Source organism: Dyella sp. AtDHG13 (assembly GCF_003201105.1).
Classification (GTDB): Bacteria; Pseudomonadota; Gammaproteobacteria; order Xanthomonadales; family Rhodanobacteraceae; genus Dyella; species Dyella jiangningensis_B.
The window spans coordinates 1-56424 of record NZ_QICJ01000009.1 but is presented as its reverse complement, the minus strand read 5'-3'; the positions used below and the strand labels follow the sequence as shown (position 1 = coordinate 56424).

The 56424-nt window shown below is 66.0% G+C and carries 50 protein-coding genes, 1 tRNA gene and 1 riboswitch (1 of these 52 only partly in view); of the genes, 28 read left to right on the top strand and 23 right to left on the bottom strand.

The features are described from left to right. Positions 1 to 714, top strand: partial view of a cupin domain-containing protein gene (locus BDW41_RS15300; RefSeq protein WP_074549818.1) — the 3' portion only. It extends 204 nt beyond the left edge of the window; only the last 714 of its 918 coding nucleotides appear in the window; its start codon lies beyond the left edge, outside the window; it ends in the stop codon at positions 712 to 714. 135 nt (positions 715 to 849) lie between these two features. Here the strand turns inward: BDW41_RS15300 and BDW41_RS15295 are convergent, their stop codons facing one another. Continuing rightward, positions 850 to 1302: a hypothetical protein gene (locus tag BDW41_RS15295; protein WP_074549816.1), complete on the bottom strand. Its 453-nt coding sequence runs from the start codon at positions 1300 to 1302 to the stop codon at positions 850 to 852. 392 nt (positions 1303 to 1694) lie between these two features. Between BDW41_RS15295 and msrA the strand changes: the two genes are divergently transcribed. Then, the gene (gene msrA, locus BDW41_RS15290) at positions 1695 to 2213 is read left to right on the top strand and encodes a peptide-methionine (S)-S-oxide reductase MsrA (protein ID WP_074549814.1); all 519 of its coding nucleotides are present in this window, start codon (positions 1695 to 1697) and stop codon (positions 2211 to 2213) included. Positions 2214 to 2242: 29 nt separating this feature from the next. Here the strand turns inward: msrA and BDW41_RS15285 are convergent, their stop codons facing one another. The 3 genes from BDW41_RS15285 to BDW41_RS15275 all read right to left on the bottom strand — a co-directional run bounded on the left by BDW41_RS15285 (position 2243) and on the right by BDW41_RS15275 (position 5873). After that, a complete protein-coding gene (locus BDW41_RS15285) occupies positions 2243 to 2731 on the bottom strand; it encodes a hypothetical protein (protein WP_074549812.1) in 489 nt (162 codons plus the stop codon). Positions 2732 to 2900: 169 nt separating this feature from the next. Continuing rightward, positions 2901 to 3785 carry a GAF domain-containing protein gene (locus BDW41_RS15280; RefSeq protein WP_074549810.1) on the bottom strand — a complete coding sequence of 295 codons (885 nt, stop codon included), beginning with the start codon at positions 3783 to 3785 and terminating at the stop codon, positions 2901 to 2903. A gap of 132 nt (positions 3786 to 3917) precedes the next feature. Next, positions 3918 to 5873, bottom strand: a complete 1956-nt coding sequence (locus BDW41_RS15275) for a M61 family metallopeptidase (RefSeq protein WP_074549809.1) — start codon at positions 5871 to 5873, stop codon at positions 3918 to 3920. Between the two features lie 226 nt (positions 5874 to 6099). Between BDW41_RS15275 and BDW41_RS15270 the strand changes: the two genes are divergently transcribed. The 9 genes from BDW41_RS15270 to BDW41_RS15230 all read left to right on the top strand — a co-directional run bounded on the left by BDW41_RS15270 (position 6100) and on the right by BDW41_RS15230 (position 19213). Next, positions 6100 to 7089 carry a VOC family protein gene (locus BDW41_RS15270; protein ID WP_074549807.1) on the top strand — a complete coding sequence of 330 codons (990 nt, stop codon included), beginning with the start codon at positions 6100 to 6102 and terminating at the stop codon, positions 7087 to 7089. A 373-nt stretch (positions 7090 to 7462) separates the two neighbouring features. Beyond that, positions 7463 to 8284, top strand: a complete 822-nt coding sequence (locus BDW41_RS15265; RefSeq protein ID WP_074549805.1) for a helix-turn-helix domain-containing protein — start codon at positions 7463 to 7465, stop codon at positions 8282 to 8284. Between the two features lie 243 nt (positions 8285 to 8527). Then, positions 8528 to 9217: a DUF3348 domain-containing protein gene (locus BDW41_RS15260; RefSeq protein WP_074549802.1), complete on the top strand. Its 690-nt coding sequence runs from the start codon at positions 8528 to 8530 to the stop codon at positions 9215 to 9217. Then, positions 9201 to 11447, top strand: coding sequence for a DUF802 domain-containing protein (locus tag BDW41_RS15255; protein ID WP_074549800.1), 2247 nt, complete (start codon positions 9201 to 9203; stop codon positions 11445 to 11447). The genes BDW41_RS15260 and BDW41_RS15255 overlap by 17 nt, the downstream gene beginning before the upstream one ends. Then, the gene (locus tag BDW41_RS15250; protein ID WP_074549798.1) at positions 11444 to 12091 is read left to right on the top strand and encodes an OmpA family protein; all 648 of its coding nucleotides are present in this window, start codon (positions 11444 to 11446) and stop codon (positions 12089 to 12091) included. Before BDW41_RS15255 ends, BDW41_RS15250 begins: the two co-directional genes overlap by 4 nt. Next, the gene (locus BDW41_RS15245) at positions 12084 to 12719 is read left to right on the top strand and encodes a DUF2894 domain-containing protein (RefSeq protein ID WP_074549796.1); all 636 of its coding nucleotides are present in this window, start codon (positions 12084 to 12086) and stop codon (positions 12717 to 12719) included. Before BDW41_RS15250 ends, BDW41_RS15245 begins: the two co-directional genes overlap by 8 nt. Positions 12720 to 12900: 181 nt before the next feature. Next, entirely contained in the window at positions 12901 to 14046 is a 1146-nt protein-coding gene (locus BDW41_RS15240; protein WP_074549794.1) for a hypothetical protein, read from the top strand. A 438-nt stretch (positions 14047 to 14484) separates the two neighbouring features. Then, positions 14485 to 16737 (top strand): catalase/peroxidase HPI, encoded by a 2253-nt coding sequence (gene katG / locus BDW41_RS15235; RefSeq protein ID WP_074549792.1) that lies wholly within the window; start codon positions 14485 to 14487, stop codon positions 16735 to 16737. A gap of 322 nt (positions 16738 to 17059) precedes the next feature. After that, on the top strand, positions 17060 to 19213 hold the full coding sequence (locus BDW41_RS15230) for an EAL domain-containing protein (RefSeq protein ID WP_074550060.1): 2154 nt from the start codon (positions 17060 to 17062) through the stop codon (positions 19211 to 19213). Positions 19214 to 19221: 8 nt separating this feature from the next. Here BDW41_RS15230 and BDW41_RS15225 read toward each other — a convergent pair whose 3' ends face one another. Next, complete coding sequence (locus BDW41_RS15225) at positions 19222 to 20592, bottom strand: phenylacetate--CoA ligase family protein (protein WP_074549790.1); 1371 nt, start codon at positions 20590 to 20592, stop codon at positions 19222 to 19224. A gap of 509 nt (positions 20593 to 21101) precedes the next feature. Here BDW41_RS15225 and BDW41_RS15220 point away from each other — a divergent pair. Further along, entirely contained in the window at positions 21102 to 21338 is a 237-nt protein-coding gene (locus BDW41_RS15220; protein WP_233496892.1) for a GDCCVxC domain-containing (seleno)protein, read from the top strand. Positions 21339 to 21533: 195 nt separating this feature from the next. Here the strand turns inward: BDW41_RS15220 and BDW41_RS15215 are convergent, their stop codons facing one another. The 8 genes from BDW41_RS15215 to BDW41_RS15180 are packed head-to-tail and all read right to left on the bottom strand — an operon-like array spanning position 21534 to position 30040. Then, positions 21534 to 22310: a DUF1080 domain-containing protein gene (locus tag BDW41_RS15215; protein WP_074549788.1), complete on the bottom strand. Its 777-nt coding sequence runs from the start codon at positions 22308 to 22310 to the stop codon at positions 21534 to 21536. Positions 22311 to 22329: 19 nt separating this feature from the next. Continuing rightward, complete coding sequence (locus BDW41_RS15210) at positions 22330 to 23238, bottom strand: TIM barrel protein (RefSeq protein ID WP_074549786.1); 909 nt, start codon at positions 23236 to 23238, stop codon at positions 22330 to 22332. Between the two features lie 41 nt (positions 23239 to 23279). Next, positions 23280 to 24335, bottom strand: a complete 1056-nt coding sequence (locus tag BDW41_RS15205) for a sugar phosphate isomerase/epimerase (RefSeq protein WP_074549784.1) — start codon at positions 24333 to 24335, stop codon at positions 23280 to 23282. A 34-nt stretch (positions 24336 to 24369) separates the two neighbouring features. Further along, positions 24370 to 24960 carry a gluconate 2-dehydrogenase subunit 3 family protein gene (locus tag BDW41_RS15200; protein WP_074549782.1) on the bottom strand — a complete coding sequence of 197 codons (591 nt, stop codon included), beginning with the start codon at positions 24958 to 24960 and terminating at the stop codon, positions 24370 to 24372. A gap of 9 nt (positions 24961 to 24969) precedes the next feature. After that, positions 24970 to 26661, bottom strand: a complete 1692-nt coding sequence (locus BDW41_RS15195) for a GMC family oxidoreductase (protein ID WP_074549780.1) — start codon at positions 26659 to 26661, stop codon at positions 24970 to 24972. 46 nt (positions 26662 to 26707) lie between these two features. Further along, positions 26708 to 27583 carry a sugar phosphate isomerase/epimerase gene (locus BDW41_RS15190; protein ID WP_074549778.1) on the bottom strand — a complete coding sequence of 292 codons (876 nt, stop codon included), beginning with the start codon at positions 27581 to 27583 and terminating at the stop codon, positions 26708 to 26710. Positions 27584 to 27629: 46 nt separating this feature from the next. Beyond that, positions 27630 to 28847, bottom strand: a complete 1218-nt coding sequence (locus BDW41_RS15185; RefSeq protein WP_074549776.1) for an MFS transporter — start codon at positions 28845 to 28847, stop codon at positions 27630 to 27632. After that, the gene (locus BDW41_RS15180) at positions 28844 to 30040 is read right to left on the bottom strand and encodes a Gfo/Idh/MocA family oxidoreductase (protein WP_074549774.1); all 1197 of its coding nucleotides are present in this window, start codon (positions 30038 to 30040) and stop codon (positions 28844 to 28846) included. The genes BDW41_RS15185 and BDW41_RS15180 overlap by 4 nt, the downstream gene beginning before the upstream one ends. A 360-nt stretch (positions 30041 to 30400) precedes the next feature. Here BDW41_RS15180 and BDW41_RS15175 point away from each other — a divergent pair, with 360 nt between their 5' ends. The 5 genes from BDW41_RS15175 to fdhE all read left to right on the top strand — a co-directional run bounded on the left by BDW41_RS15175 (position 30401) and on the right by fdhE (position 37319). Continuing rightward, the gene (locus tag BDW41_RS15175; RefSeq protein WP_233496891.1) at positions 30401 to 31477 is read left to right on the top strand and encodes a LacI family DNA-binding transcriptional regulator; all 1077 of its coding nucleotides are present in this window, start codon (positions 30401 to 30403) and stop codon (positions 31475 to 31477) included. A 239-nt stretch (positions 31478 to 31716) separates the two neighbouring features. Beyond that, on the top strand, positions 31717 to 34794 hold the full coding sequence (gene fdnG, locus BDW41_RS15170; RefSeq protein ID WP_083337697.1) for a formate dehydrogenase-N subunit alpha: 3078 nt from the start codon (positions 31717 to 31719) through the stop codon (positions 34792 to 34794). A gap of 10 nt (positions 34795 to 34804) precedes the next feature. Then, positions 34805 to 35716: a formate dehydrogenase subunit beta gene (gene fdxH, locus BDW41_RS15165; protein WP_074549772.1), complete on the top strand. Its 912-nt coding sequence runs from the start codon at positions 34805 to 34807 to the stop codon at positions 35714 to 35716. Continuing rightward, positions 35713 to 36372, top strand: coding sequence for a formate dehydrogenase subunit gamma (locus tag BDW41_RS15160; RefSeq protein WP_074549770.1), 660 nt, complete (start codon positions 35713 to 35715; stop codon positions 36370 to 36372). The genes fdxH and BDW41_RS15160 overlap by 4 nt, the downstream gene beginning before the upstream one ends. Further along, positions 36369 to 37319 carry a formate dehydrogenase accessory protein FdhE gene (gene fdhE, locus BDW41_RS15155; RefSeq protein ID WP_074549767.1) on the top strand — a complete coding sequence of 317 codons (951 nt, stop codon included), beginning with the start codon at positions 36369 to 36371 and terminating at the stop codon, positions 37317 to 37319. The genes BDW41_RS15160 and fdhE overlap by 4 nt, the downstream gene beginning before the upstream one ends. A gap of 98 nt (positions 37320 to 37417) precedes the next feature. Here fdhE and BDW41_RS15150 read toward each other — a convergent pair whose 3' ends face one another. Then, positions 37418 to 38473 carry a permease gene (locus tag BDW41_RS15150; RefSeq protein ID WP_074549765.1) on the bottom strand — a complete coding sequence of 352 codons (1056 nt, stop codon included), beginning with the start codon at positions 38471 to 38473 and terminating at the stop codon, positions 37418 to 37420. 225 nt (positions 38474 to 38698) lie between these two features. Between BDW41_RS15150 and selA the strand changes: the two genes are divergently transcribed. The 3 genes from selA to BDW41_RS15135 all read left to right on the top strand — a co-directional run bounded on the left by selA (position 38699) and on the right by BDW41_RS15135 (position 42136). Then, positions 38699 to 40096 carry an L-seryl-tRNA(Sec) selenium transferase gene (gene selA, locus BDW41_RS15145; RefSeq protein WP_074549763.1) on the top strand — a complete coding sequence of 466 codons (1398 nt, stop codon included), beginning with the start codon at positions 38699 to 38701 and terminating at the stop codon, positions 40094 to 40096. Then, positions 40093 to 42087: a selenocysteine-specific translation elongation factor gene (selB, locus tag BDW41_RS15140; RefSeq protein ID WP_074549761.1), complete on the top strand. Its 1995-nt coding sequence runs from the start codon at positions 40093 to 40095 to the stop codon at positions 42085 to 42087. The genes selA and selB overlap by 4 nt, the downstream gene beginning before the upstream one ends. After that, positions 42040 to 42136: transfer RNA gene (locus BDW41_RS15135), tRNA-Sec, on the top strand. The genes selB and BDW41_RS15135 overlap by 48 nt, the downstream gene beginning before the upstream one ends. 15 nt (positions 42137 to 42151) lie before the next feature. On the opposite strand, the gene selD is transcribed toward BDW41_RS15135, so the two are convergent. Continuing rightward, positions 42152 to 43192 (bottom strand): selenide, water dikinase SelD, encoded by a 1041-nt coding sequence (selD, locus tag BDW41_RS15130; RefSeq protein ID WP_074549759.1) that lies wholly within the window; start codon positions 43190 to 43192, stop codon positions 42152 to 42154. 359 nt (positions 43193 to 43551) lie between these two features. Between selD and BDW41_RS15125 the strand changes: the two genes are divergently transcribed. From BDW41_RS15125 to BDW41_RS15115, 3 genes are all read left to right on the top strand, one after another. Beyond that, complete coding sequence (locus BDW41_RS15125) at positions 43552 to 43932, top strand: VOC family protein (protein WP_074549757.1); 381 nt, start codon at positions 43552 to 43554, stop codon at positions 43930 to 43932. 81 nt (positions 43933 to 44013) lie between these two features. Then, entirely contained in the window at positions 44014 to 44361 is a 348-nt protein-coding gene (locus BDW41_RS15120; protein ID WP_074549755.1) for an FxLYD domain-containing protein, read from the top strand. Between the two features lie 29 nt (positions 44362 to 44390). After that, positions 44391 to 45155, top strand: coding sequence for an HAD-IA family hydrolase (locus tag BDW41_RS15115; RefSeq protein ID WP_199535352.1), 765 nt, complete (start codon positions 44391 to 44393; stop codon positions 45153 to 45155). On the opposite strand, the gene BDW41_RS15110 is transcribed toward BDW41_RS15115, so the two are convergent. The 5 genes from BDW41_RS15110 to motA all read right to left on the bottom strand — a co-directional run bounded on the left by BDW41_RS15110 (position 45137) and on the right by motA (position 48462). Further along, positions 45137 to 45418, bottom strand: a complete 282-nt coding sequence (locus BDW41_RS15110; protein WP_074549751.1) for a hypothetical protein — start codon at positions 45416 to 45418, stop codon at positions 45137 to 45139. The genes BDW41_RS15115 and BDW41_RS15110 overlap by 19 nt on opposite strands. Positions 45419 to 45462: 44 nt before the next feature. Next, entirely contained in the window at positions 45463 to 45966 is a 504-nt protein-coding gene (locus tag BDW41_RS15105; RefSeq protein WP_074549748.1) for a hypothetical protein, read from the bottom strand. Positions 45967 to 46129: 163 nt separating this feature from the next. Continuing rightward, positions 46130 to 46477 (bottom strand): gamma-glutamylcyclotransferase family protein, encoded by a 348-nt coding sequence (locus BDW41_RS15100; protein ID WP_074550054.1) that lies wholly within the window; start codon positions 46475 to 46477, stop codon positions 46130 to 46132. A gap of 93 nt (positions 46478 to 46570) precedes the next feature. Next, positions 46571 to 47596, bottom strand: a complete 1026-nt coding sequence (gene motB, locus BDW41_RS15095) for a flagellar motor protein MotB (RefSeq protein ID WP_074549746.1) — start codon at positions 47594 to 47596, stop codon at positions 46571 to 46573. Beyond that, positions 47593 to 48462 (bottom strand): flagellar motor stator protein MotA, encoded by an 870-nt coding sequence (motA, locus tag BDW41_RS15090; protein WP_074549744.1) that lies wholly within the window; start codon positions 48460 to 48462, stop codon positions 47593 to 47595. Before motA ends, motB begins: the two co-directional genes overlap by 4 nt. 479 nt (positions 48463 to 48941) lie before the next feature. Here motA and BDW41_RS23745 point away from each other — a divergent pair, with 479 nt between their 5' ends. Together BDW41_RS23745 and BDW41_RS15080 are read left to right on the top strand one after the other, a co-directional pair. Further along, positions 48942 to 49193: a DUF4279 domain-containing protein gene (locus BDW41_RS23745; RefSeq protein ID WP_233496888.1), complete on the top strand. Its 252-nt coding sequence runs from the start codon at positions 48942 to 48944 to the stop codon at positions 49191 to 49193. Between the two features lie 280 nt (positions 49194 to 49473). Continuing rightward, positions 49474 to 51054 carry a Gfo/Idh/MocA family oxidoreductase gene (locus BDW41_RS15080; protein WP_199535351.1) on the top strand — a complete coding sequence of 527 codons (1581 nt, stop codon included), beginning with the start codon at positions 49474 to 49476 and terminating at the stop codon, positions 51052 to 51054. A 21-nt stretch (positions 51055 to 51075) separates the two neighbouring features. Here the strand turns inward: BDW41_RS15080 and BDW41_RS15075 are convergent, their stop codons facing one another. Further along, positions 51076 to 51957 carry a hypothetical protein gene (locus BDW41_RS15075; protein WP_074549741.1) on the bottom strand — a complete coding sequence of 294 codons (882 nt, stop codon included), beginning with the start codon at positions 51955 to 51957 and terminating at the stop codon, positions 51076 to 51078. Between the two features lie 14 nt (positions 51958 to 51971). After that, a riboswitch (S-adenosyl-L-homocysteine riboswitch) is annotated at positions 51972 to 52047 on the bottom strand. Positions 52048 to 52228: 181 nt separating this feature from the next. Continuing rightward, positions 52229 to 53140: a LysR family transcriptional regulator gene (locus BDW41_RS15070; protein WP_074549739.1), complete on the bottom strand. Its 912-nt coding sequence runs from the start codon at positions 53138 to 53140 to the stop codon at positions 52229 to 52231. A 117-nt stretch (positions 53141 to 53257) separates the two neighbouring features. Here BDW41_RS15070 and pcaD point away from each other — a divergent pair, with 117 nt between their 5' ends. The 3 genes from pcaD to BDW41_RS15060 all read left to right on the top strand — a co-directional run bounded on the left by pcaD (position 53258) and on the right by BDW41_RS15060 (position 55366). Further along, positions 53258 to 54106, top strand: a complete 849-nt coding sequence (pcaD, locus tag BDW41_RS15065; protein ID WP_074549737.1) for a 3-oxoadipate enol-lactonase — start codon at positions 53258 to 53260, stop codon at positions 54104 to 54106. A gap of 568 nt (positions 54107 to 54674) precedes the next feature. Next, entirely contained in the window at positions 54675 to 54989 is a 315-nt protein-coding gene (locus BDW41_RS23060) for a hypothetical protein (protein ID WP_146217364.1), read from the top strand. A 149-nt stretch (positions 54990 to 55138) separates the two neighbouring features. After that, on the top strand, positions 55139 to 55366 hold the full coding sequence (locus tag BDW41_RS15060) for a helix-turn-helix domain-containing protein (RefSeq protein ID WP_074549735.1): 228 nt from the start codon (positions 55139 to 55141) through the stop codon (positions 55364 to 55366). Between the two features lie 124 nt (positions 55367 to 55490). On the opposite strand, the gene BDW41_RS15055 is transcribed toward BDW41_RS15060, so the two are convergent. Further along, entirely contained in the window at positions 55491 to 56234 is a 744-nt protein-coding gene (locus tag BDW41_RS15055) for a 2OG-Fe dioxygenase family protein (RefSeq protein WP_074549733.1), read from the bottom strand. Positions 56235 to 56424: the final 190 nt, after the last annotated feature.

Genomic DNA, 56424 nt, shown 5'->3' with positions numbered 1-56424 from the left:
TCCAACCTCTATCCCACGTCCAAATCCGCGGTGGATTCGCTGAAGGACATCGGCAGCGCCAAGGCGTGGGTGTTGCTTCGCCATATCCAGGCCGATGCGAAGTACCGCGAGCTGGTCGACGCGGTGATCAATCCCATGAAGCCGATGATCGAGCGCAAGGATCCGGGGCTTTACTACCGGGCCGGCTGGATCTTCTCCGCCTCGCCCAACACGGCCACGCCGTTCCATATCGACCGCAGCCACGTGTTCCTGCTGCAGATACGCGGCACCAAGACTGTGTACGTATGGGATGCCGACGACAGGCAGGTCTGCAGCGACCGCGCGCGCGATTGCTTCCACTTTCGCCACGACCTGAGCCGCACCTTGTGGAACGAGGCGTTCCGCTCGCGTGCCCACGTATTCGAGCTGGGACCGGGCATGGGCGTCTATATGCCGTTGACCAGCCCGCACATGGTGGAGACGAGCAAGGAGTCGTCCACTACCATCAGCTTCACCTACAACACCGACGCCACGCGCCGCAACGCACGCGTGCACGTGATGCGCGAAATGCTCTGCAAGCTGGGCATGACGCCGCCCGACTACGGCAAGAACCACTTCTTCGACCAGGCGGCGTTCGCTGCCGCCTCGGCCATCGTGGTGTGCCGCGGGCCCGGCGGCCATCCGCCGGCCTGTCCGTCGCTGCGGCAGAAAAGCGCTTACGCGGTGGCCGATTGAAGGTCCGGTAAATCATCCATAAGGCATAGCGCCTCGTGCGCGGCGGAGGAACATGCGGCGTTATTCCTTGCTGTGTGAAAGCAGAAGCCCGGCAGGTGCCGGGCTTCCGTTTCATCCGCGTTGGCTGGCGATGCCTCAGTAGCCGCTGTCGTCATAGGGCTGCTGGTAGATCACCGTGCCGGGCTGTTGCACCACGGGCGCATCCTGATAGATCACCGTGGTCGGCTGGCGGTAGACCACCGTCGACTGCTGCGGGTAGTAGTAGGTCGGCGGGGGCGGCGGAGGCGGAGCCATGGCCTCGGAGACGAGGCCGGCGACCGCGCCCACCACGATGGCGCCGGCGATCCACTTGCCGCCGCTCCAGTGGCCATGGTCGCGATAGCCGCCATGCCAATCGCCGCGATCACCGCGCCAGCCGCCACGGTCGCCGTGCCATCCGCCACGATCCCAGCCGCCACCACGATCCCAGCCACCGTAGCGGCCGTTGTCATGCCAACCGTCATGCGCGGAGGCCACCATCGGCGCGCCAACGGACGCCGCCAGCGCCAGGCCGAGCAACATGCGTTTGCCGATCGCGAAACTGTTCATCAGATACCTCCTTGGGTTGGTGCTGATGCTCAGGTCGCGGGGCTTAATGCCTCCTGAAATTTTTTGCGATTCCACCGTAGTCGATGGCGCCGTTGCCGGCCGTTTGGCTCCAGGAAAAAATTTCGTAAGCCGGCGCTTAGTGGACGCTTAGCGAGGCTTTTTCATCTCTCTGGGCGCATCGTTGCCGCGTTTGCGCGAATGGAAAGGTGTGAACGTCAACGGGCGGCGGGAAGGCGCCATTCCTTGCGATCCCGCGGCTTGATAAGGCCGCCAGGCGACGCCACATTGAAGCGGTCAGCAGGGGCGCATAGACGCGATATCGAACCGGCACCTGCCACAACATCGCGATGCTCCCCTGCCACGCGACTCTCTCACCCACGGGAAGGACCAACATGAGCACGAAAACCGAAACGGCCATCCTGGCTGGCGGCTGCTTCTGGGGCATGCAGGACCTGCTGCGGCGTTATCCCGGCGTGTTGTCCACGCGCGTGGGCTACACGGGTGGCGACGTGCCCAACGCCACGTACCGCAACCACGGCACGCACGCGGAGGCGATCGAGATCGTGTTCGACCCCGCGGTGATCAGCTACCGGCAGATTCTGGAGTTCTTCTTCCAGATCCACGACCCGAGCACCCGCAACCGCCAGGGCAACGACATCGGCACCAGCTATCGCTCGGCGATCTTCTATCTCAACGACGAGCAGGCGCGCGTGGCCGAGGACACCATCGCCGACGTGGACGCCTCCGGCCTGTGGCCCGGCAAGGTGGTGACGGAAGTGACGCCGGCCGGCCCGTTCTGGGAGGCGGAGCCGGAGCATCAGGATTACCTGGAGCGCTATCCCAACGGCTACACCTGCCACTTCCCGCGCCCGGGCTGGAAGCTGCCCAAGCGCAGCAGCAACGCGGCGTAAGGCATCCGCGGAACCCGCACAGGGTTCCGCTACGCGGCCGCCCGCGCCCTGAGCGTTCGCACGGAACGCACCGCGATGACCACGAAGGCGATCAGCACCACGAGCTGCGTCGCGCCGAACAGCGGCTGCTTGAGGTTGGCGGGCAGCGCGGCGAGCGCCGGCAGCTTGGCGAATACCTGGGCGATCAGCACGAAGACCAGGAAGTACTCGCTGATGACCACGGCCAGCGCGAACTGCGCCGAGCCATGACCCACGCGCGCCGCCGACCGGCGCGCCAGAAAGGCCCACACCAGCACCAGCGTCGCCACGATGCCCACGCCGATGGCCGGCGTGAAGCCGTGATAGGGAAACAGGAAGCCGGTGACGCTGGTGACCAGGGCCGTGACCAGGAAAACCGTCATGGTGGTGGATTGCGCGCTGGCCTGCCGCAGGCCGCGAATGGCGCCGATGCCGGCGGCGATGGCGATGAGACTCACGAGCGTATGGACGGCGGTGAACCAGCCGAGTGCGGATGTCATGGCATGCTCCTGGCGATCATTCACGGGGAACGGACACGAACCAACGCCACCTGATGGCCAGGCGCGCCGTGCAGCAAGGGGCGGCTGCTCGCACTATGGGCGAGCGATGGGCGAGTCCTCAACACCTGTTCGGGTAGTTTTGGGAAAGGGAATGACGCGTCGCGACAGGCTAGGCCGCCGGGGCGTGCGCGGCGTCGTCCCGGTCGTCGTCGTGGGCGAAGAGCCGCTCCGCCCGGTCCAGTTCGGTGCCGATCGCGCGCGCGAACTTCTCAAGGATCTGCACCGTGGCCTGGTCGAGTTCGCGGGGCTGCGGGTCCACCGCGCAGAGCGTGCCGAAGAAACGGCCGTCCGCCATGTAGATGGGCACCGAGATGTACGCCTCGAAGCCGTACAGCGCCGGCGTCGGGTGATGGGTAAAGCGGGGATGCGTGCTCGCGTGGTTGAACACCACCGTATGCCCGTGCTTGCGTATCTCGTTGCAGATGGTGGTTTCCAGCGCCAGGTCCTCGCCCGGGCGCAGTCCGAAATCGATGGTGTCGTACACCGCGCAGGCCGTCCAGCGCGTGTCGGATACGCGCGCCACCGTGGCGAAGCGCATGCCGGTCGAGCGCGACACTTCTTCCAGAATCGAAGCCATGGCCGGCATGCGCGCCACGAGGTCGACATCACGCCTGGCGGCGGCGTTTTCCGTGGCGGCCGCGCCGGATGCCATGCCCGACGAGAGCCGCTCCATGACGCGCCTCTGCAGGCTGATGCGCGATACCCGGTGCACGAAGTTCCGCAGCTCAGTGGTGAGGCTGCGCAACTGTTGTGCCGAGCCGCCGACCACCACGCCGCGCGTGTCCAGGCGAACTTCCCTCAGCTGGTGCTGCGATCGGAACGCGTCGACTTCGGAGGCGAACGCCTCGATCCAGAAATGGTCTGGACGTCCATTCAGCAGAGCCAGCATGAGCGGTTCGGGATCGCCGCCGCCCGCGGGCGCCGGCGATGGCATGTCGAAGCCCGCGACCGAAGGCGGCCAGGCATAGCGGGTCGAGGGATCGGGCGAGGGCATGCGGGGTTTCCCGGCACAGGATGCGGGGAGTATGCGGCAAGCCGGCGGAGCCGTGGCAAGCGGCGACGGTGTCATGCGCCGTCGCGCCCGGCGGGCGACGTGCCCGCCGAGCGCGATACAGGTCGAAGCCGCTTACTTGCGCGGCGCGATGATCTCGCTGAGATAGTCCGGCGTGCCTTCCACGCGCACCAGGTGCGGATACTGCAGGCCGTCGTGGTAGTCGACCGCCACCGTGCGCACGGAACCCTGGTACTTCAGCAGCAGCTGGATCGGCGCCTTGGTGTTCTTGGCGGCGGCAATCGCGTCGGTCAGCACGTCCTTGGAATAGTCCTGGCCGTTCACCGCCACCAGCGTCGCGCCCGTGCTGACGCCGGCCTTGAACGCGGGACCGCCCCAGCGCACGTCGTTGACCTGGCCCTTGTCGTTCATGGTCAGGCCAATGGACCACGTGTAGTTGTACAGGTGGCGCGACGGCTGCGCGCGGCTGTTGTACTGCTGCTCGAATTCGCTGGCCTTGTCGGTGTAGACCAGCTTCCAGCCGGTGGCGGCCAGGCCATCGAGCAGGGGCGGGTTGAGCACGTCGACGTGGCCGTGCAGGAAGCCAGCCCAGTCGTAGGGCGCCACGCCGTTGAGCGCCGCCACCACGTCGTCGAAGGTATAGGTCTTGGTGACGTAGCTGCCGTTGTCCACGCCGAAGAAGGCGCGCGCGAAATCGTCCAGCGACTTCTTGTCGTGGGTGAGCGCGCGCAGCTTGGCATCCACTTCCAGCCACATCATCTGGCCGCCGCTGTAGTACTCCTCGCTCATCTGCCAGCTGCGGTAAGGCAGGCTGGAACGTCGGGCCGCGGTGGGGTCGTTGGTGGTGTCCTCCAGCGTGCGCCACTGGAAGCCCAGGCGGTTGCGGTCGTAGTTGGCCGCCGTCATCGCCAGCGCATCGCGGAACTGCTGCGGCGACCACATGCCCGAACGCGCGGTGAGCACGTAGCCCCAGTACTGCGTCTGCCCCTCGTAGACCCACAGCAGCGAGTCGCCCATGGGCACGTTGAAGTTGGGCGTCCACAGGTCGGCGGGACGGCGGAACTTGCCGTTCCACGAGTGGGTGTATTCGTGCGGCAGCAGGTCGCGATCGGGCGCTGCGTCATTCCACGCGGTGAAGTAATCGGCGGCCAGGCCGTTTTCGCTGGACTGGTGATGCTCGGTGCCGTTGCCGCCCAGCTGGTCCGACAGCGAGAACAGGAAGTCGTAGTGGTCGTAGTGGTGCGAGCCGAACAGCTTGGTGGCCTGCGTCACCAGGGCGCGATGCACCTTCAGTTGTTCCGGCGAGATCTCCAGGTACTTCGGCGCATCCGCGACCACGTCCAGGTACACCGGCGCATCGCCGCCCGGGTTCAGGTCCACGCGCTTGAAGTACTGGCCCGCATAGACCGGCGAATCGACCAGGTTGTTGAACGTCACCGGCTTGAAGCTGACGGTATCGCCCGACTGCGAGGCGGTTTCCAGCGCGGTACCGAGCTGCCAGCCGTGCGGCAGCGTCATGCTGGGCGCGAAGGTGATGCCGCGCGTGTAGTAGCCGGCGGGGTAGAGCGAGACCTTGCTCCACTCCATGTCCATCATGCGGTCGGTGATCTCGAAGCCTTCGTCGTCGGTGCGGCCGGAGAGGTACTGGAACTCCGCTTCGATGGACACCACGCCTTCGGGAACTTCCACGTGGAAGGCATACACGTTGTACTTGTCGCGCTTCCATGCCAGCGGCTTGCCGTTGGCGGTGAGCTTGAGGCCGGCCAGCAGGTTGATCGGGCCGGTGGGCGAGTGGTCGCCGGGAATCCACTGCGGGTAGAGCAGGGTCAGCGCACCGGACTTGACCGGCAGGGTTTCGCGCACGCGGAAGATGCCCTGCTGCGTGTCGCTGGCATCCACGTGCAGCGTGACCGTGCCGGGGTACTTGATGTCCTGCGGAGGTGGCACGTTGTCCGAATAAGCCTGCTGCGCCAGGGCGCCGCCGGCCGCGAGCGCCAGGGCGACGGCGAGGGCAAGGCGCGGCAACCCGCGACGCGGCGCAGATGTGGAAACGGCGGTGACACGGGACATGAGCGCTCCGGCGGGCAAGGGGACAGGGGCGCTACTTAACACCACCGGCGGCTCGCAAGGCTAGGGCGGGTGCGGTATCGCCCTGGACCGGACGGGTGGCCGTTGGGCTTCATGACCTCGCAGGTCATTGATCGTCCCTGGCGGCCTGCGCATTCTTGCGGCGCCCCCGGATTCCGCTGCGCTTCATCCGGGCTACATGGCTTTCCATCACCTCATGAGGATACGCATGCGTCTGCTCTCCTATGTTTCGGCATGGCTGCTGTGCCTGGGTGTTGCGCAGGCCGCGACCACGGCGCCTACGCCGCCCGCCATCACGCGGCTCGACCACATCCTGCTCTGGGGACGCGGGATCGATCAGGTCACCTCCGTCATGTCGGTCAAGCTGGGCTTCCAGGTGCGGCCGGGGCGTGATCCCGGCGGCGTGGCCAACCGCTATATCCGCTTCTCCGACAGCAGCTTTATCGAATTGCTCGGCATCACCCGGCCCGATCCCACCTTCGATCCGGGCATGAAACAGGACCAGCAGGCATTGAAGGGCGGGCCGGGTTCGCGCACCTTCGGTTTCCGCACCTCGTCGCTCGACACGCTGCATCAGGCGCTGCAGGGGCTGCACTACGCCGTTACGCCGTTCTTCTCCGGGCCGGACAGCGCGAAGCCCGGCTGGCGCCTGTTCGCGTTCGATCGCGCGCCGCTGTCGAGCAACACCTTCTTCATCGACTATGCCGCCGATTACGCGCCCGACCAGTTCGAGCCCGGCAACGCGGACGACTATCGCGTCACCCGCGAACACCCCAACGGCGCGCGCGAGCTCTCCTCGATCTGGCTGGTGTCGGGCGATGCGGAGGCCGACCGCCGCGAGTTGGAGAAGATGGGCTTCGGCCACGCCGTGCCGGTGAAGCTGCCCGCGCTGGGCGCCAAGGGTTTCTGCGTGCCGGTGGGGCCGACGGCCTTGCTGGCGCTGCAGCCCGACGGCACGGGCATCGCGCAGCAGGTGATGGCGAGCGGCGGCCCGCGCATTCTCGGCCTGAGCCTGGGCGTGGCCGATCTCGGTCGTGCCCAGCGCTGGGTGGAGCGCGGCTACGAGCGCGCGCTGACCACCTATCCGGGGCTGTCCGGCGAATCCTTCCTTGCGCCCACGCAGGACGACCTGGGCCTGTCCATCGAATTCCATGCGATCCGACAGGGCGGTTCGCCCTGTTCGAGCGCAGCGCCGTAGCCCGGGCGGCGAACCTTGACTGACGGCACGGGCGCGCCGGCGGTTTTGGGTGCATGGTGGACGGGATGCTCTGATCTATTCAACGTGGGTGTCACCGGTTCTGTGTGCCTGTCGCTGCGTGTTGCGTTGGCGAAGGCAGGCTGGTGGCCTGTCGAGACAGCGCGGCGCGCAACGGCGGGCACACAGAACCGGCCCTGCGGGTGACGTCCCCAACGCCCGCAGGCCGCGGTGCGCGACTTGCCCAGGCAACCAGCCTGGGCCGCGTCCCGCCCCACATCCTGCGAGCGTTGGGGACATCATGCCACCCGCGTTGAATAGATCAGAGCATCCCTAGGTCGCATGCCTCGTCCCCATTCCCTGCCAGCGGGTTGCCATGTCCCATCCACCGATCAGAAGACTGCTGCGCGAGTGGCGCGCGCGCTTGCGCTACAGCCAGTTCGAGCTGGCGCTGCAGGCGGATATCTCGCCGCGGCACCTCAGCTGCATCGAAACCGGCAAGGCCCAGGCCAGCCGCGGCCTGCTGGCGCGGCTGGCCGATGTGCTGGGCATGCCGCTGCGCGAACGCAATGCGCTGATGATCGCCGCCGGTTACGCGCCGCAGTATCCGGAGACGGCGCTGGATGCGCCCTCGCTGCAGATGATGCGGCGCGCGATCGATCTGATCGTCGCGCAGCAGGAGCCGTATCCCGCCTTCGTGGTGAACCGCCATTGGGACGTGCTGAAGATCAACGACGCCGCCGTGCGCATCAACCAGCTGGTGATGGGCGGCCGCCCACCGCTGCACGACAACATCCTGCGCCAGGTGTTCGATCCCAGGGACATCCGTGCGGCCATCGTGAACTGGGAAGAGGTGGCGGCGAAGTTCCTGCACCATCTGCACATGGAAATCGCCGCCTCGCCGAAGGACGAGAAGGCGCAGGCGCTGCTGGACGAGGTGCTGCGCTATCCGGACGTGCCCCACGCCTGGCGCCAGCGCGACGTCACCAGCGCGCCCTCGTCCATCCTCACCATGACCTTCCGCAGCCCGCGGGGCGAGCTGAGTTTCTTCGAGACCATCACGACCTTCGCCACGCCGCGCAACGTGACGCTGGACGAAGTGCGCATCGAATGCGCGTTTCCGGCCGACGACCACACGGCGGCGGTGTGCATGGAGCTGGCAAGGCAGGGCGTTCAAGCGCGCGCCGCCGTTTCCTGAGGCGGCGTCAGCGTGGCGCGTTCGTCCACGCGTCGCGCTGCTCCAGCAGGAAATCGCGTTGGCGTGAACAAGCCGGGGACGGACGGCGACAAGCCTGCCTTCATGTGAACCGGGCCGGGCGGTAGCGGCGATACGGGCGATTGTCAATCCCGTACCGCCCGGGTACACGCCGCCTTGGGTGGCAAGAGGGGCAGCCGCTGTCATCAACGTGTAGAATTGGCCTCTTTTCCCCAAGCCAGACGCATGGTGCAAGCCCTTCAGCGGACGGCGGTTCGTGGCCCCACGTTCATCCGTTTGCTCGCCCGCCTCACGGACGCGGACGTACCCGCCTCCAGGCAGACCCTGCCGGACCGGTTGAGCCAGTGGCTCGACTGGGCGCATGCGCTCGCCCTGTCCACGGCGCTGGATGGCCGGCCCGCCCATGACCCGGAGGGCCCGTCGTTCGGCAGCGAGGACGAGGAAGAATGCGCCCGCCTGCGCGCCTCGCTGGCCCAGGCCGTCGCCAGCGATCCCGTGCTGGCGCCGGCGACGCCCGCCGAGGACGACGCGGCCATCGAATACACCGTGTTCCGCCAGCGCTATCTCACCCTGCAACGGCGCATGCAGGCCGGCACCGGGCACCTGCGCGGCCGCCTGCGCGACATGCTGGCGCGCCAGTCGGTGGACATGGCCCGGCTGGCCGAGGTGGATGCGGTGATGGAACTGGCGCTGAGTCCCCGTGAGCAGATGCTGCTGGCGGCGGTGCCGGCGCTGCTGGGGGAGCATTTCGAGCGGCTGCGCGCCGCGTCGCCTGCCGGCTGGCTCGAAGGTTTCCGCAAGGACATGCAGAGCGTGTTGCTCGCCGAACTGGATGTTCGTTTTCAACCGGTCGAAGGCCTGCTCGCAGCCCTTCGCACCCGCCAACAGAGAAGTCACGTTGAAGAATCTGCTTAATCTCGCTGTGTTCGCGGTGGGTCTTGCCGCGGTGTGCTGGGTCGGCGTGGGCTATATCGGTTCCAACCCGCTGGGTGCGGCCGTCGCCGTGGTGATCGGCGCGTGTTACGTGGCCGGCGCGCTGGAGCTGCACCGCTATCGGCAGGCCACCGCCACGCTGGCGCAGGCGCTGTCGGATACCGCCACGGCGCCGAACGGCCTGGGCGAGTGGCTGGCCCGCCTGCATCCCAGCCTGCGCAACGCCGTGCGCCTGCGCGTGGAAGGCGAGCGCGTGGCCATGCCCGCACCGGCGATGACGCCGTACCTGGTCGGCCTGTTGGTGCTGCTGGGCATGCTGGGCACGCTGCTGGGCATGATGGCCACCTTGCGCGGCACCGGCCTGGCGCTGGAAAGCGCGAGCGACCTGCAAGCCATCCGCGGCTCGCTCGCCGCGCCGGTCAAGGGCCTGGGCTTCGCGTTCGGCACCTCCATCGCGGGCGTGGCGACGTCGGCCATGCTCGGCCTCTTGTCCGCGCTGTGCCGTCGCGAGCGCCTGCAGGCCACGCAGCGGCTGGATGCGACGATCGCCACCGGCCTGCGCGTGCACTCGCAGGCGCACCAGCGCGAGGAATCCTTCAAGCTCCTGCAGCAGCAGACGGCCTTGATGCCGGCACTGGTCGATCGCCTGCAGGCGATGATGCTGGCGCTGGAGCAACACGGCGCCCAGATGAGCGAGCGGCAGCTCGCCGGCCAGGAAGCGTTCCACGCGCGTACCGAAGCCGCGTACACGCACCTCGCGGCCTCCGTGCAGCAGTCGCTGAAGGAAAGCGTGGCCGAAAGCGCGCGCGCCGCCACCGCCATGCTGCAGCAAGGCCTGGCCGCCAACGAGCAGCAGCTGGCCAGCCACGAGGCTTTCCACGCGCGCGCCGAAGCGGCCTATACGCATCTCGCCGCATCGGTGGAGCAGTCGCTGAAGGACAGCGTGGCCGAGAGCGCGCGTGCGTCCAGCGCCACGCTGCGGCCGGTGGTCGAGGCCACCATGGCGGGGCTGGCGCGCGAAACCGCGTCGCTGCACGGCGTGGTGACGCAGGCGGTGCAGCAGCAGCTCGAAGGCCTCACCTCCGGCTTCGCCCACGCCACCACCACCGTGTCCGAGATCTGGAACCAGGCGCTGGCCGAACATCGCCAGGCCAGCGCGGCCGCCGCCGAGGATCTGCGCGGTTCGCTGACCCATTTCACCGACACCTTCGAGCAGCGCTCCGCAGCGCTGCTGGATGGCTTGGCGGGGCGCCTGGACATCACCGCGGACAGCGTGGCGAATGCGTGGAGCAATGCGCTCTCGCAGCAGGCCGCCGTCAACGACGAGCTTGCCGCGCGCAACCAGCAGGCACTGGCCGCCGCGGCAGCCACGTTCGAGACGCATGCAAGCACGTTCGCCGGCAGCGTGCGCGAATCGCACGCGGCGCTGCAGGCCACGCTCGAATCGCGTGACGAGCAGCGCCTGGCCGCGTGGAGCGAGTCCTTCGGCGCGATCACCCGCACGCTGGGCCAGCAGTGGGAACAGGTGGGCGAGCAGACCGCGCGCCGGCAGCAGGATATCTGCGACACCCTGGCCAGGACCGCCAGCGACATCACCGCGCAGGCGCAGTCGCACGCCAGCGAAACCATCGCGGAAATTTCCCGCCTGGTGCAGGCCGCCTCGGAGGCGCTCAAGGCCGCCGCCGAGGTCGTCGCCGAGCTGCGCCAGAAGCTTTCCGACAGCATGGTGCGCGATACCGCGATGCTGGAAGAACGCAGCCGCCTGCTCGCCACGCTGGAAACCCTGCTCGATGCGGTGAACCATGCTTCGACGGAGCAGCGCGAAGCGGTCGATGCGCTGGTGTCCACCTCGGCCGATCTGCTCGACCGCGTCGGCACGCGCTTCACCGATCACATCCAGGCGGAAACCGGCAAGCTCGGCGCGGTGGCCGCGCAGGTCACCGGCAGCGCGGCGGAAGTGGCCAGCCTGGGCGAGGCCTTCGGCGCGGCGGTACATCTGTACGGCCAGTCGAACGAAGCACTGATGGAACGCCTGCAGCATATCGCCGACGCGCTCGACAAGACGCTGTCGCGCAGCGACGAACAGCTCGCGTACTACGTGGCGCAGGCGAGGGAAGTGGTCGACCTGAGCATGCTGTCGCAGAAGCAGGTGATCGAAGACCTGCGCCAGATCGCGGACCAGCGCGCGTCGGCCGGGACTGAAAACGCATGAGCGACGAGATCGAGGTCGAAGGCGAATCGGGCGCACCGATCTGGGCCGCCTTTGGCGACCTGATGTCGGTGCTGCTGGGCGTCTTCGTGCTGATCCTGGTCGGCGTGATCGGCGTGCAGCTGCAGCTCTCCCATCGGCTCGACGAGGAAATGAAGCAGCACCAGGCCGAGGCACAGCGCCGCAAGACGCTGGAGCAGGCGCTGGCCGCGCCGCTGGCGGCCGGCCGCGTGACCCTGGTGGACGGGCGCATCGGCATCCGCGGCAACGTGCTGTTCGCGCTCAACTCCGATCAGTTGCAGCCGGAAGGCCGCGAACTGCTGAAGAGCCTGGCCGGCCCGCTGACGGACTACCTGACGTCGCGCGACGAGATCCTGATGGTCAGCGGCTTCACCGACGACCAGCAGGTGCGCGACGGCAACCGCCACTTTGCCGACAACTGGGAGCTGTCCGCGGAACGCGCGCTCACCGTCACCCGCACGCTGATCACCGAAGGCGTGCCCGCCTCCTCGGTGTTCGCCGCCGCGTTCGGCGAGCAGCAGCCGATCAGCGCCAACACCAGCGAGAACGGCCGCGCGAAGAATCGCCGCGTGGAAATCGCGCCCGTGCCGCGTCCTTCGAACACCGCCACGGCATCCCATGACTGAGGCGGTGTCCAGCGCGCGCGCGACGCTCGATGCCTGGCGGGAAAGCCGGGCCGATCGGCTCGATCCTGTTCGCTTCCATTTCATGGATGCGCTGGAAAAGCGCGCCGCCCAGCTCGATGGCGAAGCGCGCCGCCTGCTGGACCTGCGCCTGGATGCCTTGCTCGACGCCTATGCCGCCGACGTCAAGCGTTTCACGGCGGAGAACGACAAGGATCGTGCGGACGCCGAGACTGTGCGAGGCCCGTTTGCCGAGCTGATCGACCAACTCGCCCGCATGGCGGCATCGCGCAGCGACAAGCCGGACGCGCAGGCGGCGCAGCCCGAGATGGAACTGCTGGGCGAGTTCCGCAGGATCTGGTCCGCGGTGCGCACGGAAAGCCAGCTGCGGCAATCGATGGAAGATGCGCCGGAGAACGCCGGCCCACTCAATTCGCGCGCGCTCGTGCATCGCGCCATCGGCCTGATGCGCGAACTGTCGCCGGGTTATCTGCAGCACTTCCTGGCCTATGTCGATGACCTGTCGTGGATCGAGCAGTTGAACGGCAGCGCGCCGTTCGCCGCCAAGGACACGCCATCGGCCGCCAACCCCGGCAAGCGCACGCGAAAGCCGCGCGCGCGCCGCGAGTAGCGCGACTGTCGCCGCTTGGATTTGACTGGGCGCTCCAGGCTCGCCGGTTCGTTCCCGCTAAGGCGCACACCACTACGCTTGCGAAGGCATTCGGCCGGCTTGCTATGCTGGGCCTGCGTCATGGTGTGAGTTCCGCCTGACGCGTTGCACGGATGCGGTTCATCGCCAAGGAGTTCGCCTCGTGGTGCCACTTTCTTTCTCCGACCTGGTCGCCTTCACCCTGCTGGCCCTGTTGATCGCCGTTCCGGTGACGATCATCCTGGCCCTGCTGGGCATCAAGCGTTCCATTCGCCGCAGCCGCTTCTGGCGCTACGGTTTGCCGATCTGTGTCGCGTTCGTGCTGCTGCAGCTGATGCTGCTGTTCAATCACGGCGATATCGAGCAGGCCTACGCTGACGCGCTGAGGCAGCACTACACGCACCACCTGTCGGAGCCCAAGGTCTACGACGGCCTGCAGTTTCCCGCAGGAGCCACCGTCGTCCTGACGACCTGGGAGCCGCACACTGTGTCCACCGGCACGCTGCCGGTGGAAACCATGCTGCTGGGCCTGCCTGTACACGGCGATTTCAGCATCGACGTGGCCGGATACGACAAGCCGGTCCGTTACCTGTCCGAAGGCGTGCTGAGCAGGGTGGCGGAGATTCGCGGCGTGCCGTGCGCCGCCGGCAAGTTCAGCCACAGGGTGGACAGCTCGAAGGACTCCGTCGATTGCACGCTCGCGGCCGATCACGCCATCGGTGATCTCGTGCTGCCGGCAGGAACCAGGGCAAGCCTCGCCTTCGACGTGGATCGCCCCGGGGACGTCGAGGTGTTCGGCGATGCCCCGCGCGACTGGTCCGCGCTTGGCGTGCAGTGTGCCAAGGGCGAGTTCGACTACTACGGTGGGCCCAAATGCATCCTGGCCAGGAACCAGCTTGTCGCGGGCTATCCGCTGGCCGCCGGCCAGGAAGCGTCGATCTACCGCACGCGCCATGGCGAGCTGGCCGTCACCAAGGGCGTGCTGGCGGAGAACTTCGAGGTAGCCGGCGTACGTGTGCCGGTGGGTTCGACCATCGAGGCGACCTACAACGGCGACGGCATCGATGCGGACCGACTGCGCCACCACGACCTGGGCGAGGGCGAGTACGTGGGCTTCGAGTTGCCGAAAGGAGCGCGCATGGAGCTGGCCGGTTCCGTGCTCGAAGGCGACTTCATCAGCCTGTCGGTGCGCGCCAGCTCGATCAGCGCCCACGTCGTGGTCGATCCGGAAGGCGAGCACACGATCATCCGCGATGGCGAGTTCGACCTGGCCACGCGCCAGTGGAACTGGAAGACGTACGACGACTGAGACGCTGCGTGCGTCGCAGAAACGCGCAGCGTCGCACCACGTCGCCTTCACCGCGCTTGCCGTAGAACCTGCGGTCTGTCGAGCGCGCGTGTTCGTATCGTGAAGCCTTCGATAAGAACTCGCTGCCGGGGAAAGCGACAGGGCGAGAAAGCACGCGATGCCATAGCCGGCGCCTATCACTGGCATTGCAAGAATCGAATTCTCTTGCCCATGGCCCTTGCGTAGAGTCCCCAAGGAAGAGCTTGTCGATGCGAGGCACATGGGCCCATGCACGCCACGACACCGCCATCGAATTCGACCCACGCCTCACCGGTGCCCGCACGCGGCGCATCGCGGCAGCGGTCGCGCGCAGATCGCCCGGCGGCAACGCCGCGGCGCCAAGGAATGCCCCAACCATCGTCGTACCTGTAGTGGATCACTCTCCCAAGGAGAAAGCGCATGTCCAACGAAGCAAAGTGCCCGTTTCCCCACGCCGCCGGCAGCGGTACGACCAACCGCGACTGGTGGCCCAACCAGCTGAGGTTGGACCTGCTCGCTCAGCACTCCGACCGTACCAACCCGCTGGACCAGAACTTCGATTACGCCAAGGCGTTCAAGAGCCTCGACTACGCCGCGCTGAAGAAAGACCTCGCCGCGTTGATGACCGATTCGCAGGACTGGTGGCCCGCGGACTTCGGCCACTACGGCGGCCTGTTCATCCGCATGGCCTGGCATAGCGCCGGCACCTACCGCGTCGGCGACGGCCGCGGCGGTGGCGGCCGCGGACAGCAGCGCTTCGCGCCGCTGAACAGCTGGCCCGACAACGTGAGCCTGGACAAGGCGCGCCGCCTGCTGTGGCCGATCAAGCAGAAGTACGGCCAGAAGATTTCCTGGGCTGACCTGATGATCCTCGCCGGCAACGTCGCGCTGGAAACCATGGGCTTCAAGACCTTCGGTTTCGGCGGCGGCCGCGAAGACACCTGGGAGCCGGACCTGGACGTGTACTGGGGCAAGGAAACCACCTGGCTGGGCGGCGACATCCGCTACGGCAAGGGCACGCCCGGCCACGAGAAGGAAGGCGTGCTGGTGGCCGAGAAGGAATTGCACGGCACCGAGACCAGCCGCACCGACGGCGGGCGCAACCTGGAGAACCCGCTGGCCGCCGTGCAGATGGGCCTGATCTACGTGAACCCGGAAGGCCCGGACGGGCATCCCGATCCGCTCGCCGCGGCCAAGGACATCCGCGACACCTTCGGCCGCATGGCGATGAGCGACGAGGAAACCGTGGCGCTGATCGCCGGTGGCCACACCTTCGGCAAGACGCACGGCGCGGGCCCGGCCACGCACGTGGGGCCGGAGCCTGAAGGCGCCAACATCGAGTTCCAGGGCCTGGGCTGGAAGAGCACGTTCGGCACCGGCGTCGGCGCCGACACCATCACCAGCGGCCTGGAAGTGACCTGGACCAGCACGCCCACCAAGTGGGGCATGGGTTTCTTCCAGAACCTGTTCAACAACGAGTGGGAGCTGACCAAGAGCCCGGCCGGCGCCCACCAGTGGGTGGCCAAGGGTGGCGAGGCGACGATTCCGCACGCCTTCGACCCCTCGAAGAAACTGCGGCCGACCATGCTCACCACCGATCTCTCGCTGCGCTTCGATCCGGGCTTCGAGAAGATCTCGCGCGACTTCCTTGAGCATCCGGACAAGTTCGCCGACGCGTTTGCCCGTGCATGGTTCAAGCTGACCCATCGCGACATGGGCCCGCGCGCGCGCTATCTCGGCCCGGAAGTGCCGAAGGAAGAGCTGATCTGGCAGGACCCGATTCCGGCGGTCGATCATGCCCTGGTCGACGACAAGGACGTGGCCGCGCTCAAGCAGAAGATCCTCGCCTCGGGCCTTTCGGTGGGCCAGCTGGTGAAGACGGCCTGGGCTTCCGCATCCACTTTCCGTGGCGGTGACAAGCGTGGCGGCGCCAATGGCGCGCGCATCCGCCTTGCGCCGCAGAAGGACTGGAAGGCCAACGATCCCGAGGAACTCGCCAAAACGCTCAAGGTGCTCGAAGGCATCCAGGGCGACTTCAACGCCTCGGCGTCCGGCGGCAAGAAGATTTCGCTGGCGGATCTCATCGTGCTGGCCGGTAGCGCGGGCATCGAACAGGCGGCGAAGAATGCCGGCCACAACATCACCGTGCCGTTCTCACCGGGCCGCATGGACGCCACGCAGGAGCAGACCGACGTGGAATCCATCGGCATGCTGGAGCCGCTGGCCGATGGCTTCCGCAACTTCCTCAAGAACGATTTCAGCGTTCCGGGCGAAGTGCTGCTGGTGGACAAGGCGCAGCTGCTCACCCTCACCGCGCCCGAGATGACGGTGCTCGTCGGCGGCCTGCGCGTGCTCAATGCGAACGCCGGCAAGCAAACGCACGGCGTGCTCACCGACAAGCCGGAAACGCTGACCAACGACTTCTTCCGCAACCTGCTCGACATGGGCACGGAGTGGAAGCCCACCTCGCGCGAGACGTTCGAAGGCGTGGACCGCAAGACCGGCAAGAAGAAGTGGACGGCCACGCGCGTGGACCTGGTGTTCGGCGCGAACGCGCAGCTGCGTGCCCTGTCCGAGGTGTACGCCAGCACGGACGGGCAGGACAAGTTTGTCCGCGACTTCGTCGCCGCCTGGGTAAAGGTGATGAACCTCGACCGCTTCGACCTGGCGTGATGCATGGGCTGGCCCTGCCGTAAGCAGGGCCACGCTGCACCGACCGGCCCCGCCCCCGCCAGGGCGGGGCTTTTCTTTGCGCATTCACGGCGCCGTATTCGCCGGCCTGCGCGTTTCCGCTCAATGATCGCCGAACGCCGCCGATACGCTGTGGACGTGTCGGGAAGCGCGCCGGGTCTTGCCTTGCCCGTCGCTTCTACATGCGGCATTCACGGCACAAGGGATTAGCTTCGGCGTGGCAGCGTCCGCCGATGCAGGCGAATGCCATAGTGAAGCGGGGGGAAGAGTGCTTAAAGCGACGGTGGCGCTCGTGTTGGCGGTCATGGCGGTTGCGTTCGCGCACGCGGCGCCGGCATCGCTGCGCGTGGTCAGCGACGACAACTACCCGCCGTACCTATTCATCGGGCCGGATCATCAGCCCCGCGGCTACCTGGTGGACGAGTGGAAGCTGTGGGAGAAGAAAACCGGCGTTCACGTGGAGCTGGTGCCGACCGATTGGGCCAACGCCCAGAGCATGCTGCTGGACGGCCAGGCGGACGTCATCGAAATGCTGTTCCAGACGCCCGAAAGAGCGCCGCTCTACGATTTCTCCGCGCCCTATGCCAAGGTCTCGGTCGGCATCTATGTCGATACGACCATATCCGGCATCGACGATGTCGACGCGCTGCGCGGCTTCGAGGTGGGCGTGGAGCGCGGCGACGCCTGCGTCGAGCATCTCAAGGAGCATGGCATCTCCGCGATCAAGCTGTATCGCGGCTACAACGAAATGATCGAGGCGGTGCACAAGCGGGATGTCCGCATTTTGTGCATGGATGACTATCCCGCCAATTACTACCTGTACAAGAACGGCGCCGACACCGAGTTCAAGCGCGTCTTCGAGTTCTACTCGGGCCAGTTCCATCGCGGCGTGCGCAAGGGCGATGCCGCGACGCTGGCGCTGGTGGACAACGGCATGCGGCTCATCACCCGCGAGGAGCGCGACGAGCTGCGGCGCAAGTGGATGGGCCATCCGGTCAACTTCACGCCGTACACGCAGCTTTTCGCCTATGCGCTGGCCGTGGCAGGCGCGGCGGGCATTGCGCTCGCCATCTGGGTGTTTACCCTGCGGCGCGCGGTGGAGCGGCGCACCCGGGACCTGGGCTTTCTCGTCTATCACGATCCGCTGACGCGCCTGCCCAACCGCGCGCTGCTCATCGACCGCATCGACCAGGCGATCCGGCACAAGGAGGGCGCCCGGCTGGCGCTGTTCCTGATCGGCCTGGACCACTTCAAGCGCGTGAACGAGAGCGTCGGCCACGAGGTGGGCGACCAGTTGATCAAGGACATGGCCGAGCGTCTGCTGGGCATCGAGCAGGCGCACACGGTGGCGCGCCTGGGCGGCGACACCCTGGCGGTCGCCCTGGTGGGAACGCTGGAAACCGCGACCATCACGGCGGCCGCCGAGCGCATGCTGCGCCTGGTCGGCAAGGGCTTTGCGTGGCAGGGTAGGACCATCTTCGTCAGCGCAAGCATCGGCATCAGCACCTGGCCAGCCGACGGCGACGACGGCGCCACGCTGCTCAAGCACGCCGACGCCGCGCTGGGCCTGGCCAAGCGCGAGGGGCGTGCGCGTTTCCGCTTCTACAACACCTCGCTGACCAGCGAGGCCCAGGGCTTGCTCGACCTCGGCGAAGGCCTGCGCCGCGCGCTGCAGCGCGACCAGTTCCTGCTGCTCTACCAGCCGCAGGTGGACCTGCGCACGGGCAGGGTGGTGGGCGTCGAAGCCTTGCTGCGCTGGCGCAGCGATGCCTACGGGCTGGTTTCGCCCGACCGCTTTATCCCTTATGCCGAAGAGGCCGGCCTGATCGGTGCCATCGGCGACTGGGTATTGCAGGAGGCGTGTCATCGCGGCGCGCAGTGGGTACGGCGCGGATGGTCGGGGCTGCATATGGCGGTGAATCTTTCGCCCCGGCAGTTCGGCAGTTTCAACCTGTTCGAGCAGGTGTCCGACGCGCTGGGTTCGTCGGGCCTGCCGCCGCATCTGCTGGAACTGGAGATCACCGAGGGCAGCCTGTTGCAGCACGGGCCGGCGGTGTCGTCCGTGCTTTCCCGGTTGAGGGCACTAGGCTTGAGCTTCGCCATCGATGACTTTGGCACGGGCTATTCGTCGCTGGCGTACCTCAACCGTTTCCCGATCCAAGTGCTGAAGATCGACCGCAGCTTTCTGATCGGCCTGCCGGACGACGCCAGGGCCGTCACGCTCACCTCCACCATTATCGCCATGGCGCGCAACATGAACATGCGCGTGCTGGCCGAAGGCGTGGAAACGGAGGCGCAGTGGAATTTCCTGCGTGATGCAGGCTGCGATTGCGCGCAAGGCTGGTACATCGGTCCGCCCATGTCCGCCACGCAGTTCGAGGACTGGATTTCGCGCGGCGCGCCGTTTCCCTACAGCGATGGCCTGTATTCGCAAACCTCGGAGAACGGCATCCGTTAGTCGGCCCGTCAGTGGGCAACCGGGTCGCCGAGTTCCGAAACGGTCAGCCGTGTCTTGCCGCTGCGGGTCAGTGGAATGCTGTCCACGAAATGGCAATGCAGCGCAACGCTGTCGCCCAGCACCTTGTGGATCTCGCGCTGGATAAAGGCCAGCGAATCGTCGTCGAACGCAGGGCCGCGCACGATGGACACATCCAGGCGATCCAGTTGGCGTTGCACGACCTGGTAGCGGCTCACGCCCTTGGTTTCCTTGAACAGGAACGGAAAGAACATGCCGGGCAGCACGCGGCCATCCGGCGTGTGGATGGCGTCGAGCACGCGGCCTTCCACCTGCTTGATCAAGGGCAGCCCGCGGCCGCAGCTGCAGGCGTGGTGCGCAGGCGTGGCCAGGTCGGTGGTGGCATAGCGGATGAACGGCATGCCGTAGTTGGAAAGGTCGGTGACCACCACCTCACCGGTTTCGCCTTCCGGTGGCGCATCCGCGGTCTTGGGCAGCTCCACCACCAGATGGTCGGCGTTGACGTGCAGGCCCTCGTGCCGCTCGCATTCCGATGCCACCAGCATGAACTCGCGGCATCCGTAGGTATTGAACGCAGGGCAGCCGAATGCCTGCTCCACGATCTCGCGCTGGAACTCGTGCAGTGCCTCGCCGCAGGAAATGAACGATTCCGGCCGATGGACGCGGCGGCCGGTATCGAGCAGCCATTGCGCGAGGCGGATCAACGGTCCGGTATAGCCGAGCAGCACGCGTGGCCGGAAATCGTCGATGGCGTCGGCGTACTCGGCCATGTTCGCGTCCGTCATGTGGAAGCTGTTGATCACGCGGCGGGAGAACGCGGCGTGGTAGAGATGATCCTTCACGCGCTGCCTCCACGGCATGTTGCCCACGCCCGCACCCCACAGCAGCAGGCTGCGCGCGCCCAACGGCGCGCCCGCCCAGCCGTAGCCACGCCACATCACGGCATGGCGACGGCTGTTGCTTTCGCGCGTGTAGCCAAAGCGCATCGGCTCGCCGGTGGAGCCGCCGGTGGCCTTGTAGAGCAGTTCATCGCGCATCGACACTGCTTTCAGGTCGTCGAAATGCGCGCGGATGTCCGCCTTGGTCAGCAGCGGTAGCCGGGCGAAATCCTCCATGCTGCGGATGTCATCCGGCGTGACGCCGAGCGTGCGCCACTGCTTCTGGTAATAGGGCACTTCACGATGGCAGTGCTCCAGCAATTGTTTCAGGCGCGTCCATTGCAATTGCGCCACCTGTTCGGGCGACAGCCACTGATCCTGCTCGTAGCGATCGAGCCACGGCAAGGTGTCGCGGTGGCGCAGCTTGGATTCATACGCGGGAAACAACACGCGTCGAAAGGTCGTTTCGTACCAAAGGCTCATGGCTGCATCCCTCCCGTGATCGGGTAGCCAGTCGGCTTCTTCAGAAATACCCCTGCAAAAGCGCAAGTTTTTGAATGTGTGCTTCCTTCAACCCGTGGATTATCTCTCTGCCGGAAAGCGACGCGCTTACACGTGACTGTCCTTGGCCATCGGAAATAGGTTCTATATAGACGGGCCGATATGGACGTCCAATCGCCTTGTTTCATGCGTTATTTCGGGGTTTTTCGTGCATGGGAGCGAAGGCGGGCGAGCCATTGGCAGGCATTGCGTCAGCGCTTGCGTAACGTGTCCGGTCGTTGGAACTTGCGATATGGCGTCAGCCCAGTGAAAGCCTCATCAGCGCTGCGTCGTGGCTGCCGGATGTGCCGCCGCGCACTGGCGGTGCCACCTGCGGCACGGTTTTTCCCGCACGGACGGTGGCAGGCTGGCGTCGAATCGTGAGTGCCGCGGCCGCGGTGAAGGCGGAAGGGATTTCCGCCATCATGGCGGCCCGGTAAGGAGGCGCGTGGATGGCGACGAATATCGATGGCGGGACGCTGATGCTGGAGTCGCGTCTGGCATGCCCGCAGTGCGGTCACCTGAGCGTGGAAGTCATGCCGACGGATGCCTGCGTGTTCTTTCACGAATGCGCCGCTTGCGGCGCGCTGCTGAAGCCCAAGCCGGGCGACTGCTGCGTGTTCTGCTCGTATGGGTCGGTGCCATGTCCGCCGATGCAGCGGCAGGGGCGTTCGTGTTGCGGGGGCTGAGGACTCGGTCAAAATCTCGTATGAACGCTTATATCCCTCACCGTCATCCCCGCGAAAGCGGGGATCCAGCGACTTTACTCGCTGCGATAAGGCTTAAAGGCACTGGATCCCCGCTTTCGCGGGGATGACGGTGAGGAGGAATGTGCACTCCCGCAGGATTTAGAACCGGCTTTAAGCCGACATGCAGCCAGCCACTCAATCCAACGGCCGCACCCAGATGTTACGAAAGCTGATCGCCGCCGATGGATCGCCATGCGCCTGCAGCTTGATCGCCGCATCCGCATACGGCTTGTACTTCGGCTTGCCGATGTAGAAGGTCTCGCCGGCGAGCTGGGTGTGGTTCTGCACCAGCACGCCGTTGTGGAACAGGGTGACGTAGCCCGGTGACTTGAGCGTGCCATCCGCGGCGAACACCGGCGCGGTCCACACCACGTCGTAGGTCTGCCATTCGCCCGGCGGACGCATCGCATTCACCAGCGGCGGCGATTGCTTATAGATGCTGGCGGCCTGACCGTTGACGTAGGTCTTGTTGTTGTACGAGTCGAGGATCTGGATTTCGTAGCCTTCGTCGCCCGGCCCGGTGGAGGCGAGGAACAGGCCGCTGTTGCCGCGCGCCTGGCCTTCGCCGGTGATGTCCTTGGGCACGCGCCATTCCAGGTGCAGCTGGTAGTTCCTGAAATGCCGCTTGGTCTGGATGTTGCCGGTGGCCTTGTCCACCGTCGCCACGCCATCGTGCACCTTCCAGCGCGCTGGCGACTGGTCCTTGGAGGCTTCCCACTGGCTGAGGTCGTGGCCGTCGAACAGCACGATGGCATCCGACGGCGGCGCGCTGTCCTGCTTGCCGGGCGTCACCGTCCTGGGCACGGGCTCCCATTGCTCGGTGGCCTTGGGATCGGTGGGCTCGGCGGACTGCGCCCAGGCGGCGGAGGTGGCGAGCGCGAGCAGGATGGCGGCGTTGATTCGTTGTGTCATGGGTGTATCCGATGGATGTTCAGACCGTGCAGATCCTGGCCGCGTCCGCGAAGGAGGCGAACGGATCGGAACTCGCGGGCATGAATTCGTGTGCGACGAAGCCGGTGTAGTCGAGGTCGGCAATCGCCTTGGCGATGGCGTGGTAGTTGAGTTCCTGCGTGCCGTCGATCTCGTGGCGGCCGGGCACGCCGCCGGTGTGGAAGTGGCCGATCCAGGCGATGTTGTCGCGGATGGTGCGGATCACGTCGCCCTCCATGATCTGCATGTGATAGATGTCGTACAGCAGCTTGACGTGGGGCGAGCCGATGCCCTTCATCACCGCCACGCCAAACGCCGTGCTGTCGCCCTGGTAGCCGTGATGGTCGACTTTGCTGTTCAGCAGTTCCACGCAGAGCGTGATGCCGTTTTCCGCAGCGTAGGGCGCGATCTTCGACAGGCCCGCCACGCAGTTGTCGATGGCCTGCTGGCGGTCGATGCCGTCCTTGCGGTTGCCGAACATGGTGATCAGGTTCTTCACGCCTGCCTGCTTCGCGAGCGGGATGGTGGTTTCCAGCTCCTTCAGCAGCACGGCGTGATTGGCCGGGTCGTTGAAGCCCATCGCGATGAAGTTGTCGCGACGGCTGGGATAGCCCATCGACACCGCCAGCCCGTGATCGCTGACCACCGACCACTCATCGGTATACAGCAGATCGACGCCGCCAAAGCCGATCGCCTTGAGTCGCTTGCACAACTCGGGCAGCGGTGCCTTGGACGTCCAGCGGCTCAGCGATTGTTTGAGGCGTCCGGCGGCCGGCGCCGCTGTTGCGTTGTTGCCATTGCCTGCCGCGGCATGGGCGAAACCCAGCGGTGAGGTAGCGGCCAATGTTGCGATGGACGCGATGCGCCCCAGTGCGGCACGACGACTGAGGCCAAGGGAAGAGTCGGTCATGGCCTGGGCAACTCCGGGGCAGGCGGGCAGGGGCGCATGTGTTATTCGAGTCCCAGCAGTTGGCGGTTGAAATGGCTATCGGCCTGGGTGGCGACAAAATCGTCGAAGGCGCGCCCGGTGACCTTGATGATGTGCTCGCGGATGAATACCGCGCCTTCCTGCGCGCCCACCTGCGGATCTTTCAGCGCGCACTCCCATTCCAGCACGGCCCAGCCCGGATAGTCGTACTGCGCGAACTTGCTGAACACCGCGCCGAAGTTGATCTGCCCGTCACCCAGTGAGCGAAAGCGGCCGGGACGGTCTACCCAGCTTTGATAGCCGCCGTAGACGCCCGCGCGCCCGTTGGGGCGGAACTCCGCATCCTTCACGTGAAAGGCGCGGATGCGTTCGTGGTAGAGATCGATAAAGGCCAGATAGTCCATCTGCTGCAGGACCATGTGGCTGGGGTCGTACAGGATGTTGGCGCGCGGGTGATGGTCGACCACGTCGAGAAAGCGCTCGAAGGTGGCGCCGTCGTGCAGGTCTTCGCCAGGGTGCAGCTCGAAACAGACATCCACGCCGGCCTCGTCGAACGCATCGAGGATGGGACGCCAGCGGCGGCCAAGCTCCGCGAATGCCTCGTCGATCAGGCCCGCCGATCGCTGCGGCCACGGATAGAACAGATGCCACGCCAGCGCGCCGGAGAAGGTGGCGTGCGCGGTAAGGCCGAGGTGCCTGCTCGCCTTGGCGGCCAGTTTCAGTTGCTCCACCGCCCAGGCCTGGCGGGCCTGCACGTTGCCGCGCAGCGCCGGTGGCGCGAAGCCGTCGAACAGGCGGTCGTACGCGGGATGCGAGGCCACCAGTTGCCCTTGCAGATGGGTGGACAACTCCGTCACCGCCAGGCCGTGCTCCGCCAGCATGCCGGCGATGTCGTCGCAATAGGTCTTGCTGGCGGCCGCCTGCGCGAGATCGAACAGGCGCGTGTCGTTGGAGGGAATCTGCACGCCGACGAAGCCCAGCGAGGACGCCCAGCGGGCGATGTCGGGCAGCGTGTTGAACGGTGCTTCGTCACCCGCGTACTGAGCGAGAAAGATGCCCGGCCCCTTGAGTGTTTTCATGGCTGGTGTCCTGATCTGCGCGAGGGACCGCGTTTCAAAGCGTCAATACCGTTTCGACGGCCCATGCCTTGCCATTGCCCGCCTTCGACAGCGGGACATCGGCATGGTAACTGCCGGGCACGGCCGCGTACTGGAGCACCTCCGTGCAACCGGGTTCGGACAGGAAGAAACCCATCATGGTGAGTTTCTTGGTCATCATGACGAAGTTGGCGGCGGACACCTTGTCCGAGTCCGGCGAATCGGCCAGCGCCTCTTCATGCAGCTTGCGCACCAGCGCCTTGCGCCGCGCTTCGTCCAGCTGCAGGAAGGGCTTGCCGCCGGCCTTGTCGAACAACGCCAGCGAGGCGAGATAGCGCTGCTGCTCGTTGTTCGTATAGACGTCCTTGAACATCTGGTCGATGAAGGCGGGGACGCCGGCATCCAGCGCGCCGGGCGTCTTGCTGCGGGGCAGGATGATGTCCACCACCGCGGCGATCAGGTCGCCCTGCGGCGCGGTGAAGAAGCGCGCCGAGGAGCCCGATGCCTGCGCGGCCGCGTGCGCATCGATGGCGGCCAGCAGCGACGGTGCGGCCACCACGCCCACGGCCAGTGCGGAAACGCATTTCAACCATTCGCGACGATTCATGGTGTGTCCTCAAATGTTGCCGCGCTTGAGTTCTTCCACGGCGTGATTGGCCGCGCGTGCGGTCAGCGCCATGTAGGTGAGCGAGGGGTTCTGGCAGGCGGACGAGGCCATGCACGAACCGTCGGTGATGAACACGTTCTTGCAGGCGTGCATCTGGTTCCAGCCATTGAGCACGGAGGTTTTCGGGTCGCGCCCCATGCGCGCCGTGCCCATCTCGTGGATGGCGGAGCCGGGGTTCGCCTCGATCTGGTACGTGCGCACGTCGTGATAGCCGGCCGCCGTCATCATCTCCATCGCATCGGCGAGGATCTCCTTCATCATGAGGACCTCGTTTTCCTTGTGCTCCACGTGGAAATTGAGCACCGGCAGGCCGTACTTGTCCTTGTGGTTGCGGTCCAGCGTGACGTAGTTGTCGTGCGAGGGCAGCATCTCGCCGAAGCCCGACATGCCCAGTCGCCACGGGCCGGGTTCTTCCGCCGCCTGCTTCAGCTCATCGCCGAGCAGGGGCTGGTTCACCAGCCGCGCCCAGCTCTGGCGGCTTGCGCTGCCCTGGAAACCGAAGCCGCGCAGGTACGGGCGCTTGTCCGAGCCGATGTTGCGATAGCGCGGAATATAGAAGCCGTTGGGGCGGCGACCGGTGTAGTAGCGGTCCTCGTGGCCGTCGACGGAGGCGGTGACGCCGCTGCCGAAGGTGTGGTCCATGACGTTGTGGCCGAGTTCGCCGCTGTCGTTGCCGAAGCCGTTGGGGAAACGGCTGGAGGTGGAATTGAGCAGGATGTGCGTGGTGCCGAAGGTCGAGGCGCACAGGAAGATCACGCGCGCGAAGTAATCGGTCTGCTTGCCCGTTTCCGCATCGAGCACGCGCACGCCGGTCGCTTTGCCCTTGGCGTTGTCGTAGATCATCTCGTAGACGATGGCGTTGGGCACGATGGTCATGTTGCCGGTGCGCTCGGCCGAGGGCAGCGTCGAGGAGTTGCTGCTGAAATACCCGCCGAAGGGGCAGCCGCGCATGCACAGGTTGCGGTACTGGCAGGTGGCGCGCTGCGGGCTTTGGTCGTGCTTGAGCGGCGCGGACAGGTTGGCGGTGCGGCCGATGATCAGCTTGCGGTTGAACTTGTCGGCAAGGCGTCCGCCGAATTCCTTCTCCACGCTGTTCAGCTCCATCGGCGGCAGGAACTGCCCGTCGGGCAGCTGCGCCAGGTGTTCGATGGAGCCGCTCACGCCGATGAAGTTCTCCACGTAGTCGTACCACGGCGCCAGGTCCACATAGCGGATGGGCCAGTCCACGCCGACGCCTTCCTTGGCGTTCGCCTCCAGGTCCATCTCGCTGAGGCGATAGCTTTGGCGTCCCCACATCAGCGAGCGTCCGCCCACGTGATAGCCGCGGAACCAGTCGAAGGGCTTGGTTTCCTCGTAGGGGTTGTCGATGTCATCGACGAACCAGTGCTTGGTGGACTGCGTGATGCCGTAGAACGAGGGCCGCGTGCTCTTGGGGTGGCGCAGCACGTCTTCGCGCGTGGGTTCGTCGGCGTAGGGCAGCTCCCAGGGCGCTTTCATGGCGGTGGGGTAGTCGCCGTGCTTCACCATGCGGCCGCGATCGAGCACCAGCGTCTTCAGGCCTTTTTCGGTCAGTTCCTTGGCGGCCCAGCCGCCGCTGACGCCGGTGCCGACGACGATGGCGTCGTATGTGTTCTTTTCCATCATGATCCCTTGCAACAAGGCTATCGGTGAGTGGGGAAGGCGCGGCTCAGCGCAGCGGCCGCAGGTAGGCGTAGTCGATGCGCGCGGCTTCGAGCTGGCTCACGCGGCTGAAGGGGCCTTCCTGCTCGACGAAGCAGTGCTTGAGCCCCGCGCGATCCGCCGCCGCCATGATCGGCTTGTAGTCCACCGTGCCGCGCCCCAGTTCGGCGCCCGGATATTCGTTGGGCGCGGGCGAGGGCAGGAAATCCTTGGCGTGCATCAGCGGGATGCGGCCCGGATTGGCATTGAAATAATCGACGGGATTCTTGCCGCCGGCGTGCACCCAGCCGCAGTCGAGCTCGAACTTCACCAGTTGCGGGTCGGTTTCCTTGAGCAGCACGTCGTAGTACGTCTGGCCCTGGCCGACTTCGGTGAACTCCTTGTGGTGGTTGTGGTACGCGTACTGCAGGCCCGCCTGCTTCGCCTTTTCGCCGATCTGGTTGGCGTAGGCCGCGGTGCGCTTGGCGTCGTCGAGCGTGTAGGTGGCCTCGCCCTTGCCGCCTTTCATCTTCGCCATGATCTCCGGCAGCATGCTGCTGACGATGTACTGCGTGCCGAGCACATGCGCCGCCTCGATGCCGGGGTCGATGCCCAGGCTGTCGAAGTGCATGCTGGGGCAGGCCAGGCCCGCTTCCTTCAGCTGGTCGCGCAGCGTCTGCGCGGTGGTGGTGACGATGGCTTCGATCTCGCTGTAGCCGATCGACTTCAATGTCTTGAGCGTGCCCATCGGCTCGTCCTGATAGGCCTTGAGCACCATGTAGAGCTGGATGCCGAGCGGCTTCTGCGCCGCGGCGGCGAACAGCCTGCCGGGCGAGCCGGCGGCCAGCCACGCGGCGCCGCCGAGCAGGGCGGATCGAGCCAGGAACTGCCTGCGGGTCAACATGGATATTTCTCCCGGATGTCCAGGTGGATGTGTTGGGGACGGTGGCTTACGCCGTGGTGGCGACGGGGCTGCCGGCCTCGGCGCGGCGATCCTTGAACAGCAGTACGAACAGCACCAGCACCACGGCCGCGCATCCGCCGGCGATCAGCCAGATGGCATGCCAGTCGTGCACGACCACGCCTTGCGCGACCGTGCTCGAGTTGGCGTCCACCACCCAGCCCGACAGCCACGAGCCGACGAACATGCCCAGGCCGTAGGTGAGGAAGGTGATCAGCCCCTGCGTGGCCGCGCGCAGCGCGGGCGGGGCTTCGCGGTCGATGTAGATCTGGCCGACGACGAAGAAGAAGTCGAAGCAGATGCCGTGCAGGACGATGCCGAGCCACAGCATCCACATCAGTTGGCCGGTGCCGCCGAGCGCGAACATCGCATAGCGCACCACCCACGCCAGCATGCCCACGGCGAGCATGTACTTCACGCCCAGGCGGCGGAAGAACCACGGGATGAGCAGCATGCAGAACAGCTCCGACATCTGCCCGCCGGTCATCTTGCCGGCGGCGTTGGCGACGCCGATCTCGTTGAGGTAGAGGTTGGTGAAGGCGTAGTAGAACTGCAGCGGAATGCAGATCAGGAAGGAGGCGAGGGCGAACACCGCCATCGAGCGGTCGCGCAGCAGGTGCAGCGATTCCAGCGGAAGCGCGTGGCGCAGCTCGAAGCGTTGGTGGCGCGCCAGCGGTGGCGTGGGCGGCAGGCTGAGGCAGTACACCGCCATGACCACCGACAGCGCGGCGGCCAACAGCAGCGGCGAGGCGGTGGCCTCCACGCCCCAGGCGCCCACGGCCAGGCCAACCACGATCCAGCCCAGCGTGCCGAACACGCGGATGGCGCCGAACTCCTCGCGCGGATCGCTGATGTGCCGCATCGCCAGCGACGTGGTCAGTGCCAGCGTCGGCATGTAGCACAGGCTATAGACCAGCAGCACCGTGTAGAGCACCGGGAACAGATGCTGCTGCGCGGCGACCACCAGCAGCACCGCGCCGACAACGTGCAGCGCGGCCAGCACGCCGCGCGTATCGAACAGGCGATCGGCCAGCAGGCCGACGAACAGCGGCGAGATCATCGCGCCGATGGCGGTGGTGCCCGCCACCGCGCCGATCTCCTGGCCGCTGAAGTGCAGCGTCTTGCCCATCCACGTGCTGACGGTGACGTACCAGGCGCCCCAGATGGCGTACTCGAACAGCATCATCAAGCGAAGGCGCCACTTCATCCCCGTTTCCCCTTTTTGCGTGGTGGCTCGATGTCGTCGCCGACGTTCTGCCAGATGCCGCCCGCGGCATGGCTGCGCAGCATGGCGTCGATCACCAGGCTGTTGCGGTAGCCGTCCTCGAAGGTCGGCAGGGCGAGCGGGCGCGTTTCCGGCGTGCCGCCGCGGCGTATCCAGGCGTAGGCATCGGCGATGAGATTGCGGAAGGCGTCGGCCCAGGCTTCCGGATGTCCGGCCGGCAGGTGTGCGTAGCCGCGCGCGGAGGCATCCAGCAGGGCCGGATCGCGTTCCAGCAGCGTATTGGCTTGCGCGTGGTGCCCGATCCACAGCGTGTTGGGCTGTTCCTGCTGCCACGCCACCGAGGCGAGGCGGCCATTCACTTCCAGCCGCAGGTCGTTCTTGTGGCCGGGCAGCACCTGGCCGACGATCAGGGAACCGCGCGCGCCGTTGTCGAAACGCAGCAGCACGCTGGCCAGGTCTTCGCTGGTGATGGCGACTTCGCGCCGCGGTGCGTTCTTGCCCCGCGTGGCAAACGCCTTGGTGGATTCGGCCGGCGCGCGGCGCACGGGAACCACGGTGTGCAGGTCGGCAAGCACCGCCACGATGCGCGAGCCGGTGACGTGCTCGGCAAGGTCGCACCAGTGCGAACCGATGTCGCCCAGCGCGGAACTCGCGCCGCCCCGTTTGGGATCGAGGCGCCACGTGTAGGTGTCCTGGTCGGTGAGCCAGTCCTGCAGGTAGCGGCCGTGCACGAACACCGGCGCGCCGAGCTTGCCCTTGGCGATCATGGCTCGCGCCTGCTGCACCAGCGCATGTCCGCGATAGTTGAAGGTGACCACGTGCGCTACGCCCGCTGCGCGCGCGGCTTCCGCCAGTTCGCGGCTTTCCTGCGTGTTGCTGGCCAGCGGCTTGTCCGAGATCACGTGCTTGCCGGCGCGCAGGGCGGCCAGCGAGATGTCCCGGTGCAGATGGTTGGGCGTGGTGTTGTGCACCACTTGCACGGCAGGGTCGGCCAGCAGTTCGGCATGGCTCGCATAGGCGCGTTCCACGCCCAGCTCGCGTGCGCGCTTGCGGGCGGAGTCGAGGCTGGAGCCGGCGATGCCGACGATGTCGACATTCCCCAGGCGGCGGACCGCATCGAGGTGATGCGCGGCGATGAAGCCGGGGCCGACCAGGCCCATGCCCAGTCGCTTCATCGGGCCGTCTCCCCTGGCGCAGGCGCCTGGACGGCCGTTGCTCCCCGCTGGCTTGCCATGTCCCCTCCCGACTCGCCGTGCAATCGAAAATGTATTCGATTACATCGGCATGGTTATTGGGTTACTGCATCGAGTCCGGATTGTTTGCGACAACGCCGGATGGCTTGCTGCTATAAATTGGCCGAAATATGTAGCAGATGGATAAATGCCGGTGCAACGATTTCATGTAATCCATTACATTGCGTTGCACCAATGCGCACGGGCATGGTCGCCGGAAGGGCGGCGCTATCCGCGCGCTCGTCGGCCTCAGGCCCGGTGGTATCGTCATGAGCAATGCAGCAAAGCGGGAGGCGTGAGCCGGTGAGCGGGGATGGATCCAGACGCAAGCGGCCCGGCGGCAAGGGCAAGCCGACCACGCCCGAGGCCGCGCCCGCGCGCGGCCGCACGGTCAAGGAAATCGCCGCGGCCGCCAACGTGTCCGTGGCCACGGTGTCGCGCGCCCTGCAGCGGCCGGAGATCGTCAGCGAAACCACGCGTCAGCACATCCATGAAGTGGTAAAGCGGCTGGGCTACACGCCCAACGCGCTGGCGCGCAACCTGCGCACCGCGCGCACGCGGCTGATCGTGGCCTTGCTACCGGACATCGCCAACCCGTTCTTCTCCGAGGTGATCCGCGGCATCGAGCAGGTGGCGCACGAGAGCGGCTATTCCGTGCTGCTGGGCGAAACGCAGGGCAGCCTGGTGCGCGAGCAGGCCTATGCGGACATGGTGGCGGCGCGGCAGGCCGACGGCATCATCACCATGTCGCCGCGCGTGCCGGCCATTCCCGTGCAGGGGCGGCTGCCGGTGGTCAACGCCTGCGAGTACGTGAAGGACGCCCAGATCTCCAGCGTCTACGTGGACAACGTCACCGCGGCCGGCGTCGCCGTGGATTACCTGGTGATGCTCGGCCATCGCGACATCGCCTTCGTCGGCGGGCCGCCGACCAGCCCCATCTGCGTGGACCGCGAGCAGGGCTATCGGCTCGCCCTGCAGCGCGCGGAGCTTTCCTTCGACGCCGGCCTGAGCGTGGCGGGCGACTTTTCCATCGAGGCGGGGGAACGCGCCATCGAATTGCTGCTGGCGCAGCGGCGACGCTTCAGCGCCGTGTTCTGCGCCAATGACGAGATGGCCATCGGCGCCATGCGCGCGCTCGGCGCGCACGGCCTGCGCGTGCCGGAGGATGTCTCCGTGGTCGGCTTCGACGACATCCGTTTCGCACGCTACACCACACCCGCGCTGACCACCGTCGCCCAGCCCAAGAACGCGCTGGGCCGCGAGGCCATGGCCATGCTGATCGAGCTGTTGAACGATGCCGGCGTGCCGCCGCGCAAGCGCGTGCTGTCGGCCGACCTGGTGGTGCGCGGCTCCACGGCGCCGCCCTCGCGCGCACGCTGAAGGTCGTCCGCCGATTGTGACAACGGCGCTTCGGAAAGCCGGCGTGAACGTGGCGTCGAACCGTCCCGGACAGGTCATGGGCTTCGCAAGAACGTGGCCGTTTTGCCTCGGCGATCTGTGCTACCTTTTTGAACAGACAGCAGCGTCATACCCGCTGTCTTCACGGAGATTTATCGAGCCACGTCGTCTGCCCGATCCAGCGGGCGGAAGTTCAGCCAGATTTCCCGGGAGCGCAAGCGATGGCACTCACCCGCCGCGAGTTCATCAAGTTCACCGGCCTGGGCTTGGCAGCATCGAGCCTCGGCATGCTCGGCTTCGGGGCCGCGGGGGAGGCGCAAGCCGCCGCCGTCCGACCCTTCAAGCTCACCCACGCCACCGAAACACGCAACACCTGCACGTACTGTTCGGTGGCCTGCGGCATCCTGATCTACAGCATGGGTGACCGCGCCAAGAATGCGCTCTCCAACATCATCCATATCGAAGGCGATCCGGATCACCCGGTGAATCGCGGCACGCTGTGCCCCAAGGGCTCGGCGCTGCTCGACGTCGTGCATGCGCCCACGCGCCTGAAGGCGCCGCGCTATCGCAAGCCGGGCGGCACGGAGTTCGAGGAAGTCTCCTGGGATTTCGCGCTCGATCGCATCGCGCGCCTGATGAAGGACGACCGCGACAAGAACTTCATCGCCAAGAACGCCGCCGGCACCACGGTCAATCGCTGGACCAGCGTCGGCATGCTGGCGGCCTCGGCGTCGTCCAGTGAAACCTCCTACCTCACGTGGAAGGTGGTGCGCTCCCTCGGCATGGTGGTGTTCGACAACCAGGCGCGTGTCTGACACGGACCGACGGTGGCCAGTCTGGCCCCATCATTCGGTCGCGGTGCGATGACCAACACCTGGCAGGACATCAAGAACGCCAACGTCGTCGTCGTCATGGGTGGCAATGCCGCCGAGGCGCATCCGTGCGGCTTCAAATGGGTGATCGAGGCGAAGATCGAAAACGGCGCCAAGCTCGTCGTGGTCGATCCGCGCTTCACGCGCACGGCTTCCGTGGCCGATTACTACGCGCCCATCCGCCCGGGCACCGACATCGCCTTCCTCAACGGCGTGATCCGCTACCTGCTGGAAAAGGACGCGATCCAGCACGAATACGTGCGTGCGTACACCAACGCCGGCCTGATCGTGAAGGATGGGTTCGACTTCAAGGACGGCCTGTTCAGCGGCTACAACGAGGAAACCCACACCTACGACAAATCCAGCTGGGACTACGAGCTGGACGAGCAGGGGTATGCCAAGTCGGACGACACCTGGCAGAACCCGCGCTGCGTGATCAACCTGCTCAAGCAGCACGTGTCGCGTTATACGCCGGAGATGGTGTCGCGCATCTGCGGCACACCGCAGGACAAGTTCCTGCACGTGTGCGAGCTGTTCGCCAGCACCGCCGCGCCGGACAAGGCCATGACCAGCCTGTTCGCGCTGGGCTGGACGCAGCACTCGGTGGGCGCGCAGAACATCCGCACCATGGCGATGGTGCAGCTGCTGCTGGGCAACATCGGCGTGGCGGGCGGCGGCATGAACGCGCTGCGCGGGCACTCCAACATCCAGGGGCTCACCGACGTCGGGCTGCTTTCCAACCTCATGCCGGGCTACATGAACCTGCCCAACGACAAGGAAACCAGCCTCGACGTCTACATGAAGACCAAGCAGTACAAGCCGCTGCGTCCGGGGCAGACCAGCTACTGGCAGAACTACCGCAAGTTCTTCGTGAGTTTCCAGAAGGCGATGTACGGCGATGCCGCCAAGCAGGAAAACGACTGGGCCTACGACTGGCTGCCCAAGCTCGACATCCCGCTGTACGACATCATCAAGGCGTTCGAGATGATGAACAACGGGCAGATGACGGGCTACATCTGCCAGGGCTTCAACCCGCTGCAGGCCTTCCCTGATCGCGGCAAGATCCGGCGCGGCCTGAGCAAGCTGAAGTTCCTCGTCACGATGGATCCGCTGGACACGGAAACCTCGCGCTTCTGGCAGGACTTCGGTCCGCAGAACCCGGCGCATTCGGCGGACATCCAGACCGAAGTGTTCCAGCTGCCCACCACCTGCTTTGCGGAAGAGAACGGCTCGCTGGTCAACTCCGCGCGCTGGCTGCAGTGGCATTGGAAAGCAGCCGAAGGTCCGGGCATCGCCAAGTCCGACATCTGGATCATGAGCGGCATCTTCCATCGCCTGCGCGAGCTGTATCGCAAGGAAGGCGGCGCCTTCCCCGATCCGCTGCTCAACGTGACGTGGAAGTACACCGACCCGATCAGTCCCGATCCGGAAGAGTTGGCCAAGGAAATGAACGGCCGCGCACTGGCCGATCTGACCGATCCGGCCACCAACACGGTGACGACCAAGGCCGGCACGCTGCTGGATGGCTTTGCGCAATTGCGCGACGACGGTACCACCGCGTCCGGTTGCTGGATCTTCTCGGGCTGCTTTACCGAGAAGGGCAACCAGATGGCGCGCCGCGACGCCACCGACCCGCGCGAGCAGGGCATCGCACCCAACTGGGCGTGGGCCTGGCCGGCCAACCGGCGCATTCTCTACAACCGCGCCAGCGCAGACCCGGACGGCAAGCCGTGGAACCCGGCCAAGCCGATCATTTCCTGGAACGGCGCGCGCTGGGTGGGCATCGACGTGCCCGACTACGGTCCCACGGTGAAGCCTTCCGACGGCGTCGGCCCGTTCATCATGAACGCCGAAGGCATGGGGCGATTGTTCGCCCGCGACCAGATGGGCGACGGTCCGTTCCCCGAGCACTACGAGCCGCTGGAATCGCCGGTGGAGAACGTGCTGCATCCCAAGGTGAGCTCCAACCCCGTGGCCCGCGTGTTCGCCGACGACCGCGCGGCGTTTGGCAGTCCAAAACAGTTCCCGTACGTGGCCACCACGTATCGCCTCACCGAGCACTTCCACTACTGGACCAAGCACGCGCTGATCAACGCCATCCTGCAGCCGGAGGAGTTCATCGAGATCGGCGAGGTGCTGGCGAAGGAGAAGGGCATCGAGCAGGGCGGCTGGGTGAAGGTGTCGTCCAAGCGCGGCGAAGTGATATGCAAGGCCTATGTGACCAAGCGCATCAAGCCCATGCAGGTGGACGGCAAGCCCACCCACGTGATCGGCGTGCCCATCCACTGGGGCTTCACCGGTCAGGCCAGGAAGGGTTACGGCGCGAACACGCTGACGCCATCCGTCGGCGACGCCAACACACAGACGCCGGAGTTCAAGGCGTTCCTCGTCAACGTCGAAAAGACCAGCGCACCGGTCGCCGCCTGAGGAAGCCGCCATGTCCGACCTTCAATCGCAAGACTACGTACGCCGCTCCGCATCGACAATGACGCCGCCGCAGGCGCGCAACCACGAAGACCAGGTGGCCAAGCTCATCGACGTCACCCGCTGCATCGGCTGCAAGGCCTGCCAGTCGGCGTGCATGGAGTGGAACGACCTGCGCCAGGACATCGGCCATTTCGAAGGCTCGTACCAGAACCCGGACGACCTGAGTCCCGACGTGTGGACCCTGATGAAGTTCGCCGAGTACGAGAACGAGCAGGGCAACCTGGAATGGCTGATCCGCAAGGACGGCTGCATGCACTGCGAGGATCCGGGTTGCCTGAAGGCCTGCCCGGCGCCGGGCGCCATCGTGCAGTACGCCAACGGCATCGTCGATTTCATCAGCGACAAATGCATCGGCTGCGGCTACTGCGTGAAGGGTTGCCCGTTCGACATCCCGCGCATCAGCAAGAAGGACCACAAGTCGTACAAATGCACGCTGTGCTCCGACCGCGTGTCGGTCGGGCTGGAGCCCGCCTGCGTCAAGGCCTGCCCGACCGGCGCGATCATGTTCGGCTCCAAGACCGACATGAAGGACTGGGCGCAGGAGCGCATCGTCGACCTGAAGTCGCGCGGTTTCGAAAAGGCCGGCCTGTACGACCCGCAGGAAGTCGGCGGTACCCACGTGATGTACGTGCTGCATCACGCGGACAAGCCTTCGCTGTATTCGGGCCTGCCCGACAATCCGCGGATCAGCCCGATGGTGACGGCGTGGAAGGGCATCATCAAGCCCATCGCGCTGTTCGGCGTGGCGCTGGCGGCACTGGCCGGCTTCTTCCACTGGATCACCGAGGGTCCGAACGAGGTCACCGAGGAAGACGAGGCAGCCGGCGAGCGCGTGCTCGACGACGCGGAGAAGACGCTATGAGCAGCTCCAGGACCGTGATCATCCGTTACACCCGGGTGAACCGCATCAACCACTGGATCACCGCCATCTGCTTCGTGCTGCTGACCCTGTCGGGGCTGGCGATGTTCCATCCGCTGATGTTCTGGCTGTCGGGCCTATTCGGCGGCGGGCAGTGGATGCGCGCGGTGCACCCGTGGATCGGCTGCCTGCTGATGCTGAGCTATCTCGGCCTGATCGTGCAGTTCTGGCGGGAGAACCTCGTGCAGAAGAGCGACGTCGAGTGGATGAAATCCATCAAGGACGTCGTGGAAAACGACGAGGAACGCGTGCCGCCGGTGGGCCGCAACAACGCCGGCCAGAAGTTCGTGTTCTGGTCGATGACCTTGCTGATCCCCGTGCTGTTCTTCACCGGCCTGGTGATCTGGGAGGTGTATTTCGGCGAGGCCACCTCGATGCCGGTGCAGCGCGCGGCGGTGCTGATCCACAGCCTGGCGGCCATTGCGGCGATCATCGTGTGGGTGGTTCACGTATACGCGGCGATCTGGGTGCGCGACTCGGTGCGTGCCATGACGCAGGGCTACGTGACACCGGGCTGGGCGTGGCGGCATCACCGCGCGTGGCTGCGTGAGATAGCCGCCGGCGAGCACGGCAAGGACATCATCAGGAAGCGCCCATGAGGCAAGCCGGCACGCCGCCCGAAGGCAAATGGACCGGCCCGGCGCATGCCGGCGTCAAGGCGCCCGATCCCATCCTGCTCGCTGATCCTTCCCGCCGTTTCGCCGTCACGGCAAAACGACTGGAGCAGCTGTCCAAGGGGCATCCGCTGGAGCCGTGGCTACGTTTCATGGCCGCACTGGCGCAGGCGCAGCATGTTGTTGCCACCACGCGCGCGCCCGCCGCCGTGCTGGGCGACGACGTGGTGGCGGGGGTGGTGGAAGCGCGCCTGCCGCCGCTGGCGGCGGACGGGCATCACCGCGATGCCTCCTGGCGCGAAGGCCTGGGCCTGCTGCTCGATCACATGGACGCAAGCGAATTGCCGCCCGCCACGCAGGATGCCATGCGGCAATTGCGCGGCAGCGACACCGCCGCGCTGGAGAAGCTGGCCGACCGCTTCCTGCGTGGCGGATTGAGCGCCGAGGACACGGCCGCGGCCGTGTTCGTCGCCGCCGCGCTGCAGGTCTACTTCACCGGATCGGCGGCGCGATTGAACGTCGACCATCTGCGCCTGCTGGAAGAACGCGCGCTGTGCCCATGCTGCGGCTCGCCTTCCGTCGCCGGCGTGATCACCGCCACCGGCATCACGCCGGGCACGCGCTACCTGTACTGCTCGCTGTGCTCCACCGCGTGGAACCACGTGCGCGCGGTGTGCATCACCTGCGGCGGCACGCGCCACCTGTCCCTGCGCAGCATCGAAGGCGATACCGGCGCCGTGCAGGCGGAAACCTGCGATGACTGCCACACCTACGCCAAGCTGCTCTACCAACTGAAAGACACGCAGCTCGACCCGTATGCGGACGACCTCGCCTCGCTGGGGCTGGACATGCTGGTCGCCGAGGCGGGTTATGCGCGGCATGCGCCCAATCCGCTGCTGTTGGTGGGGGAGAGTGAGGTGGTGGAGGAATAACGGGACGTCTCGCGACACGATTGCGGGGAGCCTCAAAGACACCGTCATTCCCGCGAAAGCGGGAATGACGAGCAAGAGCACGAAATACTGAGGCGCCCTCAACGCAACCCGAGCAACACGGCAAGCCACCCACCAAGCACCCCAAACCCCACCACCGCCAACGCCAGCGCCACCAGCACCCGCCACGGAAACGAGCGCCCCAGCATCGCCAGCGACGGCAGGCTCACCGGCGGCAGGGTCAGCAGCAGTGCGGCGGCCGGGCCACCGCCCAGCCCCAACGCCAGCATCGCCTGCACGATGGGCACCTCGCCCGCGGTGGGAATCACGAACAGCGTGCCGGCCAGCGCCAGCGCCACGATCCAGAACCACTGGTCGCCGATCGCCGGGTCCACGTGCGGAAACATCCACGCGCGCACCGCGCCCAGCAACAGCACGATCACCACGTATTCGGGAATCAGCCGCAGGGCCATCCTGCCGAAGATCTGCGCCCAGCGGCGGAACACGTCAATCACGGAGCGCGGCTCTGCTTCGCTCGCCACCCATGCGTCCGTGGGCGCCAGCTCACCCGGCCCTGCCATGCGGTTGGCCATGTGGCCCAACCCGAACACCATGGGCACACCCAGCAGCACGCGCAGCGCCGTCCAGTGCCAGCCCAGCACGAAACCGGTGAACACCAGGGTGGCGGGATTCAGCACGGTATTGCCCAGCCAGAACGCCACCGCCGCGCCCGGCGAGGCGCGGTGTTCGCGCAGGCCCACCACCACCGGCGCGGCGCAGCAGGTGCACATCATGCCCGGCACGGCCAGCAGGCCGCCGGCGAGCACGCTGCCGAAGCCGCGGCGGCCCAGCACCCGCTGTACCCAGTCCGTCGGCAGCAGCGCCTGGATGCCCGAGCCCAGCAGCAGGCCCAGCACCATGGCCTGCCAGATGGCCTTGCCATACGCCAGCGCGTAACCGAGCGCGGCGTTCCACGAAGGCGCGGGCGCGCTCGCCGCGTCGCCCACCAGGATGGAATGGCCGATGGCATGCTGGCTCGCCGCGACGAACGCGCGGTGGTAGTACGGCATCCATTTCACATAGAGCAGGCCGGCGACGGCCAGCAGCACGAACACGAGCAAGCGCCAGGAGCGCGCGGTCGGCAAGGTGGCGGACATGTTTTCCCCTTGGCACAACGTTGGCGGCCCTGACAGGGCACGATGTTGCCCACCGTGTGCCGCAGGCCGGATGCGCTGCGTCGGGGCAGGTGACGGCAAAGCCGCGCAGGCATGGTGCATGCCGGCGCATTAAGCCGAAGTCATCGCCGGGCCAATCTTGACCCCCGCGCGCCCGGCAACGCAGCATAGGCCTCCCGTGTGCGGCGATGTCCCAGGACCTGCGTCATGACCGACTCCGAGGTCTCCCTCCTGCGCCAGCTTCCCGCGGTGGCCACGGTGCTGTCCACGGCCGAAGCCGCCGCGCTGCTGGAGCGCCACGGGCGGGTCGCCACCACGGACACCATCCGGCAGGTCATCGACGAAGCGCGTCAGGCCCTGCGCGACACGCCCGCCATGCCCCCGAGCGCGGATGAACTGGCGCAGCGCGCCGGTCAGCGGCTGGATGCGCCCGCCGGCGGCCTGCGTCCCTTGTTCAACCTGACCGGCGTCGTGCTGCACACCAACCTTGGCCGCGCTGTGCTAGCAGAAGCCGCGATTGCGGCGGCGACGGACGCCATGCGCCACGCCGTGGCGCTGGAGTACGACCTGGACGACGGCACGCGCGGCGAGCGCGACGACCATGTACGCGCCTTGCTGCGCGAGCTGACCGGCGCCGAAGACGCCACCGTGGTCAACAACAACGCCGCCGCCGTGTTGCTGTGCCTGAACACGTTTGCGCTGGGACGCGAGGCGGTGGTGTCGCGCGGCGAGCTGATCGAGATCGGCGGCGCCTTCCGCATGCCCGACATCATGGCGCGTGCCGGTGCGCGCATGGTCGAAGTGGGCACGACCAACCGCACGCACGCCGCCGACTATCGCCAGGCGTTCAACCCGCACACCGGCATCGTGCTCAAGGTGCACACCTCCAACTACCGCATCCAGGGCTTCACCGCCGAGGTCGGCGCGCGCGACCTCGCTGCCATCGCGGATGCCGCCGGCGTGCCGCTGTTGAACGACCTGGGCTCCGGTAGCCTGGTCGATCTCTCGCGCCACGGACTGGCGCGCGAACCTACCGTGCGCGACGCGGTGGAAGAGGGCGCGCGCCTGGTCACGTTCTCCGGCGACAAACTGCTCGGCGGCCCGCAGGCAGGTTTCATCGTGGGCGCTCGCGCGCTGATCGAGCAGGTCAACCGCAATCCGCTCAAGCGCGCACTGCGCGTGGACAAGCTGCGGCTTGCCGCCATCGAAGCGACGCTCAAGCTCTACCGCGATCCGGATCGCCTTGCGCAGCGCCTGCCCACGCTGCGTTTTCTTGCACGCGACAAGGCGGATATCGAAGCGCAGGCGCATCGCCTGCAACCCATGGTGGCTGCGCGGCTGGGCGATGCCTTCGCGGTCGAGGTGGGTGAATGCCGCAGCCAGATCGGCTCCGGTGCGCTGCCGCTGGATACGCTCGCCAGTGCCGCGCTGTTCATTCGCGCGCGCGGCAGCCAGAGCGCGCTGGAACAGCTGGCCGCCGCGCTGCGTGCGCTGCCGCGTCCCGTCATCGGACGCATCGCCGACGGCGCCCTGCAACTGGATCTGCGCTGCCTGGACGACGCCGACGAAGCGATGTTCGCCGCCACGCTCGCGCAGCTTCCATGATCGTCGGTACGGCGGGTCATATCGACCACGGCAAGACGTCGCTGGTCAAGGCACTGACCGGCGTCGATGCCGATCGCCTCAAGGAAGAAAAAGCCCGCGGCATCACCATCGACCTCGGCTTTGCCTATCTGCCGCTGGACGACGGCTCCGTGCTCGGCTTTATCGACGTGCCCGGCCATGAACGCTTCGTGCACACCATGGTGGCCGGCGCCAGCGGCATTGATCTCGCCTTGCTGGTGGTGGCCGCCGACGACGGCGTGATGCCGCAAACGCTAGAGCATCTGGCCATTCTCGATCTGCTGGGCGTGCGGCGTGGACTGATCGCGCTCACCAAGGCCGACCTGGCGACGCCCGAGCGGATCGAGCACATCACGGCGCAGATCCGCGAGGCCACCGCGGGCACCGTGCTCGACGGCGCGGACATCCTGCCGGTGTCTTCCAGCACCGACGCCGGCATCGACGCCTTGCGCGACCGGCTCGCCGCCGAGGCGCGTCAGCTGGGGGCGCGCGCCGATGATGGCCGCTTCCGCCTGGCGGTCGATCGCGTATTCACCCTGCCGGGCATCGGCGTGGTGGTGACGGGCACGGTGTTGTCCGGCAGCGTGCAGGTGAAGGATCAGGTCACGCTGAGCCCTTCGGGGCTCGCCGCGCGCGTGCGTTCCCTGCATGCGCAGAACCGCCCGGAGCAACGCGGCCGCGCGGGCGACCGCTGCGCGCTCAACCTGAGCGGCGAGGGTATCGCCAAGGACGCCATCCATCGCGGCGACATGGTGGTCGATCCGTTCCTGCATCTGCCGACGGATCGCATCGACGCGTACATGCATCTGCTGCCCACCGAGCCCAAGCCGATCGGCCAGTGGTTTCCTGCACGCATGCATCATGGTTCGGCCGAGGTCGGTGTTCGCATCGTGCTGCTGCAAGGCGCGTCGCTCGCGCCCGGGCAGGGCGCTGACGTGCAGCTGGTGCTGGATCGGCCCATCGCTGCCGCCGCGCTCGACCGCTTCGTGCTGCGCGATGTGTCCGCGCAACGCACCATCGGTGGCGGCCGGTTTCTGGATTTGCGCCCACCGTCGCGCCAGCGACGCACGGCAGGGCGAACCGCCGTGCGTGCGGCGCTCGCCATCGAGGATGCGCAGAAAGCGCTGGCCGGCCTGCTCGACGCGCCGCCATTCGCTTGGGATCTGCTCGCCTTCGCGCGCGACCGCGCCCTGTCGCAAAACACGCTCGACAACGCCGGGGCCGCGCTGGCGCCGATGGTTTTCGACACGGGCGAGCAGCGCATCGCCCTGAGCGCGGCGCAGTGGCAGGCCTTCGTCGCCAGCCTCACCGGATTCCTGGAGGCTTTTCACGCGGCGCATCCCGACCTGCAGGGTGTGAGCCGGGAAAAGCTGCGGCTGGCGTCGCAACCGCGCCTGCCGTCCGCTGCGTTTGCGCAGGCGCTGCAGCATGCGGACCTTGCAGGCCGCGTGGTTCGCGATGGCGCGTTCGTGCGCCTCGCCAGCCACGCCATGCAGTGGCCGCCCGACCGCGAGGCGCTGTGGCAGCGCATCGCGCCGCTGCTGGGCGGCGACGTCCGCTTTCGCCCGCCACGCGTGCGCGATATCGCCGGCGAGCTGGCGCGTCCGGAGCAGGAAATCCGTCAGCTGATGGCGTTTGCCGCGCGGCTGGGGCAGGTCGATGAAGTCGCGCACGATCATTTCTTCCTGCGCAACACCATGCACGAGATGGTGTTGATCGCCGCGGAAACCGCCGCGCAGGCGCCGGACGGCCGCTTCACCGCCGCGCAGTTCCGCGACCGGCTGGACAACGGCCGGAAGGTGGCGATCCAGATACTGGAATATTTCGACCGGCAGGGCGTGACGCTCAACCGCGGCACCCTGCGCAGGATCCAGCCGGGCTACCTGGACTTGTACGAGCCCGCGCCTGCGGTAACCTCCACGTATGGAAGAGCATCGTCCCCGGTGGGGCGTCCGGACTTCAAATCCGGGTGAGGCAGCCCAGACTGCCTCGGGTGGGTTCGACTCCCATTCTCTTCCGCCACTTTGAGCGGCGCGTCTACACGATATCGATGCCCGGCGCGCCCGCCACGGCGGTGCCGATGATGCGCGCACGCGCATAGCCCGCATCTTCGATCATCGCCAGCAGCGCCTGCGCACGCTCCGCCTTGCAGGCGACCAGCAGGCCGCCCGAGGTCTGCGGGTCGGTCAGCAGCGCACGCTGCCAGTCCGGCAGGCTGGCGGGCAGGGTGACGCCCTCACCGTAGCTGTTCCAGTTGCGATGGGACGCGCCCGTGATGTAGCCCGCCTGCGCCAACGCGGCCGCCTGCGTGAAGAAGGGCAGGCGCGCCTGTTCGATGCGCAACCGCACGCCGCTGGCGCGCGCCATTTCCAGCCCGTGCCCCAGGAGGCCGAAGCCGGTGACGTCGGTGATGGCGTGCACGTCTGCGTCCTTCGCCAGCGCGTGACCGACGCTGTTGAGCTGCGTGGTCGAGGCGATCATCTCCGCATAGGCATCGGGCGGCAGCGCCCGCTTCTTGAAGGCCGCCGAATAGATGCCCACGCCCAGCCCCTTGGTCAGGATGATGGCGTCGCCCACCTGCGCTCCGCCGTTGCGGCGCACGTCGGCCGGCGCGCAAAGACCGATGGCGGCGAGGCCGTAGATCGGTTCGGCCGAGTCGATGGAATGTCCGCCCGCCACGGGAATGCCCGCCTGCGCGCAGGCCGCCTCGCCGCCGGCGAGAATCGCGCGCACCGTCTCCACGTCGATCTTGCCGAGCGGCATGCCGAGTATCGCCAGCGCCATGATCGGCTTGCCGCCCATGGCATAGACATCGGACAGCGCGTTCGCTGCGGCGATGCGCCCGAAGTCGAAGGGATCGTCCACCACCGGCATGAAGAAATCGGTGGTGGCGATGACGCAGGTCCTGTCATCCACCTGCCACACCGCGGCGTCGTCGCTGGCTTCCGTGCCCACCAGCAACTGCGCGAACGGCGCGGCCGCCGGCTTGTCGGCCAGCAACTGCTGCAGCACGGAAGGTGCGAGCTTGCAGCCACAACCGCCGCCATGGGCGAGGTCGGTCAAGCGGACAGAGGTCATGCGGGATCCTCCGGAAGCGCCGATGGCGCGGTCACGTTGATCGCAGCATAGCGAAGGACGGGAAGAACTGAAGCACTTCGTGTTTCCATGGCTGTTTAGTGCCATAACACTTCACAACAGCGCTGCGTGAATCTCCCTCACCGTCATCCCCGCGCAGGCGGGGATCCAGTGCCTTTGAGGCACTTGGTTAAGAGCGAAAGACGCTGGATGACCAGCCATTCGGCTGTTGATAAAGCGCCTCCCGCCTGCGCGGGGATGACGGTGAGGTTTCCCCGCAACGCCTGGACACTGCCACCGCCACGAACAAAGGCGTACCTTCGCCCGAAGCGCGCCGCGCGCCCCTCACGAAGGAAACCACCATGCATCACTCCCGCCTCTGCGCCTTGCTCATCGACTGCAACGTGCCCGATATCGACGAAGCCGCACACTTCTGGGCGCAGGCCCTGGGGCGGCCCGTGGACAGCGAGCACCCCGGCACGCGCGGCAACTACCGCATGCTGGCCACACCGGACGGCGAGCCCATCGTCCAACTGCAGCGGGTGGAGCACGAAAGCCGCGTTCACCTGGACATAGAAGCCGACGACATCCCCGCCGAAGTCGCCCGGCTGGAAAAGCTGGGCGCGCAGGTAGTGAAACGCCTGGAGCGCTGGGTGGTGATGCAGGCGCCCTCCGGCCATCGGTTCTGCGTGGTGCGGGTGCAGCGCCCGGGGTTCCCCACGAACGCCCATCGCTGGGAGTGACGGGCGTGGCATACGGAGGGCCAGGACACGGCTAAGCTATGCAGTCCTTTTCCTACGCTCCATTTCGTCTTGAAGTACACGATGAATCTCCGTTCGACCGTGCAGGTGCTGTTGTTGGGTTTGGGTCTGGCGTGCTCCGCCGCATGGGCCGGCACGCCCGCAAAAGGCAGCGTCAGGGTGGGCTCGTACCGCGTCGAGCGCGACGTGACGCCCGGCCGCAACAAGGTGGTGGGCACGCTCACCAATGTCGGCCACAAGCCCGTGCACACGGCCAAAGTCAGCTTCCGACTGTTCGATGCCAAGGGCCGCGCCATCGGCAGCGCCACCGACCAGGTGCACGACCTCAAGCCGGGCCAGACCTGGAAGTTCCACGCGCGTGCCCGCGGCAACGTCAGCCGGGCGAGGCTGCTGCACGTCGAGGCGCGCTAAAGCCCACCATCCGCCCAGCCGTAGCCCGGATGGAGCGCAGCGGAATCCGGGAGTGCGCCACGCCCGAATTCACCGGACACGCCGACAAGAGCATCCCGGATTCCGCTGCGCTCCATCCGGGCTACGGTATGTTTCACGATGAATGTATGCAGGAAGCAGGGATGATCAGGACGATTTTCTTCGACTACGACGGCGTGCTCACCACCGACAAGAGCGGTTCGCAGACCACGTTTCGATACTTGAGCGATGTCAGTGGCATCGCGATACCCGCGCTTCAGGCCGCGTTTCACCCTCATATCGGTGCCCTGATGACGGGCAAGGCGACACATGCGGATATCTGGCCCGCCGTGTGCGCAGCCTTGGGTACGCCACTGGATATCGGCCTGCTGTTCGAAGCCTTCGAAAGCACGCCCGTCAACGCGGGCATGGTTTCACTGGCCCGTGCGTTGCGGGCTCACCACGCACTGGGAATCATCACGGACAACGCGGGCGATCGCATGCAGCATCTGCGCGCTCATCAAGGCCTGGACGCCTTGTTCGATCCCATCGTTGTCTCGGCCGATGTGGGCAGCAGCAAGCAGGGCGCCGATATTTTCCTGCATGCCATGTCGCGCGCTCACGTGTCCGCCGACGAATGCATCTTCATCGACAACAGCGAAGCCAATGTGGCAATAGCGCGTGCGCTCGGCATGCATGCCATCTTCCATGACGACGAGAAGAACGATCTCGATGCGCTGGAACACGCGCTTGCCCGGCTGGGTGCGCGTGTCGATGGTCAGCGGCTGCGGCGCTGAGTTTCCTGGAACGCGTCCAGCCAGTCGGGGCGTTCCGTTTCCTCCCCGGCGGTGTTCTCCCACAGCGGTTGCTCGGAGAGCAGCACCTCGCCATCGGCGGAAAGGAACAGGCCTTCATAGCCATAGTCGATGTACTGCACGAGATAACTGGCAGCCTGGCCTTCGTGGGTGATCGGTTCGTCCAGATACCAGATGGAGCGGCCCGCTTCGTCGCCGGCCGGGCGCTCGATGTGTATTTCGCGCTTGAGTAGAACAAAGCCCATGGTGCCTCCGCTCAGGCGGGTTGGCCGTTGGTTGACGCGAACCGTCAGCGGCTCCAGGGGTGCCCGCAGCAAGGGCAGGCCACCGCGGGTTCGTCGGTCGCGAGGTCGCCTAGCAGCACCGCCACGTGGGCGCGGCAGGCGTCGCAATGGCCGCCCGCAGGCATATAGGCGCTGAGCCGTCCACGCGTTGCGTGTGTGCGGAGCGACGCACGGGCGTGGTCGTGGCGCACGGCATCGGCATATCCATCCTCGAAGCGCTCTGCCGCAGCGCTCAGGCCGCTGAGCAGGGTGGCTGCCAATCGGCCGCCGTCGACGGGATCGGTGATCGCCCATTGGCGGCCCAGTTGCTCGGCCTCGTCCAGCCGATCGCCCTCGAACGAGAGCGCCCCGGCATCGGACGCTGGCGACAATGCCTGCGCAACACAGTCGTCGCGCAGCACCATCATGCGCGCGAGCAGATCCAGGCGGTCGATCTTGGGTGTGCGGAGTTCGGCGGCCGGCGCCACGGTGGCGCCAGGGCTCCGCTGTGTCCAGCGAGCGGCATGCATAGCTTTTCCCCTGTCATGCTCGTGATGAGCACGGACGACGCGTTCGCGCCGCCCTTGGAAAGCAGTCTAGGTAGCTCGCGTGCGGCCTGATGCCCGGATTCGGCCGGGGAATATGCAGAATCGGCAACAAGCCGCCTTCGATGCCTTACGCGAGAGTGAAGGCTCAGGCCTGCACGTATGCCCAGGCTTGGCGCCCGGAGCGCAGCCGCACGGCAACGCGCTTGTAGTCGGCCACTTCATAACCGTCCGCCGCGGCCAGTTCGTCCGGCGTGATGCGAAACACCTTGCCGGCAACTTCGTCATGCGCGTCGTCGCTTGGAACCACGATGGGGTGGAACTTCTGCCCGCTCTTGCGCAGTACGTCGGGGTCGGTGATTTCCACCAGCAGCTGGCGGTAGCCCTGCATGGCGTCGTCCTCGCCGTCGAGCAGGCGGCCGAAGGATTCCAGCTGCACACGCTCGAGCTGCAGCGTGCCGTAGGAAAAAAGCAGCACCGATGGTTCGTCAGACATGCGGATCACCCAAGGCAAGGCGCCGACCATCGGCCTGTGGCGCGTGAGTTCGCATTCTAGGTCAGCACCGCATCCATCGCCGAGGGCGTCGCTTCAAGGGGAGTTCGGGCGCGCGGCCTCGGGTGCAGGTTCCTCGGCCGGCGCGATGGCGCTCACGGCGACGGCGGCCGGCGTGGCCGCCACAATGTGCGCCACCGCGGGCAATGGCGCGGCGGCGGTGGAGTTATCCGCAGGGTCCGCTTCCTGCGTTATCGAGGCGGCTTCCGCCTGTTTGTTCATCACGATGATGCTGATGCGCCGGTTGACCGGATCGCCCGGCTTGCTGCGGTCGAACGGCACCGAAGCGGCCAGGCCCACCACGCGCGCAATCTTGTCTTCGGCCAGGCCGCCGGAAAGCAGGGCGCGGCGTGCCGCGTTGGCGCGGTCGGCCGACAGCTCCCAATTGCCGTACTGGTGATCGCTGCTGTACGGCGCGTCGTCCGTGTGGCCCGAGAGGCTGATGCGGTTGGGCACGCGATTGATGAACCCGGCCAGCTCCTGCAGGATCGCCGTGGTGTATGGCCGCAGCTGCGCGCGGCCCAGGTCGAACATGGGGCGGTTCTGCTTGTCCACGATCTGGATGCGCAGGCCTTCGGGCGTGATGTCCAGCAACAGCTGATCCTTGAACGGCGCCAGCGCCTGGCTGCTCTGGATCGCCGCCTGCAGTTGCTGCATCAACTCTTCCAGCCGCGCGCGCTCCTGCTTGCGCGCTTCCTTCTCGATGTCCTTCGGATCGACACGGGCCGCCGCGGCGCCCTTCGTGTCGCGACCCGGGCCGTGCGGCATGTCCATCGCGCCGCCCATCTTGATCATGCTGTTGCTCGCGCCGCCGGGTCCCATCGCGCCTGGCGGCGCCATGGTGGCCGTACCCGGCGACATGCTGGGGTTCTTGAAATATTCGGAGATGGCCGCGCGCTGCTGGCGCGTGCCCGCGCCGATCAGCCACATGACGAGGAAGAAAGCCATCATCGCGGTGACGAAGTCCGCATACGCCACCTTCCAGGCACCGCCGTGGTGGCCGTGCCTCCTGGGCCTGACGCGGCGAATGATGATGGGCGGAAGGTCGCCTTGCTCGCTCACGTCGCCGCCTTCGCGCGCGGCGCCTTCAGGTGTTCTTCCAGATCCTGAAAGCGCGGGCGCGAATGCGAGGCCAGCGCCTTGCGCGCGAATTCCACCGACACCTTGGGGTTGTAGCCGCGCAGGCTGGCGAGCAGGGCGATCTTCACGCACTCGAACGCCTTGCCTTCTTCCTGCACGCGATTTTCCATGGCGGCGCCCAGCGGGCCGATAAAGCCATAGCAAAGCAGGATGCCGAGAAAGGTGCCGACCAGCGCGCCGGCGATATGCATGCCGATACGCGAGGTGTCGCCGTCCAGCTGCGACATGGTCGTGACAATGCCAAGCACCGCCGCCACGATGCCGAAGCCGGGCAGGGCGTCGGCCATCTTCGTCACCGCCAGCGCCGGCGCGAGCGCCTCGTGGTGATGCGTTTCCAGTTCCACATCCAGCAACTGCTCCAGCTCGTGCGGATTCATGCTGCCGCCCACCATCAGACGCAGACAGTCCGTGGTGAACTCGATCAAGTGATGCTCGCGAAGCAGGCGTGGATACGCGGAAAACAGCGAGCTCGATTGCGGATCCTCGATGTGTTCTTCCACGCCGAGCAGGCCTTCCTTGCGGATCACGCCGAACAGGTCATAGAGCATGGAGAGCAGGTCGACGTAATCCTGCTTCTTGTACTTGGGCCCTTTCAGCAGGCCCACGGCATCGGCCAGCGCCGCCTTCACCACCTTCGGCGGATTTGCCGACAGAAACGCCCCCAGTGCGCCGCCCGCGATGATCAGCAACTCGTACGGCTGCCACAAGGCGAGAATCTGCCCGTGCGACAGCACAAAGCCGCCCAGCACGCACGCCACGACCACCGCCGCACCCACAAGAACCAACATAGCCGCTCCGGAATTCGGAGCCGACGACTCCGCGCTTCCGTTTTATCGGCGCGGGTGGGGGGAAGTTGAGAAAGCGTTTTCGGGTTTGGTGGGGGGACAGAGCGGTTGGCTGGTCCGCTGTCCTTGTTGGGTTGGCGCGGATCTTCGGTCGCTTGCGCCAGGCTGGCGGGCGCCATGTCATGATGGAGCGGGGGGGCAGCAACGCCGTCGCTCGCGCAGTTTTCAATGTGCTGCTGCGATCGGCTGAATCCGCAACCCATGGCAGACATGGCAGATGTCCAATGGGACTAGCTACTGAAGACTGGGAGAGGGTATGGGGCCATTCGGATATTCACAAGCGACTCTCCGCATCTTTGGTGACTCTCTCGTTCCCGAAGATGTCTCTCGGTTGCTCGGCTGCGAAGCAATCGCTTCTGAGCGCAAGGGCGAGCGGATCGTCGGTCAGGCCGACCGGGACGGTGCGCATCGCACGTACTGGCATGTGGCGCCTGCAAGTTCAGCGCGCCGAGCCCGAGGATTTGGCAGGGCAGATCGATGAGCTTCTTGGAGTGCTGACGGATGACATGGCTGCCTGGGCGGCTGTCAGGGAGACGTGCCGAATCAACCTATTCGTCGGGTTATTCATGAATTCCAGCAATAACGGAGTCTCCCTGTCGCCTGCCCATCTGCTCGCTTTGGGCGAAAGAGGCATTGAACTCGGCCTGGACGTTTACGATCACTCAGAAGACTAAGCGTGTAACAGGGAAGATCAGCTTCCGATTCTAGGCGGACCCATGTGCAGGGCGATTCGGTCAAGTCATTTACGGTGAAGCTACTTCCCATCTGTTGCACTCGCTGTCCTTACGGCTGCTGGCGGCTTTCCGCTGCAGATAGCGAAGACCTGCCCAATGGAGTCCTCCGCGCCAATCGATGCTCGCGACGTGCGACGCGGCCCGCCTTGATCCCCTGATCACATTGCAGCCAGAATGCTTCGCTTCGGATACCGATAGCCAGCCGAGGGTTGCAACGCCCATGATGGACGAATCGAAAGTCGCGAAAGAAACGAAGAGCCACGGCGCCGGAGAAACCTCCGCAGATGTCGGGGCGAGCGGGAAGATCTCACGCCGCGAATTCCTCGCGGGCACGGCTATCGCAGCAACCGGACTGATGATCGTGCCCCGTCACGTTCTGGGCGGGCCTGGCCATACGCCACCCAGCGATCGTTTGAACATAGCCGGCATCGGCGTGGGCGGCATGGGCATGCACAACATGCGGGCCCTGGCCGGCGAGAACATCGTCGCGTTGTGCGACGTGGATTGGGGCTATACGGACAAGTCCTTTCAGGGGATGGTCGATGGCCTCGGAAAAGCGCAGGCACGCCTGGACAAGGCCCAGACCGCGAAAGAACGGCAGAGACTGCAGGACGAGATCGAGCAGACCAAGCTGCTTTCCGGCAAGTTCAACTCCAAGCGTTATACCGACTACCGCCGGATGCTCGAACAGCAGAAGGACATCGACGCGGTAGTCATCGCAACACCGGACCACCTGCATGCAGTGATGGCCAGCGCGGCGATGAGTCATGGCAAGCACGTGTATCTGCAGAAGCCGCTCACGTGGTCCATCTACGAAGCTCGCGAGCTGTCCAGAAAGGCTAAGGACAATCCCAAGCTCGTCACGCAGATGGGCAACCAGGGGCATTCGAGCGACGATGCCCGGTTGATCAACGAGTACATCGCGGCGGGAGCGATTGGCGACGTGCGCGAGGTTCACGTCTGGACGAACCGTCCGCTCGCTTACTGGCCGCAGGGCATTCCACGTCCGCAAGCCAGGCCGCGACCGGACGACGCGAACTGGAACGAGGGTGCCGTGATGGATCGGCTCGCCAATGCCATGGTCGGCAATTATCCGAAGCCGGAAGGGCTGGCATGGGATCTCTTCCTTGGCCCCGGCCCCGTCGTCGACTACCACCCGGTGTATCACCCGTTCAACTGGCGCGGCTGGGTGGATTGGGGCGTAGGCGCCATTGGCGATATGGGCGCGCACCTGATCGATTCCCCGTTCTGGTCACTGGACCTGGGCTTCCCGACCTCCGTGGAAACCGTGTCGACGCCATTCAACGGTGCGTCGTACCCCATGGCGACCATGACGTACTACGACTTCCCCGCACGCGGCAGCAAACCACCGGTGAAGCTCACCTGGTATGACGGCGCCTTGCTGCCCCCGGGTCTGCAAGCGTTGGGGGCGGGGGAGATGAGCAAGGACGGTGGTGTCCTCTACGTTGGCGATAAGGGCAAGCTGATCCACGAAACCTACGGCAAGAACCCGCGCCTGTTGCCTCAATCCCTGCACGATTCGGTGGGCACGCCTCCCCAGGCCTTTGCGCGCATCAAGACCTCGCACGAGATGAACTGGGTCGATGCCTGCAAAGGGAAAGCGGAAGCGTCATCGCCATTCTCGTATGCCGCACGGCTGACGGAAGTGATGCTGCTGGGCATCGTATCCCTTCGCGCTGGTGGCAGGATCGAGTACGACGCGGAGAACATGCGCATCACCAATATGCCGGAGGCCAACGCGTTTCTGCGGCGCGAGTATCGCGAGGGGTGGGTTCTCTAGCAACGACAACAGCGCAGGCACTCAAGACCCTGGACGTGCCAATCGCCTTTGCAAGTTACGCGCAAAGCGCTCTGCCGCTTCCGGCGTGCTGCCGAGGTGAAGGAAGGGTTCGATCAGTTCCAGCTCCATCAACAGGAATCTTCCTTCGGACATCACGCCGTCGACGCGCGCGTAGGCCACATCGGCGTGGCCGAGTTCGGCGGTGGCTGAGAGCGCGCGTTGAGCGCTTGCGATAAGCGCGGCGTCGGGTTCGAAGCGCTCGGCGGTGCCTCCGAATTCGGACTGCACGCGGTAGTCCCCGGATGCAGGCCGCTTTATCACGGCGTGGCTGTATTCGCCGTCGAAGAACATCAGGGACAATTCGCCATCGCTGACGATTTCCCGCACGAATGGCTGAATCAAATACTCAAATTCCTTTGGCAACTGCTTTACTGCCTGGTCAAAGGTCGGATCACCGGCGATTCCGCGCGCCGTATGCCAGGCGGTGCCGCTGATCGTCGGCTTGATGACGACCTCGCGGCCTGGCGCTTCGACCAACACCTGTTGCACCTCCGTTCCCCGTGCGATGGATGTGGGAATGATGGGGACGTCCCGCGCAGCGAGTTCGGGGAGGTAGCGCTTGTTGCTGTTCCATCGCAATACCGCTTTGGGGTTGATCGTCGGAACAGGGAGCCTCTCCAGCCAATCGGCGAAGGCGGCGTAGTGCTTGAAATAGTCCCAGGTCGAGCGCATCAGCACGGCGTCGTAACGTGACCAGTCGACGCTGGGGTCGTTCCAGACGCAGGCAACGGGCTCGATGCCAAGGCGCCGCAGTGAAGCCGCCAGATGGGCGTCATCCGGATGGATATCCGGAATCATCGAGGACGTAGCGAGGGCAAGGCGGTGAGTGATCGAACCGGGCATGGCAAAACCTCCATCAATGGAGGGCGCCCTTGTCTGATAGATCGAAACCGAGCGTGGCGGATCGAGTCCATCGCAGCACCCCTCGGTTACGACTGCGCATAGCCTGCTTGCGCGATGGTTAGGCATCGATGTGACGATGCGTGCGTAGTCTCGCCAACCTGGCGGCGCCTCGTCAATGCTTCTTTTCAAGAGTGAAGCGACATTGGCCTCGATGTGATGCGAGGCAGGGCCGGCGTGTCCACATCGGCCCTGAAGTTGGCGAGATTGCCCGCTACGGCGCCGGCGACGTTCGCCATTGCGCCGCCTGTTCCTGGATGAGTTGCCATAGCTGGTTCGCCACCGGCCCGTGCGGGCGGTCATGACGGCGGGCCGCCACCAGGTCTTCCACGCTGCCCGTCAGGTACTTGCCTGTGAGCGATATCAGGCGGCCATCGCGCAGTTCCTGTTCGACCAGGAAGCGGGGCAGGTGTCCCCAGGCCATGCCGCACAGGATCACTTCCTTCTTCATGAGCTGGTCCGCGACCGTGCATTGCGGCGCGCCATCCACCACGAAGTAGTCGCGCGATTCCGAGCTTTGCGCCGTATCGCGCATGATGCATTGCGTGAGCTCGCGCAATTGCTCGCGCCGTATCGAGCGAGTGACGCGAAACGGCAGGAATCCCGGCGCCGCTACCGGGATGAACTGCACCGGGCACAGGTCCAGCCATTCGATGCGTGCATCGTGCTTGTCGACGTGGTGGAAGATCAGATCGGCTTCGTCGTTGAACAGGCGCTCCCACGGGCCCGTGACGGCTTCAAAGTGGAGATGCAGTCGCGTGCTCGGGTGCTGCGCGAAAAAGCCGCTCAGCAAGCGCAGCGTTTGCGGCACCGGACACATGTCGCCGATCACCACGCGCAGCTCGCTTTCCTTGCCCATGGCCAGTTGCGCCGTGTGGGCGTGCAGGCTTTCCAGTTCGCGCAAAAGCGCTTGCGCGCGGCGATGGAACGACTGGCCCGCGGGCGTGAGTTGCACGCGGTAGCCACCGCGCTCCAACAGCATGAAACCCAACTGCCGTTCGAGCTTGGCGACGGCGGCGAAGACGGCAGGGTGCGTGCGGTTCATGACCTGGGCTGCGGCTTGAAAGCCGCCTGCCTTGACCACGGCGTCGAAGCATTGAAGGTCGTGGAGGGTGAAAGGGCTCATGTCCAAAATACTTACGTAGTTGGTAGAAACTTTGTAATTTTTTGATGGGCGGGCGGCGCCTAGCATCTCTCCTCGAACCGGGCATCAGCCCGGCCCAAACCCAAGGAGCAGAGCGCCATGAGCGACACAAACTTCATCACCACCGGCGACGGCTGCCGCCTGGCCTATCGCCTGGACGGCGACGCCAACAAGCCCGTGCTCGTCCTGTCCAACTCCATTGGCACGACGATGCATATGTGGGATGGACAGATCGCCGCGCTGATCCCGCACTTCCGCGTGCTGCGCTACGACGGTCGCGGACACGGCAAGTCGGATGCGCCCGCAGGGGCCTATTCAATGGACCGGCTGGGCCGCGACGTCATCGAGTTGCTCGATGCGCTAGGTATTGAGCGCGCGCATTTCCTCGGCCTGTCGCTTGGCGGCTTCGTGGGCCAATGGCTCGGCATCCATGCGCCCGAGCGCGTCGACAAACTGATCCTGAGCAATACGTCTGCCCAACTGGGACCCGCCAGCGAGTTCGACGCACGCATTGCCGCCTTGCATACGTCGCCCGACATGGCCGCCGTGGCGGAGGCGTTCCTCGCCAACTGGTTTCCCGCTTCCATGCTCGAATCAAGGCAACCGGCGGTCGAGCCGTTCCGCGACATGCTGCTTTCCACCACTCCCCAGGGCCTGGCAGGCAACTACGCGGCAGTGCGCGACAGCGACATGCGTAGAACCATCGCCCTCATCAACCGCCCCACGCTGGTGATCGCGGGAATAAACGATACCGTCACCCTGGCAAGCCACGGCGAGTACATCGCATCGACCGTGCCGGGCGCGCGCCTGGTGATGATGCAGGCTGTGCACCTGCCCAATGTGGAACACCCGGACCTGTACGCGCACACTGTGCTGGATTTCCTGCTCGAAGGCGAGGCTGCAGCCCGGCTTGCGAATACGAGATCAGATTTGGAAAAAGTAGGCTGAAAAGAGGGCGGCTTCGACCCGTGGCGGACTTCGTCGAGCATGGTAATTTGCAACCAGATCGAGGCGGGCGCCGTCGGAGGGCTGGTGAAGGTATTCGCGGGGTGCTCCCGGATTTCATCCGGGCTACGTGAGCTAGTAGCCCGGATGGAGCGCAGCGGAATCCGGGGATGCGGCAGCGCCAACGCGTGGATTCTGGCGAAGGTGATCGCGGGTTGATCCCGGATTTCATCCGGGCTACGTGAACTAGTAGCCCGGATGGAGCGCAGCGGAATCCGGGAATGCCGGAGCGCCGGCGCATGGACTCTGATAAAGGTGTTCGCTAGGTGACCCCGGATTCCATCCGGGCTACGCGGACGTGGCGTAGGCGTTCGCCGTGGGCTTGTCGAGCCCTCGCCCGACGTGCCTGTTTTGGGCGGCAGGCGTACTCTGTTTATGTCACCCGCGCCGTCTGTCTTGTCTTCTTCGGGGCTGCGCGGGTGACCACGGCAGTGATGCCGTGTGTCGCGAGTCGCCGGTGTTTGCACCACCGACGACCCGCTAACCATAGCCAACTTAGCGAGAGTTGATCATGGCTAACCGCGATCATAAGGCAGGGCCACGTCCGTCTTCACCCTCCGACGGCAGCCAAACGCCTTCACCGCACGACCCGAACGGGTTTGTTTCGCCACCTTCGTATGACCCGCACACCACCGCACTCGCGGTGCTCACGTATTTGCGTGATCGCCTGGAGCAACGAGAATGGGCGGTGATTCCGTGGGGCTTGCCGGGCGAGCCCATCGTCGGGTCGCTGACGCGTGAAGTGTCGGCGGCGCTCGATATTGCCGTGCACAGCGTCGAGCTGTCCGCCGGCACGCCATCCCCTCGGCGTGCCGTAACCGCTTAAACCCGTCCGTTGATCGTTCCCGTGGCGCATCGGTTCACGGGTCGATGTGCCACACCTCGGGGCGATCACGGGCGGGGCTAAGGCATCCCTTACATGCAACGACGCGAACCCCGCGTCGGCGTTTCCCTGTGCCTGACAGGAAATCCACCATGACAGTCAAATCGAACATTCAGCTGAGCGCTTCAGCGCGCGTTCGCTCGCCCGGCGACGTGCTGCGCGACGACTACATGCAGCCCGCCGCCATGACCACGGCGGAACTCGCCCGCCGCACCGGCCTGCCGTTGAGCCGGGTGCGACGCATCATCCATGGCGAACCCATCGACACCGAATGCGCCACGCGTTTCGCCGCCGTATTCCGCACCAGCGTGCTGTACTGAATGGTGTTGCAGGTGGAGTTCGATATGGCACGCGAACGGCGCAACCGCGAGCGCGGCGGCATGGGTGTGCTGTAGACGTGACGCGTTGCGTGCAACTTGCCGCTGTGGAGCGGCAAGGCATCCCTCATTCCGATGGCGATGCCGCCTTGAACGTCACCACCAGCACATCGCGGAAGGCGGGTTGATCCGCGTCGAGCGGGCTTACCGGCGTTACGCCGTGGTAGACGCTATGGTCGTAGACCAGCGCGGCATCCAGCGGATGCGTCAGCGTGAAGTCGCCAAGCAGTTTGCCGTCGGGCGTGTGGATGGTAGTGGTGCCGCTGGCGATGTTCTGGCGATTGACGAGCAGCACCAGCACGTAATCCACGCCATCGCGATGGCTGCCTTCGGGCGTCGGTTCGCCCGCGGCATTGGCGGTGGCCTCGATGCGGAATTGATGCACCTCGATATGCCAGCGGCGCGTGGCGGGCGCGGTCTGGCCGAACAGGTGGTGACAGAAGCGAAGGATGGTGCGCAGCGTGTCGCCGTGGGCAATGGGCGCGGCAATGGGCTCGAACCAGCGCTCGATATCGCCCTGCAAGGCGTTGTACTGCAGGCTCTGGAAGTGGGCCTGATGCGGCTCGGGCAGCACTGGGCCATCGGCAGTGGCGGAAAACGTGCCGTGGCGACGGCGGCGGAAGCGGCCTTTCGCGGCCAGGTAAGGGTCGGGCCCCAGGTGGTTCCAGCTCTCCGCGAAGTCCGTCCAGTCCGTCAGCTCGCCCAGCGAGGTGAGCAGGGGGCGCATCTGTTCGCCTTCCACAAAGGCGTATCCCGGCGACGTCAGTTGCGCGGACAGCGTTGAAACGGGCAAATCGGCAGGCTTGTGCATGGGCCTCATTTTAGGCGCTCGCGGTGATCGATGCCGCACGTTGCGCCTGGAAGCCTGCGCGCAGGTTTCGTCGCCGTCGCGCATGTGCATTGAAGTGACCTGCCCCCGGGCTTAGGGCCAAAACCTATTTCGTAGAGTCCAAGGTTGCGAGCTTATCGCTCGGTGATGGGTTGGCAAGGGTTCCTTGATC

What these genes read in the sequence shown, in the direction of transcription:
- BDW41_RS15295 (WP_074549816.1), bottom strand. Translation starts at nt 1,302, where the DNA reads ATGAACAGTTTCGCGATCGGCAAACGCATGTTGCTCGGCCTGGCGCTG.
- msrA (WP_074549814.1), top strand. Translation starts at nt 1,695, where the DNA reads ATGAGCACGAAAACCGAAACGGCCATCCTGGCTGGCGGCTGCTTCTGG.
- BDW41_RS15285 (WP_074549812.1), bottom strand. Translation starts at nt 2,731, where the DNA reads ATGACATCCGCACTCGGCTGGTTCACCGCCGTCCATACGCTCGTGAGT.
- BDW41_RS15280 (WP_074549810.1), bottom strand. Translation starts at nt 3,785, where the DNA reads ATGCCCTCGCCCGATCCCTCGACCCGCTATGCCTGGCCGCCTTCGGTC.
- BDW41_RS15275 (WP_074549809.1), bottom strand. Translation starts at nt 5,873, where the DNA reads ATGTCCCGTGTCACCGCCGTTTCCACATCTGCGCCGCGTCGCGGGTTG.
- BDW41_RS15270 (WP_074549807.1), top strand. Translation starts at nt 6,100, where the DNA reads ATGCGTCTGCTCTCCTATGTTTCGGCATGGCTGCTGTGCCTGGGTGTT.
- BDW41_RS15265 (WP_074549805.1), top strand. Translation starts at nt 7,463, where the DNA reads ATGTCCCATCCACCGATCAGAAGACTGCTGCGCGAGTGGCGCGCGCGC.
- BDW41_RS15260 (WP_074549802.1), top strand. Translation starts at nt 8,528, where the DNA reads ATGGTGCAAGCCCTTCAGCGGACGGCGGTTCGTGGCCCCACGTTCATC.
- BDW41_RS15250 (WP_074549798.1), top strand. Translation starts at nt 11,444, where the DNA reads ATGAGCGACGAGATCGAGGTCGAAGGCGAATCGGGCGCACCGATCTGG.
- BDW41_RS15245 (WP_074549796.1), top strand. Translation starts at nt 12,084, where the DNA reads ATGACTGAGGCGGTGTCCAGCGCGCGCGCGACGCTCGATGCCTGGCGG.
- katG (WP_074549792.1), top strand. Translation starts at nt 14,485, where the DNA reads ATGTCCAACGAAGCAAAGTGCCCGTTTCCCCACGCCGCCGGCAGCGGT.
- BDW41_RS15230 (WP_074550060.1), top strand. Translation starts at nt 17,060, where the DNA reads ATGGCGGTTGCGTTCGCGCACGCGGCGCCGGCATCGCTGCGCGTGGTC.
- BDW41_RS15225 (WP_074549790.1), bottom strand. Translation starts at nt 20,592, where the DNA reads ATGAGCCTTTGGTACGAAACGACCTTTCGACGCGTGTTGTTTCCCGCG.
- BDW41_RS15220 (WP_233496892.1), top strand. Translation starts at nt 21,102, where the DNA reads ATGGCGACGAATATCGATGGCGGGACGCTGATGCTGGAGTCGCGTCTG.
- BDW41_RS15215 (WP_074549788.1), bottom strand. Translation starts at nt 22,310, where the DNA reads ATGACACAACGAATCAACGCCGCCATCCTGCTCGCGCTCGCCACCTCC.
- BDW41_RS15210 (WP_074549786.1), bottom strand. Translation starts at nt 23,238, where the DNA reads ATGACCGACTCTTCCCTTGGCCTCAGTCGTCGTGCCGCACTGGGGCGC.
- BDW41_RS15205 (WP_074549784.1), bottom strand. Translation starts at nt 24,335, where the DNA reads ATGAAAACACTCAAGGGGCCGGGCATCTTTCTCGCTCAGTACGCGGGT.
- BDW41_RS15200 (WP_074549782.1), bottom strand. Translation starts at nt 24,960, where the DNA reads ATGAATCGTCGCGAATGGTTGAAATGCGTTTCCGCACTGGCCGTGGGC.
- BDW41_RS15195 (WP_074549780.1), bottom strand. Translation starts at nt 26,661, where the DNA reads ATGGAAAAGAACACATACGACGCCATCGTCGTCGGCACCGGCGTCAGC.
- BDW41_RS15190 (WP_074549778.1), bottom strand. Translation starts at nt 27,583, where the DNA reads ATGTTGACCCGCAGGCAGTTCCTGGCTCGATCCGCCCTGCTCGGCGGC.
- BDW41_RS15185 (WP_074549776.1), bottom strand. Translation starts at nt 28,847, where the DNA reads ATGAAGTGGCGCCTTCGCTTGATGATGCTGTTCGAGTACGCCATCTGG.
- BDW41_RS15180 (WP_074549774.1), bottom strand. Translation starts at nt 30,040, where the DNA reads ATGAAGCGACTGGGCATGGGCCTGGTCGGCCCCGGCTTCATCGCCGCG.
- fdxH (WP_074549772.1), top strand. Translation starts at nt 34,805, where the DNA reads ATGTCCGACCTTCAATCGCAAGACTACGTACGCCGCTCCGCATCGACA.
- BDW41_RS15160 (WP_074549770.1), top strand. Translation starts at nt 35,713, where the DNA reads ATGAGCAGCTCCAGGACCGTGATCATCCGTTACACCCGGGTGAACCGC.
- fdhE (WP_074549767.1), top strand. Translation starts at nt 36,369, where the DNA reads ATGAGGCAAGCCGGCACGCCGCCCGAAGGCAAATGGACCGGCCCGGCG.
- BDW41_RS15150 (WP_074549765.1), bottom strand. Translation starts at nt 38,473, where the DNA reads ATGTCCGCCACCTTGCCGACCGCGCGCTCCTGGCGCTTGCTCGTGTTC.
- selA (WP_074549763.1), top strand. Translation starts at nt 38,699, where the DNA reads ATGACCGACTCCGAGGTCTCCCTCCTGCGCCAGCTTCCCGCGGTGGCC.
- selB (WP_074549761.1), top strand. Translation starts at nt 40,093, where the DNA reads ATGATCGTCGGTACGGCGGGTCATATCGACCACGGCAAGACGTCGCTG.
- selD (WP_074549759.1), bottom strand. Translation starts at nt 43,192, where the DNA reads ATGACCTCTGTCCGCTTGACCGACCTCGCCCATGGCGGCGGTTGTGGC.
- BDW41_RS15125 (WP_074549757.1), top strand. Translation starts at nt 43,552, where the DNA reads ATGCATCACTCCCGCCTCTGCGCCTTGCTCATCGACTGCAACGTGCCC.
- BDW41_RS15120 (WP_074549755.1), top strand. Translation starts at nt 44,014, where the DNA reads ATGAATCTCCGTTCGACCGTGCAGGTGCTGTTGTTGGGTTTGGGTCTG.
- BDW41_RS15115 (WP_199535352.1), top strand. Translation starts at nt 44,391, where the DNA reads ATGGAGCGCAGCGGAATCCGGGAGTGCGCCACGCCCGAATTCACCGGA.
- BDW41_RS15110 (WP_074549751.1), bottom strand. Translation starts at nt 45,418, where the DNA reads ATGGGCTTTGTTCTACTCAAGCGCGAAATACACATCGAGCGCCCGGCC.
- BDW41_RS15105 (WP_074549748.1), bottom strand. Translation starts at nt 45,966, where the DNA reads ATGCATGCCGCTCGCTGGACACAGCGGAGCCCTGGCGCCACCGTGGCG.
- BDW41_RS15100 (WP_074550054.1), bottom strand. Translation starts at nt 46,477, where the DNA reads ATGTCTGACGAACCATCGGTGCTGCTTTTTTCCTACGGCACGCTGCAG.
- motA (WP_074549744.1), bottom strand. Translation starts at nt 48,462, where the DNA reads ATGTTGGTTCTTGTGGGTGCGGCGGTGGTCGTGGCGTGCGTGCTGGGC.
- BDW41_RS23745 (WP_233496888.1), top strand. Translation starts at nt 48,942, where the DNA reads ATGTGGCGCCTGCAAGTTCAGCGCGCCGAGCCCGAGGATTTGGCAGGG.
- BDW41_RS15080 (WP_199535351.1), top strand. Translation starts at nt 49,474, where the DNA reads ATGATGGACGAATCGAAAGTCGCGAAAGAAACGAAGAGCCACGGCGCC.
- BDW41_RS15075 (WP_074549741.1), bottom strand. Translation starts at nt 51,957, where the DNA reads ATGCCCGGTTCGATCACTCACCGCCTTGCCCTCGCTACGTCCTCGATG.
- BDW41_RS15070 (WP_074549739.1), bottom strand. Translation starts at nt 53,140, where the DNA reads ATGAGCCCTTTCACCCTCCACGACCTTCAATGCTTCGACGCCGTGGTC.
- pcaD (WP_074549737.1), top strand. Translation starts at nt 53,258, where the DNA reads ATGAGCGACACAAACTTCATCACCACCGGCGACGGCTGCCGCCTGGCC.
- BDW41_RS23060 (WP_146217364.1), top strand. Translation starts at nt 54,675, where the DNA reads ATGGCTAACCGCGATCATAAGGCAGGGCCACGTCCGTCTTCACCCTCC.
- BDW41_RS15060 (WP_074549735.1), top strand. Translation starts at nt 55,139, where the DNA reads ATGACAGTCAAATCGAACATTCAGCTGAGCGCTTCAGCGCGCGTTCGC.
- BDW41_RS15055 (WP_074549733.1), bottom strand. Translation starts at nt 56,234, where the DNA reads ATGCACAAGCCTGCCGATTTGCCCGTTTCAACGCTGTCCGCGCAACTG.